Source organism: Aliivibrio sp. 1S128 (assembly GCF_001691065.1).
Lineage (GTDB): Bacteria > Pseudomonadota > Gammaproteobacteria > Enterobacterales > Vibrionaceae > Aliivibrio.
On the sequence record NZ_MAJV01000106.1, the window covers coordinates 57,672 to 115,342 of the forward strand.

The following is a 57,671-nucleotide window of genomic DNA, read 5'->3' on the forward strand; positions in this document are numbered from 1 at the left end:
GGTTGTTGAATATTAGTGTGGTTGGTTTTTCTCGTTGCGAAACATTAAGTGATGTGTGTCAAAGTGCGGTTTCTTTTGCTATTAAGCATTTAGGAATAGATCGCCTTGGCATTTTATTGACTAACGAAGATTGTACGAGTTTGCAAGGAACATGGGGAACCGATCAGCAAGGTAATACCGTTGATGAATCTTATTTCTATAGTGAAAATTTAGATGTAGTCCAAGAAGCGATAGATAAACCAGAAACATTAATATATACAGAATCAGCCCCCATTTTCCATGATATGAAAGTAATCGGTTTTGGTTGTAAAGGCATTGCGTTAATACAAACGACAGATAAGAAACCATTTGCTTTTGTAATTGTAGATAATTTTTTAACGAAAAAGATATTGAGCACCGAAAAAAGGGAGATAATTAACCTATTCATTTCTACGTTAAGTGAAGTATTACAACGAACTCAAGCCACTGAAAGGTTAGAAAAACTAAATAAAGAATTAGAATTGAAAATTAAAGCAAGAACAAAGCAACTTGAAGTAATGAATAAACAATTGGAAGTATTGTCTTTGAAAGACCCTTTAACAGGGCTTGGTAATCGTCGGCAGTTTGAAAAAAAATTTAATCAGATATTAAACACCCCAAGAGTATCTCATATAGCAGTGATTCTACTTGATATCGATTTTTTTGGACTCTATAACACCCGCTATGGGCATTTACAGGGGGATAAAGCATTGTTGAGCTTTGCGGGTATTTTGAATGAAGCAGTTGAAAATATCTCGGGGATATCTTTTTGCCGTGTTGGGGGAGAAGAGTTTGCCGTTTGTTTGCCTGATTGTTCAATGAATAGCCTTGAACAAATGGCTAATCATATTCAAGAATTACTCGAGGCAAAAAAAATCGAACATGATTTAAGTTCAATATCTAAATTTTTAACCGTTTCAATTGGTTGTATTGTTGCTGATAAAAACATTAAAAATATTGATCAGCTCTACCATGAAGCCGATATTCAATTGTATAAAGCGAAAGAAAAACGAAATAGGATTTGCTGTAACACGGTTAGTTAAAGCTACTTATTGTAGAATAAGTAGCTTTAAAGAAATGGCCTATAGCCTATCGTAAGCCTTTATATAGAACACACCGAGCATGAAGGTTGTTTCATTAATTTCATTTCGCGCCAATTCATTGAAAGCGCATCTAAAATTAATAATTTTCCAATTAATGGTTGACCATAATTAGCTAATACTTTAATTGCTTCCAAAGCTTGAGTTGCGCCAATAATCCCAACAACAGGTGACATGACACCGGCTTCCACACAAGTTAGAGCCTGTTGGCCAAATAAGCTACTTAGGCATTGATAGCAGGGCTCGTTATCTTGATAAGTATAAACACTGACTTGACCTTCCATGCGAATCGCAGCACCAGATACTAATGGTGTTTTTGATTCAAAACATAAACGATTTAGCTGATTGCGAGTATCAACGTTATCAGTACCATCTAAGACTAAATCATGATCGTTAATCAGTGTGCGTAACTCATCATCAGACAATCGGTTACCTATTGTTTTAATCGTGCAATAAGGATTAATTCGATTCAAGGCCTTCTGGGCAGAAACTACTTTCTTATCGCCAATAGTGTCATCGCAGTGTAATACTTGTCGCTGCAAGTTAGAGAGTTCAACCACATCATCATCGACAAGGGTGATCTTTCCTATGCCAGCCGCAACCAAATACTGACTTGAGGCACAACCTAAACCCCCTGCGCCGATAATCAGAATCGCGCTTTCTTTTAAGCGTTCTTGTCCATCAAAATCAAAATTTCGTAGAATAATTTGACGGTTGTAGCGCAGCATTTCTTGATCAGTTAATTCAGACATTACAAACGCTCTTAATATAAAGAAGAGTTAAATAATTCAATATTTACCATTTCACCGGATTCAACACGGCCACGTTCACGCTCTAATACGACAAAACAATTCGCAATACTCATTGAGCTAAATGCCCCTGAACCTTGGTTTCCTGTCGTAGCTACCTCAAATTGTCCTTGGGCATTAATTGAATATATACCACGTTGATAATCTGTGCGTCCAGGGCGTTTTTTAAATAGCGTTGTAGCGACGGCTGGAATGGATTTTGGTGCTTCCCATGACGAATGACCTGCTAATTTTGCTAACATTGGCTGAACCAAAACATACATGGTTAGCATGGCAGAGACAGGGTTACCTGGCAGTCCACAGAAATAAGAATTTGGTAAATTACCAAAGGCGAACGGTTTACCAGGTTTAATCGCGAGCTTCCAAAAGCCAATTTGACCAAGTTCATCTAAAATGTCTTTTGTATAATCAGCTTCACCAACGCTTACGCCACCAGAAGTAACCACTACATCTGCTTCTTTATCTGCTTTTAAGAATACTTTTCTTAGTGTTTCTGGGCAGTCAGGGATAATGCCTAAGTCGATCGCCTCACAGCCAAAACGTTCAATTAATACCTTAATACCATAGCGGTTACTGTCGTAGATCTGACCATCTTCTAATGGTTGACCTAACGGTTTTAGCTCGTCACCCGTAGAGAAGAAGGCAACTTTTGGTTTTGCTACGACAGGGATATCATTAATACCTAAAGAAGCAATTAGAGGAATGTCTCGTGGTGTTAATCTGTGGCCTTTTTCTAAAACGGTTTGACCCTGAGCAACGTCATCCCCAATTGGGCGAATATTTGTTTGTGGTTTAACATCAGTTAAAGAAAGATCAAACGTAATGTTACCATCTGAATCTGACGTTAGTTCTTGCATAATAACGGCGTCACAACCTGTAGGGATTTTTGCACCCGTCATGATTCTGATAGTGGTTTGTGTTGCCCATTCGCCGTCAAAGGGGATACCAGCAAAAGATTTACCGGCAAGAGGCAGCGTTAATGATTGCTCTAAATCAGAGATACGAACGGCATAACCATCCATCGCGGAATTAGCAAATGGAGGTACATTAATTGGAGAGCAAATATCGTCAGCTAAAACAAAACCAATCGCATCAGAAAGCGGTAATACCACTGTATTTGAGATAGGGGAAACTTGAGATAAAAGGGTGTCTAAAGCTGTTTCTACGGGGATCAAACCTTGAGTTGCGCAACAATCCATTATGATACTCTCTAAATTAATAGTAATAATGACTGCACATTATCATATTTTACCGCTGAACATCTAATAGACCCAGTAAAATCAGGGTGTATTTATCTGACAGAGCAGGTATCCTTAGCAAAGTTCAATTGATTAGGTTATTTGGAGTATACGATGTCATCATTCAGTGAATCAGCCATTTTAGTGCGTGATGCCCTTATCGCGCGTGGTCTTGAGACGCCAATGAAGGAAAATGGAATTAGTCGTGAAGAGAAAAAAGAGCGTATAGAAGAACACATGCGTGAAATTTTAACGCTGTTAAGTCTTGATCTTAGTGATGATAGTTTAGAGGAAACGCCTCACCGAATTGCGAAAATGTACGTTGATGAGATTTTCTCTGGTTTAGATTACGCCAATTTCCCTAAAATTACTGTTATTGAAAACAAAATGAATTGTGATGAGATGGTAAGAGTTAACGATATTACTCTGACTAGTACTTGCGAGCATCATTTAGTTACGATTGATGGTAAAGCAACGGTTGCTTATATTCCTCGTCAGAAAATTATTGGCTTATCAAAGATTAACCGCATTGTTCGTTTCTTTGCGCAGCGCCCTCAAGTCCAAGAACGTATGACTCAGCAAATTTTAGTTGCGCTGCAAACCTTACTTGGTAGTGATGATGTGGCTATAACGATGGAAGCGACGCATTATTGTGTTAAATCTCGTGGTGTTATGGATGCAACTAGCAGCACAACAACGACAGCTCTTGGTGGGATATTTAAAAGTATTCCAGCGACAAGACATGAGTTTTTAAGCGGTATTCGTTAATAAAAATATGATAGAAAAAAGCCCGTCACTTTGTGATGGGCTTTTTTCTATGAGTAATTAACTATTTATGCGTAATTAACGATTAAAGTAGTGGGCTAAACATTGAAAAGAAACGTTCAGTAAAACGATGAGGTAAATTACGCTGTTGCCATTCGTTTAATTCTATAGGGGTAGATTGATCTAAGTAACTGTTTAAAACCCACGATAACTGTTTAGTAAACTCTGGGTCATCGACAATTAAACTGACTTCAAAGTTTAACCAAAAACTGCGCATGTCTAAATTCACTGTACCAATAATACAATAGCTATGGTCAATCACGACAGATTTAGTATGCAGTAAACCACCGTTAAATTCGTAAATTTGAACGCCTGCCTTTAATAGCGTTTCAAAGAAGGATTTTGATGCCCAACTAACCATTAATGAATCGTTCTTTTTAGGTAAAATTAATTTCACTTCAACACCACGATGAGCCGTTGTTCGTAAAGTGTGCAGTAGTATTTCACTTGGGACAAAATAAGGTGTAGTGATAGTAAGGGATGTTCTTGCTTGATTAATCGCGGTAATTAAGACTTGTTGAATTATATCATCAGGCATACCTGGTCCTGATGGAACTACTTGAGTTGTATGGTTGAATGGGTCAATTGATATTTGACATTCAGGAGGGGCAGGCAATTCACGGATACCAGTTTCTACTTCCCAATCCCATGCGTGAATTGTATTTAAAACCGCGACGTTAGGACCCGTAATTCGGACCATAACATCAACCCATTGGCCCACTCCCGATTGTTGTTTGAAGTATTGTGGGTCGACTAAATTCATTGAACCGGTGTAAGCTATTTTATTATCGATAACAACAATTTTACGATGTAGTCGCAGGTCTAATCGGCGAAAAAACATACGGAACGGACTTACACTTAACGCTTCTACAATATTAACACCTGAGTTTCTAAGTAGTTTTGGCCAATGGCTTTTGAAAAAGTCGATACTTCCCGCTGAATCTAAAAGAACATTAACGGTAACCCCTCGTTTGGCTGCTTTAATTAATGCACTTGCAACACTGTCCGCTAGGCCTCCATGGTGCCAAATATAAAATTCCATATTGACTTCATATTCAGATTTTTCAATATCTTGAATAATAGCGGTTAAAATTTCTGATGGAGTATTAAGTAAGGAAAGAGTGTCCCCACTGAGAGCGGGAATACCTACTCTATTAGAACACAGGTTGTGTATTGATGAAATTCGATGGGAGATAGAGTTAGGTTGATGATGTTGGCAATGGTGAACTTGTGCAAACCATTCTTCATAAGGAGTAAACATCGCTTTTGCTCGCTCTCCACGAGTTCGTCCTAAATTGAGTTCGCCAATTAAGAAATACGCCAATACTCCTAGCACAGGAATAATATAAATAATCATTAACCAAGCTAAGGAAACACCAACGGACCTTGGTTTAAAAACAACACGAATGGTTACACCGGCAACGAGAAGCCAGTATAAGATAAAACCAATAAGAGTAAGTGCTTGATAAAATTTATCCATTAGCCTTTGTCGTTGAAATAGTAAATGAATCTCTATTAAATCAGGAGTTACAGGAAAAGAGTAGGTGAGGAAGGGAAAAATTACAAAATAAAGCAAATGGGAACAAAGTAAATTGATTGCTTTATGTACATTTAAGTTAAAAAAAGGAGGTATACGTTAAAAAATGTAACCTAAGGGGTTTCAATTTTATTCTCAAACTGTTTTACTTGCAACATTGAGCGTTAACCAACTTTTTATAAGTGTATACTTTTTTGTACACCATTTTGATGCTCATATACAAACACAGTGCATATACAACGATATAGAATAATTGGAGAATTGTGGCTATGAGTAATACCACTAACCCCCGTGATACTTGGGGATCAAAATTAGGATTTGTAATGGCGGCAGCAGGTTCTGCTGTTGGTCTTGGTAATATATGGAAATTCCCTTATACAGCGGGAGAAAATGGTGGTGGTGCGTTTGTTGCTATCTATCTTTTCTTTGTGATTTTCATTGGTTTTAGTGTGATGTTGACTGAGTTTGCTATCGGTCGTCGTACTCAAAAATCAGCAGTAGGCGCGTTTAAATCGACAGATCGTCGCTGGACTTTTGCTGGTGTTATTGGTGTCGTTAGTGGCTTATTGATTATGGGTTTCTATCCTGTAGTCGGTGGTTGGGCCGTTGCTTATATTGCTAAAGTGGGTACGGGTCTGTTAGACACTCCGGCCGCTATTGGTGATAGCTTTGGTGCTTTTATCTCTAATCCGGTAGAGCCACTTATGTGGATGGGCTTATACCTACTTCTAAATATTATTATTGTAATGAAAGGTATTTCTGGCGGTATAGAGAAAGCCGGCAAAATATTAATGCCTTTATTATTTATTATTTTAATAATTGTTTCTGTAAAAGGTCTAATGCTTCCTGGTGCGATGGCAGGTCTTGATTTTCTGTTTAGCCCTGATTTTTCTAAAATTGACAGTAATGTAATTCTTGCGGCATTAGGTCAAGCGTTCTTCTCATTATCACTTGGTATGGGTTGTATGATGACTTATGGCTCTTACTTGAAGAAGAAAGAGAACCTAGTTCAGACAACCGCGATGGTTACGGCAATGGATACGGGGGTTGCTGTTCTTGCTGGTGTCGCTATGTTCCCAGCAATGTTTGCATTTGGAATGGCACCAACTGCGGGTCCTGGTTTAGTGTTTGTTGTTGTACCGCAAATATTCGCAGAAATGGGCGGTTTGATTGGTCTTCTACTCGCGCTGTTGTTCTTTGTTGGTTTAAGTGTAGCTGCATTGACATCTTCAGTATCTCTATTAGAAGTAGTCGTTTCTTACTTAATTGATGAGAAGAAATTTACTCGAATTAAAGCGGTAATTGCTGCAAGTTCAGTAATGGCTATTTTATGTATATTTGCTTCATTATCTTTAGGTGGCCTCGGTCCAACACTGTTTGAGACTGGTGCGTTTGATATCTTTGACTTATTAACCGATAAGATATTCCTAGCCGTTGGCGGTATGTTGGTATGTATCTTCGCTGGTTGGAGATTGAAGCGTGAAGATCTTGAAGATGAAGTAACCAATGGCGGCGAAATTAAATTTCCACTATTTGGCCTATGGTATGTATTAGTTAAGTACATAATCCCTGTTGCAATCGCAATCGTTGCATTTATGGGTATCTCATCTGGTTTTGACGGTGGTAAAGGCCCAATCATGCTGTTAGGTGTTGCGATTATTGCAGGTTCAGCACTTATCTCTAAGAAGTTCTGATCTAAGATAAACCATAGTAAAGATATAGAATTATAAAAATACAAACGAGAGTCTTATGACTCTCGTTTTTTTGATTTAATCGAAATAAAAAAGCCTGATACGAATATTAGGCTTTGATGTATTTAAATGTGAGGGTATGGCTTATTCAATCTCACCATCAACGTAGTACCACTTTCCGTTTTCTTTTAGAAAGCGAGAGTGTTCTTTTAATTGATGTAATTGCCCATTTTCAGAATAGGTTGCTTTAAAGGAAACAAATCCTTCACCATCGCTAGTCTCTGATAAGTATGAAGAGACTACCTTCAGTTTTCGCCAATCAAGCTCTATAGATTCTTCTATACCTTCTCTAAATTCTTCTGCGTGACAAGAAGGATGGTAGGTATCGATAATATATTGAGTTAATTGTTTTACGTGAGCACTGTAACGAGAACGCATTAGTAATTCTGGTGTTTTTGCTAATTCATGGTTGTTATGAATTGGCTCACAACAAATAGAATAGTTTTTTTTGCTGCCACACGGACAATGATTCGTTTTAGACATTATAAAATTCGTTCTCTATTTTGCTATGTCATCTACCCATTCGGCAGACTCTTTATAACAGGCTGTAAATTCTTGTTCAGTAATTTTCAAAGCAATACAACATTGAGATACCGTAGTCCAATTTGCTTTTTCATAGCTCTCGATGGCTAAAATTAACTTACCCAAAGAGCCTTGACGTTCTGTTAGCGCTAGCTTTATTTCAGTCGAGATAGGCAGATGCTGAATCAGGCTGTTCAAAGGTTGATCTAACAAAGGTTCGAGTAGTGAGAATAAACCCACCAAGAATGCTTGGCTTGGTTCGAGATCTATATTGGTTTTATTTACAATCAACTCACATAATTTTGCACGGTGTATTGAAAGCGTATAGAGAGATTGTGGTTTATGTTGTGTTGCATGAGCGACGGCAACAAGAGATACAAATTGACGTAATTTCGTCTCACCCAAATAAACAAGAGCCTGCTTAAAAGAGGTAATTGGCTTGTCAATAATCGAAGATGCATTAACAAAACGCAGTAATTTATAAGACAATGATACATCTTGAACTAAGTGTTTTTCTACGGCGTTAAAATCAACAATTGGCGCTGAAATTTCTTTATACAACTGCATTATCGATAATTGATTTGGCTGAATTGCTCGTTGTTGTAACATTTCTGGCTTACTAAAAAAGTAGCCTTGAAAGTAGATAAATCCAGCGGCTTTCGCTTGTTCAAATTCTTCATAAGTCTCTACTTTCTCAGCTAAGAAAGAAATATTATATTTTGTACAATGACGAATGAATAATTTAGCTTTTAAAATAGGCGTAGTGCGAATATCAAACTTAATAATATCGATATAAGGCAAAAACGGAGTCCATTGAGGATTTGGTTCAAAATCATCAAGTGCTAATTTATAGCCACGCTCTGAAAGGGTTTTTACTGCATTAAGTAAGTCTTGATTTGGGATGCAATCTTCAAGGATTTCAACCACTAAATTATGAGCGTTAAATAGCATTGGAACTAAATTAATGAGACTTTGTTGAGGGAAATTTACAAAGCCTAATTTGTCATTGGTTGCATTACACTGCGAGCTAAGAAAGTGGTCTGATAGTAATCGACTTGTCGCTTCTTCTGCTTCTACTGCTGGAAACGTATTTTTGGGACCATCTCGGAATAATAATTCGTAACCAATCGTATTTTTTTTGATGTCTAAGATAGGTTGACGAGCAACATATGAATACATAAACGTTATTCTCTACAGCGTGTTGAATCGAATCTGGCTTAATCATAATCTCTTTATTAAGAAAAGACCATGATTCTCCTTATGTTGAATAAGAGTGAGTAATTAATATTATTTATTTAAAATTCTTATTGTGAAGCGTGTATATACTGTTTTTATACTCGAGTATAGATCCTTGGGTGTACCAATCACCGAGAACAATACGAATCATTTCTTGATTATTACAACTAAAAAAATGAGTGTCAGGACGGTGAGTATGACCATGAATTAGTCTTTTTACACCTTCCTCAAGCATTACTTTTTGAACTTCACTTTGTGTCACATCCATAATGGACAGCGTTTTAATTTGTTTTTTCTCTTTGATTTTATCTTGTACGTTTTTAACGATGCGTTGGCGAATGAATAGTGGGATGCGATTAAATACCCATTGTAACCATGGTTGGTGAACTTTAGCGCGAAACTCTTGATATTTGATGTCATCAATACAGAGTGTATCGCCGTGCATGATCAGTACTTTTTCACCATCGATGTCAATAACAGTATGGTCATCTAAAAGTTGTACTCCCGTTTCTTTACAAAAACGCTTATTCAATAAGAAATCTCTATTTCCTTGAATGAAGTAGCACTCTACTCCTTGTTGAGTTAACACTTTAAATGCATCTTTAATTACAACATTAAATGGTGAATTATCATCATCGCCAATCCAGAATTCAAATAAATCACCTAATACGTAAAGCTTTTCTGCATGAATAGCTTCATTGCTCATAAAGTCTAGGAAGCAATCGGTGATTTCAGGTCTAATAGGGGAGAGGTGGAGATCAGAGATAAATAATATAGTCATAAAATGCTTTTTCTATAAGGAAGATGCCAGTTCTAGATATTAGAACCGGCATAAAAACAGAATTATTCTGTAATTGTAGTACCAGTAATGAAGACTTCTTCAACTGGAACATCTTGGTGTACGTAACCGTAGTTACCTGTAGCAACACCTTTAATTTTGTTTACTATGTCCATGCCTTCAACAACTTCAGCAAACACACAGTAACCCCAACCATCTAAAGACTCTGATTTAAAGTCTAAAAATTTGTTGTCATTTACGTTGATGAAGAACTGAGAGCTAGCAGAATGCGGCTCCATAGTACGAGCCATTGCTAATGTGCCTACTTTGTTGCTTAGGCCATTGTTTGCTTCGTTTTTGATTGTTGCACGGCTAGTTTTTTCTTCAAGACCAGCTGTCATGCCGCCGCCTTGAACCATAAAGCCATCAATTACACGGTGGAAAAGAGTGTTGTCGTAGAAACCTTCTTGACAGTATTGTAAGAAGTTAGCACAAGTTGCTGGTGCTTTATCTTCGTGAAGTTTAACTGTGATGTCACCAAAAGATGTGTGAAGGATGATCATGAAATTACCTTTGTAATTGTATTTAAATAGAATTTGATTTTACCTAAGATTAAGGAGGATCTACAGGGAATTTTCTTGCTATCATTACTTAATATAGGTTTAATAGCCTTTATATATCCTTTAAACAAATAATGAGTAAAAAAAGAGCATGTTGAAAATATATAACTCACTTACACGTCAAAAAGAAGAATTTAAACCAATTACCGAAGGGAAAATCGGTATGTATGTGTGTGGGGTTACGATTTACGACTTGTGTCATATTGGTCATGGTCGTACGTTTGTCTCTTTTGATGTGATTTCTCGTTATTTACGTTTTTTAGGTTACGATCTTACTTTCGTTCGTAACATTACCGATATTGACGATAAAATTATTAAACGAGCTGCTGAGAATGGCGAAACATGTGATGTGTTAACTGAGCGTTTGATTGCAGATATGCATGCTGATTTTGATGCACTCAATATGAAACGTCCAGATGTTGAACCAAGAGCAACAGAATACATCACTGAAATTGTAGAATTAGTTGAACGTTTGATTGAACGTGGCTTTGCTTATGTTGCATCAAATGGTGATGTAATGTTTGAAGTGAAAAAATACGACGAATACGGTCGTCTTTCTCGTCAAGATCTTGAGCAACTTCAAGCTGGCTCTCGTATCACTATTGAAGAAGCAAGCGTAAAACGCAGTGGCATGGACTTCGTATTATGGAAAATGTCTAAACCAGGGGAACCTACATGGGAATCACCGTGGGGTCCAGGCCGTCCAGGATGGCATATTGAATGTTCTGCAATGAACTCTTCTATTTTGGGCAACCACTTTGATATTCACGGTGGTGGTTCTGATTTAATGTTCCCTCATCATGAGAATGAAATAGCTCAATCATGTTGTGCACATGATTCTAAGTACGTTAATACTTGGATGCATAGTGGTATGGTGATGATTGATCGTGAAAAGATGTCTAAATCATTAGGCAACTTCTTTACTATCCGTGATGTATTAGCGCATTACGATTCAGAAACAGTACGCTACTTCTTAATGTCTGGTCATTATCGTAGTCAATTAAATTACAGTGAAGACAATTTAAATCAAGCTCGTGCATCGTTAGAGCGTTTATATACCTCTTTACGTGGTCTTGATCTAACTGTTACGCCAGCAGGCGGAGAAGAGTTTGTGACCCGTTTCTCTACGGCGATGAATGACGACTTTAATACACCAGAAGCTTATTCTGTTCTGTTTGAAATGGCTCGTGAAGTAAACCGCCTAAAAACAGAAAATATAGAAGCAGCATCGAAATTAGGCGCATTAATGCGTGAGCTAGCGGATGTATTAGGTTTGTTATCCCAAGATCCAGAGGCCTTCTTACAAGGTGATAATGGCAGTGACGATGAAGTTGCTGAAATTGAAGCCTTAATTAAAGCACGTAATGATGCTCGTGCAGCAAAAGATTGGGCAGCAGCTGATGCGGCTCGTGATGCGATTGCAGCATTAAACATTGTTTTAGAAGATGGCCCAGAAGGGACGACATGGCGTCGTAAGTAATCTCGGCATATTTTTTATGAAGAGGCTGGTTTTTCCAGCCTTTTTTATTACAAAACTTTTAAGTATTAAACTTTAATAGAGGACACATTTGTGGCTCAAATGTACTTTTATTACTCAGCAATGAATGCGGGTAAATCAACAACACTTCTTCAATCGTCTTTTAATTACCAAGAACGCGGAATGAACCCTGTGATTTTCACTGCCGCTATTGATGATCGCTATGGCGTGGGGAAAGTGAGCTCTCGTATTGGCTTAGATGCCGATGCGCATTTATTTAATACAGACATGAATATGTTTGAAAGTATTAAAACACTCCATGAAGAAAAAAAGATTCACTGTGTATTAATCGATGAGTGCCAATTTTTAACGAAAGAACAAGTTTACCAATTAACAGAAGTCGTTGATAAATTGCATATCCCAGCGTTATGTTATGGCTTACGTACTGACTTTTTAGGTGAGCTATTTGAAGGCAGTAAGTATTTATTATCATGGGCAGATAAATTAGTTGAATTAAAAACGATTTGTCATTGTGGTCGTAAAGCGAACATGGTTATTCGTACTGATGAACATGGTGTAGCGATAGCCGATGGTGATCAAGTCGCGATTGGTGGTAATGAGTTATATGTATCTGTTTGCCGAACTCACTACAAAGAAGCATTAGGTAAGTAATTACGCTTAGTTTTAATGGATAAAGAAAGTAAGGCCAAATTCAGTGTCATGAATTTGGCCTTTTTTATTTGTTATATAGGTTGGTGTTAGTTACAAGTAGATGTACCTACTTCTTTCCACACGCCCCATTCACCAGAAGTTGACGGGCTATCACCTTTTGTCCACCATTTGGCTTCCCATACTTTACTGCCTTGTGATACTTGATCGCCACCTGTGTATATTACAGAAGAATCCCAAGCATTTTCACAAGTTACAGGTGGTTCAGCTGCATCTTTAAGCACAGTAATAATAGTGCTTGTGGTATTTGATGCTTGGCCATCATTAGCAATTACAGAGAATGATAGCGGGGTATCGATAGTATAAGATCCTGCTGTAAAGGTTACTTGAGAACCAACAACCGTTGCATTAATTCCAGATGGAATAGTCCAAGTAAATGTTAATGGGTCATTATCAGCATCTGTAGAAGACGATGCATCTAATGTGACTGTGTCCCCTTTATTTACTGAGCTAGGAGCAATAATGACAGCAACAGGTGCCGAATTTACTGGTTCTGTCCCTTCAACAATTACAGATATAGATATAGAGTCAGAAGCCGTCGCACCTTTATCGTCCGTTACTGTTAGTGTAAATTGAAGAGTTTCAGATTGAGCAAAATTATCAGTTAAAAAGCTAGCACTCGCCGTGTTTTGGTTAGTTAACGCTACTGCAGGTCCTGATATTTGAGTCCAAGCATAAGAGGCAATGCTACCATCACTGTCTGATGATAAAGAGCCATCAAGTTGAACTGTTGCAGGAGCTGTGACTGTAATATCGATTCCAGCATTAGCAATCGGTTTTTTATTTGCAGGAGGAGTTACTGTACCGTCACCAGCAAGACCTTCTTGCATTGCATTTAGAATATCACCATTATCAGCGTCAATTTCCCATGCAAACAAACCACCTAAACCGAGTGAACGAACGTATTCACCTTTAGCAAGTACAGATTGTTTATTATCATAAGTGATTAGATCACCATTGCTTGGGTCATAAGCATATGCCGCTTGAGCAATATCATCATAACCAACTTCAACGCCTGCTTTATTTACGTAATTAGATACAACATCTTTGTAATCTATTACACCGGCTTCCCAAGATCCTGCTACTTTACCATTACCAACACCAGTCATTGGATTTGTTGGATCTGTCATGCTTTCACGTGTAACACCAGTCCAGCCACGCGCATACATAGCAGCACCAACGACTAATTTTTTAGCGTCAACACCTTGAGCAAGTAATAAGTCAATCGCATTAGTGATTGTATAAGCAGGGCCTTTACGAGGTTCGCCTTTATCATCTAGTCCAGTGCCATCACATTCACCTTGTGACATATGAGAACCACAGTTTAGTGCAGTTTGATGGCCAGCCACATTATTCCAACCGCCGAAGAAGTCATAAGTCATTGCAAAGATATAATCCATGTATTGAGAGGCTGCAGCATAATCTACATCTTCAATTTTATCGTAACCAGCACCTATTGCAGACGTTAATTCATAGGTTTTTCCTGTTTCAGCACTTAACTCATCAAGCATCGCTCTTAGTTCTTGCATTAGAGCAACATAAGCTGGGCCATCATTAACGGGATCACCACCGGTTGCACTTGCGCCATCACCACCAGGGAATTCCCAATCGATATCTACGCCATCATAGAATTTCCATGTTTTAAGGAATTTTTTAACTGAAGCGACGAAGATGTCACGTTTGGGCTTATCAACAAAGTCATAGAAAGGGTCTGATAATGTCCAACCGCCTATTGATGGAACAATTTTAAGATCTGGGTAGCGTTGTTTTAACGCCATCATTTGACCATAAGTCCCTTTATAAGGAGTACTGTGAACATGACCAGATTGAGGTTGTGGCATTTGTACCGCAGCCCATGGGTCATGAATGACGACTTCATAGTCAGGAGTGCCAGCACAAGCTCGATTTAATGCAGCTAAACTGTTTCCATTTTCTATTTCACCTAAAGAGGGGTTAGGGCCACAAATAGGAATGAAGCCATAAATAATATGAGTTAGATTTTGTGCTGGAATTTGGTCTACGGCAAATTTACGACCGTAAACGCCCCATTCCACAAAATAAGCACCAGAAACCATACCTGTAGGAGTGGTGTAATTTCCATTGGCAGGGTCAACATTCATTGGTAATGGTTCTAAATGACTGCCATCGGTATCTGCAACTACAATATCTTTAGGTGCACTTGTACTACATTCTTCTGCTGCCCCAGTGCCATTACATAACTGAACTGTCATTGCATACTGGCCGCCTTGTCTCACTTGCAAAACTGTTGAGGCTTTTTGTGATGCTGTTGCTGCAATCGCTTCTTCATGAACGATTTGACCATTTAATAAAACTTTCCATGTTTCAGCCGATTCACCAGACCAACGATCCCAAGTGACGGGGATTTCAGCAAACTCCTTTATTGTAACTAGTGCTTTATAAGAGGTAGCAGCTTGATCTACTTCGATAATTGAAAAATCACTTTCCATCCAAGAAATAATGGCTTGGCCAGGAATTGCAGCATAACTTGGAGCGGATAGGGCAAGGGTTATTGCTGCAGAGCAAAACCCAAGTTTCTTTTTAAACATAAATAACATCCTTGATAAATTAATCCTAAATGGATTGCTGCTGAAAAATTCAGCATTACTAGTATCTTTATCTATATTTTATAAATTGCCAATTAGGATGCAGAGTTTGGCAGCAAGCTAGACTATTCAACATGTTAGTTTTGTAATTTTATCTAAATAATGAAGAGTCGATCTAAAACGTAAACTTTAAATCTTGCGTTAATTAAGGTGCTTAATTGTTATTGGTAATTAACATTTAGATCTTGTTTGGCGGCTATTATTTGGAGTTTTTATCTGTTTATTTACGGATTTATTGACTTTATCTTCTTGTTATTGACGTTTAATTAGTCAAGTGAGTATGAAATTTCAATTTTTTAGGTCTTTATCCATACTCTAGGTTGTTGTTGTGTTTCAACGTGGTCATTTATACTGCCAATTGTGCTTTTTTAAAAAATTATTAGGTGTTTTGTAACAAAAATGTGGCAAATTACTTCAATGATTGATAATGTTTCCCACAATTCTTCGAAGGTTTTTATATTTTTTGATCGTATTTCACGTTTTTAAGATGATAAATGATTGGCAAGTCGTTTTGCCCGAAGAGTGTCATGGATGCTAAATAAAATGTATTGGAGTTAATGCATGTATAAGAATAAAATTACACAAGCGATCTTGCTTGGTGGCCTGTCACTAACACTTGTTGGCTGTGGAGAAAAAACCGCAGAGCAACCAGTAAAAGAAACGAAACCTGCTGAAAAAGCAGTATCAACTGATTCTGTTTATGCCGACGTTCAAGAACTGACTCGTGGTAATGGAACAGAAGTTGCCACTCTTGATCCTCATAAATCTCAAGGTGTACCTGAGTCTCACGTTATTCGTGATTTACTTGAAGGTCTTGTTAATCAAGATGCGGCAGGTAATACCATTCCTGGCGTTGCTGAGAGTTGGGAAACTACCGATAATAAAAAATTCACTTTTCATTTACGTAAAGACGCTAAATGGTCAAACGGTGATCCTGTCACTGCCGATGATTTCGTTTACAGCTTCCAACGCGCCGTTGATCCAGCAACCGCTTCTCCATACTCTTGGTATATGGAATATACTAAGATGGCGAATGCAAAAGACATCGTTGCAGGTAAGAAAGACAAAAGTGAGTTAGGTGTTAAAGCGATTGATGCAAATACGCTAGAAGTTCAGCTTGATACTGCCGTTCCTTATTTTGTGATGATGATGGGGCATACAACAATGATGCCTGTTCATAAAGCAACAATCGAAGAATTTGGTGACCAGTGGACTAAACCTGGTAATTTCGTAGGTAACGGCGCATTTGTTGTAAATAAATGGGTTGTGAATGAACGTTTAGAATTAATTCGTAACGAGCAATATTGGGATAATGCAGATACAAAACTGACTAAAGTGACGTTCTTGCCTATTGAAAATCAGGTTTCAGAAATGAACCGCTTTCTTTCGGGTGAACTCGACTTTACCAATGAATTACCAGTTGAGCATTTCAAGCGTTTGAAAAAAGCAGAACCAGATTCTGTTTCAGTTGTTGGTAGCCTGTGTACTTATTACTATTCATTCAATACGAAAAAGGCACCATTTGATGATGTTCGTGTTCGTAAGGCAATCTCTTACGCTATTGACCGTCCAATTATTTCTGATGTCATTTTAGGTCAAGGTCAAAAACCAGCGTATTTCTTAACACCAGAAATTACAGCGGGCTTTAACCCTGAGCTTCCAGCTTACGGTAAAATGACTCAAGATGAACGTAATGCTGAAGCAAAACGTTTATTAGCTGAAGCTGGATTTGGTCCAGAAAATCCACTTAAATTTACTCTTCTATACAATACGTCAGAAAACCATAAGAAAATTGCAGTCGCTGCCGGTTCTATGTGGAAGAAGACTCTTGGCTTAGAAGTTGTTTTAGAAAACCAAGAATGGAAAACCTATCTAGATTCAAAAGACCAAGGTCAATTTGAAGTAGCGCGTGCTGGCTGGTGTGGTGATTACAATGAAGCATCTGCCTTCTTAACATTAATGGTTAGTAAGAATACAACTGGCGGTCAACATTACGGAAGTGCTGAGTATGATGCGTTAATTGAAAAAGCATTAGCTTCAACGTCTGAAGAAGAACGTACTGCAATTTATCTAGAAGCTGAAAAATTACTAGCGAAAGATATGCCAATTGCACCTATCTATCAGTACGTAAAATCTCGTCTATTATCTCCACAAGTAGGTGGCTTCCCTGTTGAAAATGCGGAAGAAAAAATCTACTCGAAAGACCTATACATAAAAGCTAAATAAATTTAGCGAATAAAAACTATAAGTATAAGCCACTGCATACAGAAATGTATGTAGCGGCTAGATCCATCTTTTAATTATTTTTTGTCACAGACACTGGAAGTATGAATTATGTTTCAATTCATTATCAAACGGATACTTGAAGCCATTCCAACAATGTTGGTGCTGATCACTATCTCATTCTTTTTGATGAGATTTGCTCCGGGTAATCCATTTTCTACAGAACGCCCGCTTCCTCCAGAAGTAATGGCGAACATCAATGCTAAATATGGTTTAGACAAACCTGTTTTTGAGCAATATACGACTTACCTTGGAAATATTATTCAAGGCGATTTTGGTCCATCATTTAAATATCAAGATTACACCGTAAACGAACTGGTTGAGGCAGCGTTACCTGTATCAGCAAAGATAGGTTTTTTTGCTTTTATTTTTACGGTTGTACTTGGGGTATCTATCGGTACATTAGCCGCATTGAGGCAAAATACCTGGTTAGATTACAGTATTATGTCCACCGCAATGATAGGCGTAGTGATGCCCTCCTTTGTGTTAGCCCCCGCATTAATTTATTTATTCTCTATTGAACTTGGTTGGTTTCCTGCTGGTGGGTGGCATGATGGCTCGTTTAAATACATGCTATTGCCTATTCTCGGTATGTCATTCTTATATATAGCGACGTTTGCCCGTATTACTCGCGGCAGTATGATTGAAACATTGAACAGTAACTTTATCCGCACCGCTCGTGCGAAAGGATTAAGCTACCGTTACATTGTGTTAAAGCACGCACTTAAGCCTGCATTACTTCCGGTTGTTTCTTATATGGGACCTGCATTTGTCGGCATTATTACAGGCTCGGTAGTTATTGAAACCATTTTTGGTTTACCGGGTATTGGTAAATTGTTTGTGAATGCTGCGTTTAACCGTGATTATTCACTAGTAATGGGGATCACCATTTTGATTGGTTTCCTATTCATTCTTTTCAACGCTATCGTTGATGTATTGCTAGCAATAATTGACCCGAAAATTCGTTATTAATAGGGGAACGGACGCATGTTAACGAAAAAAGCAAATTTAGAAGCGATCGAGAGTTTCTCTGAAAATCTAGAAATAGAAGGTCGTAGTTTATGGCAGGATGCCCGTTTACGCTTTATGAGAAATAAAGCCGCGATGATCAGCCTATGTGTATTAATTATTATGACACTTTCTGTTGTCTTTTTACCGATGTTTAGTCAATTCGCTTATGATGATACTGATTGGTATGCATTGCACGAAGCACCAAGCCTTACGCACCTTTTTGGTACTGATAGTTTAGGTCGAGACCTTTTTGTACGAACCTTGGTTGGTGGTCGAATCTCCTTGATGGTGGGTATTTTAGGTGCATTGGTAGCGGTGGTTATCGGTACGCTTTATGGCGCAACCTCTGGTTTTGTCGGTGGTAAAGTCGATCGAGTAATGATGCGTTTTATTGAGATCCTATACGCAGTTCCATTCATGTTCTTAGTTATCGTACTAGTGACGTTTTTTGGTCGAAATATTATCCTGATCTTTGTTGCGATAGGTGCCATTGCTTGGCTTGATATGGCACGTATAGTTCGTGGACAAACATTGAGTTTACGAAGTAAAGAATTCATTGAAGCGGCACATGTTTGTGGTGTGAGTAAGTGGGGTATTATTACTCGTCATATCGTGCCGAATGTATTAGGGATTGTTGCGGTATATTCAACGTTACTTATCCCAAGTATGATCTTAACTGAATCATTCCTATCTTTCCTTGGCTTAGGGGTTCAAGAGCCAATGACGAGCTGGGGAGCGTTGCTCCAAGAAGGCTCTCAAACCATGGAAGTGGCTATTTGGCAGCTTATTTTCCCTGCGTTTTTTATGGTTGTTACCTTGTTCTGTTTTAACTATGTAGGTGATGGTTTACGTGATGCGCTGGATCCAAAAGACAGATAATCCTCTGTATGGACAGCTAATTATTTAACGGATTTAAGCAGGAAAGAATTATGAGTTTATTAGATGTAAAAGATCTGCGTGTCGAGTTTACAACTCAAGATGGCAACGTCACTGCAGTAAATGATTTAAATTTCTCACTCGAGCAAGGTGAGACATTAGGCATTGTTGGCGAATCTGGTTCGGGTAAATCTCAAACTGTTTTCGCATTAATGGGCCTATTAGCAAAAAACGGCATTATTACCGGCAGTGCTAAATTTGAAGGTAAAGAAGTTTTAAATTTACCAGAACACGAATTGAATAAAATTCGTGCAGAACAAATGGCAATGATTTTCCAAGACCCGATGACATCATTAAATCCTTACATGAAAGTCAGTGCTCAGCTAATGGAAGTATTAATGCTTCATAAAGGCATGGGTAAAGCTGAGGCATTTGAAGAATCTGTTCGAATGTTAGAAGCGGTTAAAATTCCTGAAGCTCGTAAGCGTATTACCATGTACCCACATGAGTTCTCTGGAGGAATGCGTCAACGAGTAATGATTGCAATGGCATTATTATGCCGACCAAAATTATTGATTGCAGATGAGCCAACAACGGCATTGGATGTAACGATTCAAGCGCAAATCATGCAGTTGTTGAATGAGCTGAAAAGTGAATTTAATACGGCAATTATCATGATTACTCATGACTTAGGTGTTGTTGCTGGTTCTTGTGACAAAGTATTAGTGATGTATGCTGGGCGTACGATGGAGTACGGTACCGTTAATGAAATATTTTATGAACCAAGTCATCCATATGCCGAAGGTTTACTCAAAGCGATCCCTCGTTTAGATCAAGTTGGCGATATACTACCAACGATTCCTGGTAATCCACCTAACTTACTGCGCTTACCTACTGGCTGCCCTTATCAAGAGCGTTGCCATCGTGTAATGGACCGTTGTAAGCAAGAAGCACCGATACTTCAGCCATTTGGTGATGGTCGTTTACGTGCTTGTTTTTCTGATCAGGGAGCGTGGTAATGTCAGCAGATAAAAAACTTCTTTTGGAAGTAAAAAACTTAAAAGTCCACTTCAGTATCGCGTCTAAATCAGTGTGGCCATGGGCGAAACCAGCTAACTTAAAAGCAGTTGATGGGGTTAATGTTCGTTTATACGAAGGTGAAACTCTAGGTGTTGTTGGTGAGTCTGGTTGCGGTAAATCTACTTTTGCTCGAGCGATTATCGGGTTAGTTGAAGCAACTGAGGGGGAAGTTCTTTGGCTTGGTCAAGATTTGACAAAGTTGGATGATGAGCCTTTACGCCAAAAACGAAAAGAGATTCAAATGATCTTCCAAGATCCACTGGCGTCTTTGAATCCTAGAATGACCGTCGGCGATATCATTGCTGAACCTCTGCAAACGTTTTATCCTAAACTGACAAAAGAGGAAGTGAAGGATCAAGTAAAAGAGATGATGATGAAAGTTGGCTTGCTACCAAATGTCATTAACCGTTATCCACATGAATTTTCAGGTGGTCAGTGTCAACGTATCGGTATCGCACGAGCTTTAATTTTGAAACCTAAAATGATTATTTGTGATGAGCCGGTGTCTGCACTGGATGTATCGATTCAAGCTCAAGTAGTAAACCTTTTAAAAGAATTGCAGAAAGAATTTGGTTTAAGTTTGGTTTTCATTGCACACGATTTATCCGTTGTAAAACATATTTCTGATCGCGTACTTGTTATGTATTTAGGTAACGAAGTTGAGTTAGGTGAATCTGATGCCTTATTTAGCGATCCTAAGCACCCGTATACAAAAGCATTAATGTCAGCGGTACCAATCCCAGATCCAAAGCTTGAGAGAGCAAAAGTGATTGATATGCTTGAAGGAGATCTACCTTCTCCAATCAGTCCTCCTTCTGGCTGTGTATTCCGTACTCGTTGCCCGCAAGCTACGGATATATGTGCACAGAATAAACCAGAACTAAAAGGGACTGATGAACATGCAGTTTCTTGCTTGGCAGTAGCAAACTTTTAAATTTTAATTGCAGTATGGTTGTTTCAACTTATCCATACTGAATGATTAAGATCATATTCAGCCTGTGACAGGCTTAAGCGCGATAGTTTTTTATATCGCGCTTTTTTTGTACCTATTAAATAAAATGTTTAAATTTAGTTAAATGTTTTTTACAAGTTGTCGATACATAACTATAAGATTTTATCTAGTGTTTTACTATCAGCCAACATAAGTGCCTGAGTAACAACTTATCGGGATTAACCTCACTAGAAAATAAATAGGTCATGAAGTCATATTAGAAGGATATTATATGCAGTCACTTTCACTTCAATGGAAGATAACCATAGCCGCAGCTATTGGACTTATCACCCTTGCTACGTCACTTATTGGATTTTCAATTTATTCATCAATTGAAAATCAAAAAATTGTTCAGAAACAAACATCAGATTCTGTGATCTATCAAACTCAAACATTGTTAATGGCAGAAGCAAAAAATCAATCCAAACAAATTCAAACGTATTTAGATGAAGCTATTTATCGAGCTGAGATGCTTGCAGAGAGTGCTCAGTTCTTTCAAAAAAGTGCAGAAGATACTTTTATGGACAGTAGTGATTTACGTGAGTCCTTAAGTGAGATGATGAAACGGCCAGTTGAGCAATATTCAAATATCTATGGTACTTACATTACCTATTTACCTGATATGTTAGATGGAGAAGATTTTAATTATCATGATGCAGGGTATGCGAGTTCAAATAAAGTAGGGCGCTTTGCTCCTTATTGGTTTAAATCGGTCAATGACGTTGCTCAAATGCGTATCTTTACAGAGAAAGAGTTAGGTAATACAACCGTAAAATCTAACGGCGATGCCACTAATTATTGGTTTACCTGTAGTTTAAAAGAAAGCCGATTATGTATTATGGACCCTTATTATTATGAAAGTGATGGAATAACAAGGTTGATTAGCTCTATTACGGCACCATTAATCAAAGGAGATGAAACTATTGGAATGGTCGGTATTGATCTTGATATTGCTCGAATATCGGGATTAATAACTCAAGCGGATAAAGCCATATTCAATGGGAAAGGGGCTATCTATGTTGTTAATAGTAAAGGACAACTGATTTTATCCGACCAGAAAGAGGCCTCTTTTGGGCAGAGTTTAGATACACATGACGGCACACTATCCTCTGTGCCTGCTTGGATATCACAAGGAACCGAACAATTAATATGGTCAGCTAATCAAGAGAAGTTATTTGTCTTTGTACCAATTAATTTAAAATCTCAATATTGGGGAGTCATTATTGAAGTAAATAGAGGTACCGTTTTTTCTGATGCTGAAAAATTAGATCAGCTACTTATAGAGCAAGGGAACGAATTCTTATTTATGCAGGCCGGTGCAGGTCTAGGGTTGACCTTGTTGGTTCTGATTGCTTTATGGTTTGCAACGAAACAGATTGTGAGGCCTATTTCATTAGTTGCGGCACGCTTAAAAGATATTGCTTCTGGTGAAGGGGATTTAACCCAACGTTTGGTTATACAAAGTAATGATGAAGTAGGACAATTGGCACATTGGTTTAATGCTTTCTTAGAAAAACTGCAATTTACAATTAAAGATGTAGCACAAAGTAGCGATGAATTATCTAATGTGGCTGCACGCTCCAGTGCTATAGCAAGTAAGTCTAAAGAAGGGAGTGATGTTCAATTTAAAGAAGTAGATATGGTTGCTACTGCTGTTGAAGAGTTAACTCAAACAGCAAGCTTAGTGGTTGATCACTCTACTTTGGCTGCGGATGCGGCTAAACAAGCGGAATCAGCATCAAAGCAAGGAAAAGAGTTAATACTAACGACTGAATCAGTGATCCAATCTTTAGTCGCTAATATGGAAAAAGCGGTTCCCGTAGCTCAAGAATTAGAAAGTAATAGCATTAATATTACGACGATTTTATCGGTTATCGAAGGTATTTCAGAGCAAACAAATTTATTAGCATTGAATGCAGCCATTGAAGCAGCACGAGCAGGTGAACAAGGACGAGGGTTTGCTGTTGTGGCTGACGAAGTTCGTCAACTAGCGAGTCGTACTGGGGATTCTGTTGATGAGATCCGTACGGTTATTGATCAGTTGCAATCAGGAACTAAATCAGTAGTTTCTGCAATAACCGAAGGAAATACGATAGCTTTAGATGGAGCATCAACCATTAAATTATCAGTAGAAAGTTTGCAGCAAATCAGTGATGCGGTGGTAACGATACAAGATATGAATATGCAGATTGTAAGGGCAGCAGAAGAGCAACAAGCGGTATCTAATGAAGTAAACCAAAGTGTCAGCAATATTAGAGATTCAAGCCAGAAGATGCTAGAGCAAGCTAATTCAGGCGAAGTAGTAGGGTTGGAGCTTTCGTCTTTATCTACTCAGCAAAAAGAGTTGATGTCACAATTTAAAGTTTAAACGATGAAAATAAAACGCCCATGGAGTTAAATTCATGGGCGTTGTTGTTTAATCTGTATAATTAATTACATTAGTATAAAAATCAGATTCGTGAAGTAATTGTTATTCTTCGTCTTCGTCTTCATCTGATTCTACGAACCAGTAACCTGTATTGACAAATTGCAGCAGGTTAGCTACTGAATGCGGATCTTGCAGTAAGTTCTCAATATCAAACAGTGTAAATTCTGATGATTCACATAAGGCAATCACATCCTCTTTTACTGTTAGTGGGAACACATAGCTCTCACCATCAATATAAAGTGTCATGTTATCTTCACATGCTTCTTCTTCGTGATAAAAAGCGCGAACACCTGCCACTTTAATCAGAGCTTGACCGGATTGTAGATAAGCTAATAATTCTTCTGTTGTCCACTTTTCAGTATCCGGCAGAATATTTAAATGGTGACGAGAGTTACTTAAATACTCTCCCATAAATTGCTTAAGGCTTTGTTCATCAGACATTGCATTTAACATCATGGCTTTTAAGTCTTCAAAGCTCTGTGTTGTAATTTCAGTGCCGTGAGTTTGCGCCTGAAGATCTGGATTATGGTAATGCACATCATTTTTTTCATTTTCAATAATGAAATCCGCAAAGTTACTCACTAGCTCTTGTTCTTTTGGAGAGCGAAAGCCTGCTGAATAGCTCATTGATGGTTCTAGTGCGTAACCGTCATGTGGAAAGCCTGGTGGGATATAAAGAATATCACCAGGTTCTAAAATTTGATCAATAATAGGGTCAAATCCTGTGATTTGCTTTAGTGCACCATGACGATGCTCTTCTTCGTACTCCCCAATATCACCAACACGCCAGTGACGCTTACCTTGACCTTGAATGATAAATACATCGTATTGATCAATGTGAGGACCGACACCACCATCCGGTACAGAATAGCTGATCATAATGTCATCAAATAACCAATTTGGCATTTGTTTAAACGGTTTAAACAGTTCTGCCGCCCCTTCATGCCAGTGGTTAGCCGCCTGGACGATAATAGACCAGTTGGTTTCACCAAGCGTATCAAATAATTCTTCGGTTAATGGACCGTGTTCTGCTTTCCATTCGTTATTTAAGTTAGAAACAAAGCGTGAATCAACGTCGCTTTCTAATGTTAAACCAGCTAATTCTTCAGGGGTTACAGGGTCTTGGAAGTTTTCAAAACCACCTTTAATAATGACGGGTTTTTTCTGCCAATATTCAGCAAGGAATTCTTTTAATGAAAAGCTTAATTGATACATGATTATTTCCAATAAAAATGCCCGATACTCGGGCATTTAGAATAAATTTAGGATGAAGTAAAAGATTTAGTATTTAACGTTACTGTTATATTGACTTAAGATTTCTACCATTTTTTCCATTGTTTCTTTAGACGGTGGATTCACGCCTTCGAGAGGGTAATCGTACCCCATCGCTTCCCATTTATGTGCACCTAATTGATGGTATGGAAGCAATTCAATTTTCTCAATGTTATCCATATCTTTAATGAACTCACCAAGTAGGTGTGCAGATTCTTCATCATCAGTATAGCCAGGAACAATAACGTAACGGATCCATGTTTTTTGACCGATTTTGTGTAAATAGCGAGCGAAATCGAGAACGCGAGCATTAGATACACCAATGAATTCTTTATGAACATCATCTTTCATTTGCTTTAGATCAAGCATAACAAGATCTGAAGCTTCTAATACTTCATCGATAACATCAGTATGTTTGCGAATATAGCCATTCGTGTCTAAACAGGTATGCATACCTTCTGCTTGTGCAGCACGGAAAAAATCACGAACAAACTCAGGTTGAAGCATGGCTTCACCACCAGAACACGTGATGCCGCCGCCAGATGCTTTCATAAAATGACGATAGCTTTTGGCTTCTTCAATTAATTCTGTAACAGTAACTTCTTTACCTTCGTGTGTATCCCAAGTATCGCGGTTATGGCAATACATACAACGCATTAAGCAGCCTTGTAAAAAGATGATAAAGCGAATACCAGGACCATCAACGGTACCACAAGATTCAAAAGAGTGAATACGACCTACAGACATGACGACATTTCTCCGAGCTATAATTATGTGGCCATTTTATTACACTTTGAGGTAATTAAGTAGGGTAAACCTTAGAGAAATGAGGGGGAATTAAGAGGAAATTAGAAATAAAAAAAAGCCCCACCAAAATGGCAGGGCTTAATACTACTTAATTAACGCTGAAATTATAGAGTTTCAGTGAAAGTACGTGCGATAACGTCTTTTTGTTGTTCAGTAGTTAGAGAGTTAAAACGCACAGCATAACCAGAAACACGGATAGTTAGTTGTGGGTAGTTCTCTGGGTGCTTAACTGCGTCTTCTAGAGTTTCACGGTTAAGAACGTTTACGTTAAGGTGTTGACCACCCTCTACGTTAGCTTCGTGGTGGAAGTAACCATCCATTAGGCCAGCAAGGTTAGAACGACGGTTGTCATCATCTTTACCTAGTGCGTTAGGAACGATAGAGAATGTGTAAGAGATACCATCTTGTGCATCAGCAAACGGTAGTTTACCTACTGATGTTAGTGATGCTACAGCACCTTTCTCATCACGGCCGTGCATTGGGTTAGCACCAGGAGCAAAAGGAGCACCTGCTTGACGACCATCTGGTGTGTTACCAGTTTTCTTACCGTATACAACGTTAGATGTAATAGTAAGGATAGATTGAGTAGGGATAGCATTACGGTACATAGTAAGCTTACGGATTTTACCCATGAACGTAGAAACTAGTTCACATGCGATATCATCAACGCGAGCGTCGTTGTTACCAAATTTAGGGTAATCACCTTCGATATCGAAATCGATAGCGATGCCGTTTTCGTCACGAATTGGTTTAACTGTCGCGTATTTGATTGCAGATAGTGAATCGGCTGCAACAGAAAGACCAGCAATACCACACGCCATTGTACGACGTACGTCACGGTCATGAAGAGCCATTAGAGACGCTTCGTAGCTGTATTTGTCGTGCATGTAGTGGATAGAGTTCAATGCTGTAACGTATTGAGTTGCTAACCAATCCATGAAGTGATCTAGACGATCCATTACTTTAGCGTAATCAAGAACTTCATCTGTCATTGGTGCTTCTTTAGGACCAATTTGGATTTTCAGTTTCTCATCAACGCCGCCGTTGATAGAGTAAAGCATTGTTTTCGCAAGGTTAGCACGAGCACCGAAGAACTGCATTTGCTTACCAACGATCATTGGAGATACACAACAAGCGATTGCGTAGTCATCTGATGATAAATCAGGACGCATTAGGTCATCATTTTCGTACTGGATAGAAGACGTATCGATAGATACCTTCGCACAGAAACGTTTGAAGCCTACAGGCAGTTGCTCAGACCAAAGAACCGTGATGTTTGGCTCAGGAGAAGGACCCATAGTGTATAGGCTGTTTAGGAAACGGAAGTTAGTACGTGTAACTAGTGTACGACCGTCAAGACCCATACCACCCATAGATTCTGTAGCCCAGATTGGGTCACCAGAGAACAATTCATCGTATTCAGGAGTACGTAGGAAACGAACCATACGTAGCTTCATTACGAAGTGATCGATCATTTCTTGAGCTAGTTCTTCAGTTAGAAGACCTGCGTCGATATCACGTTGGATGTAGATGTCTAGGAAAGTCGAAGTACGACCTAGAGACATTGCTGCACCATTTTGAGATTTAACAGCAGCTAGGTAGCCGAAGTAAGTCCACTGAATTGCTTCTTGAGCTGTTTGAGCTGGCTCAGAGATATCACAGCCGTATTTAGCTGCCATAACTTTGATTTGACCTAGAGCACGGTGTTGCTCAGCAATTTCTTCACGAAGTTGCATTGTTGCTGTTAGATCTTCGCCTTTTTCAAAACGTTCTTGTAAAGAAGCGAATTGAGCTAGTTTGTCTTTGATTAGGAAATCAATACCGTAAAGTGCAACACGACGGTAATCACCAATGATACGACCACGGCCGTATGCATCAGGAAGACCAGTTAGAACACCTGATTTACGACAGTTTAGAATGTCTTTAGTGTAGATATCGAAAACACCAGCATTGTGTGTTTTACGGTATTCAGAGTAGATTTTTGAAACCATAGGATCAAGTTCGCGATCGTATGCTTTACAAGAACCTTCAACCATGCGAACACCACCATTAGGGATGATTGCACGTTTTAGAGGAGCTTCAGTTTGAAGACCAACAATTGTTTCTAGGTCTTTTTCAATGTAGCCAGCATCATGAGAAGTGATAGTAGAGATAACAGAAGTATCAAAATCAACAGGCGCATGAGTTGCGTTTTCCTGCTTAATGCCTACCATTACTTTAGCCCAAAGCTTGTTAGTTGCTTCAGTGCCTTCAGAAACTAGGAATTCTTCATCACCTTCATAAGGTGTATAGTTCTTTTGGATGAAATCGCGAACGTTAACTTCGTTTTGCCACTCACCGTCTGCAAAACCTGTCCAAGCTTTAGCAAATTGCTCTGCCATGATATACCTACCTTTCTTAGTAGAAAAAATACGTACTATTTAAGTGGTTTATGAATAGACCACAACCCGTATGGGCAAATAGTACACTCTATACTTAATTACAATATGGATGGTTATAAATCTAATTTATAAGCATTCATATTGCGACTAATCGTTCTATTTTTCAATCATAGCTTAAACTTTTTTTGTAAACCTTAAACTAAATCAATAAACATTAAACTTTTTTAATAAAACTGGAGTAGCGGTTGACGCTACTCCCGAAGTATTATAGTAACACTGACTTAACGCTGGGATGAAACTCTAAATTTAATAGCATACATTATAGTAAAATAGAGCATTAATGTGACGTATCACCAGCTTCAATCATTCAAAATTAGTGACGAGCATCTGGTTTTAAATAAATATTCCAGTAAGTCATGCCGACTAAAACAGCGCCACCAATAATGTTACCGATAGTCACTGGAATCAAATTATTCGCAACAAAGTTACCAATGGTCAAGTCTGCAAATACAGATGGGTCAACATTGATTGCTGTCCAAAATTCAGGGCTAGCAAAAGCATGAATGGCGATACCTAATGGGACCATAAACATATTTGCAATACTGTGCTCAAAACCAGCAGCGACGAACATCGCAACAGGAAGTAGCATCACTAGAACTTTATCTGAATTGCTACGGCAAGAGAATGTCATCCAAGTAGCTAAACAAACCATTAGATTACATAAAGTGCCCAAAATTACCGCTTGACCAAAAGTGTGGTGCAGCTTGTGTTGCGCTACTTTCATTGCGGTAAGGCCCCACTGGCCATTATCAAGTAAATGCATTTTAGCAAACCAAATCATAGCAACAAAAAACATTGCGCCAATAAAGTTACCAAAATAAACAACGCACCAGTTTTTTAATAATTGGCTAGTCGTAATTTTATTGCTTGCTCTTGCAACGGTAGTTAATACTGATGAAGTAAATAGTTCACCACCACAGATTACAACAAGAATAAGACCTAAGCTAAAAGCCAAGCCCCCAACAAATTTAACCATTCCCCAAGGAGCATCACCAGCACCTGTTGTTACGGTAATGTAAAAAACAAAAGCGATAGAGATAAAAACACCTGCAGTAATAGCAAGGTAGAAAGACTGGAATGGCGCTTTAGTTGCTTTATAAGTACCCACGTCTTCGGCTTTTTTTGCCATGTCCGGTGGAATAATAGCATCGAATTGGTTGTATTCTTTTTTCACGAGCTGATGTCCTTTGTAATGATAGGAAATGTAAAACTGTTTAGTTTTAAGTTCTGTTTATCATTATACGAATATGATTAATTTGTGATATTAATGTCTATAAAAAGTCGTTAATCATCTAACGAAACTGACTTAGCAGTCCTATTTTATATACCGTTACGGATTTTGATATATTTATATCGAAATTGCAAAGTAGGTAATGGTTTACCTTGTTTTTAACTAACACTTTAAGCTTATCAGATATGTTTCAAAGGTGATTGATCTCGATCATTTTATGTTATTTAGTGAAATAAAATGACAGTTTCCTGTGTTTTTTTCTGTGATTAGATAAAAAGCTGTAATTTAATTTCATTAAAATCAAATTATAGTAATGGATTTGAAGATTCTAATTTTTATAATTAAGTGTTTCACATGTCATATTTAGTTGATGATTTGTTGCTACTTTGGTTGCTCGGTGTTATGTTTTGTTTGTATTTAAGTTTTCAATATTATAACAATACTTACTAAATTAGGAGTTATGGCGCATGAAGGATGTAGTCGCGCTAGAGGTGAAAGACTTACATAAAAACTTTGGACAAAATGAAGTATTAAAAGGCATTTCTTTAGAAGCAAATAAAGGTGACGTGATTTCTATTATTGGATCATCTGGTTCGGGTAAAAGTACCTTCCTTCGTTGTATTAATTTACTCGAAACACCAACTAAAGGTGAGATTTGGGTAAATGGCGAACTCATTGATATGAAGAATAGTCGTTCAGGTGAGTCCGTTCCTGCTAATGAAAAACAAGTTCAACGAATCCGCTCTCGTCTTGCGATGGTATTTCAAGGTTTTAATTTATGGTCTCATATGACTGTATTACAAAATGTAATTGAAGCACCAGTGCACGTTTTAGGTGTGCCTAAAGCAGAAGCGATTGAAAAAGCAGAACAAATATTAAAACAAGTCGGGTTATATGAACGCAGAGATTATTACCCTGGGCACCTATCTGGTGGTCAACAGCAACGAGCAGCAATCGCAAGAGCATTAGCGGTTGATCCAGAAGTTATGCTATTTGATGAACCAACCTCGGCACTAGACCCTGAGTTGGTCGGAGAGGTTCTTGGTGTAATGAGAGATCTTGCTGAAGATGGTCGTACCATGTTGGTGGTTACTCATGAAATGGCATTTGCACGTGATGTATCCAATCATGTTATGTTTTTACATCAAGGATTAGTGGAAGAGCAGGGTGATCCAGCAACGTTATTTACCAATCCAGAATCTGAACGGTTACAACAATTTATTTCATCGATTTATTAAATTGGTAAGATGAGTACTATCGCAACATGACACAGTTAAAAATATTAATAAGTATAGATAATAATAATTAAGTTAGTTACAGGAGCAAGGAAATGAAAAAGTGGTTATTAGCAGCAGTTATTGCATCTACAGCCGTCACTGGCGCAGCTCAAGCAAAAGAATGGAAGCAAATTCGATTTGGTATTGAGGGTGCTTACCCTCCTTTTAGTTGGACAGAGCCATCTGGTGAATTAAAAGGCTTTGATGTTGATATCGCTAACGCATTATGTAAAGAAATGGAAGCTCGTTGTAAGATCGTTGCTCAAGATTGGGATGGCATTATTCCATCACTATTAGCGCGTAAATACGATGCTATTATAGCGGCAATGTCTATTACTGAAGAGCGTAAAAAGAAAATTGATTTTACTGAAAAATACGCACTTATCCCAAATAAATTTGTAGCTAAAAAAGGGACAGATTTAGTAATGACAAAAGAGGGCCTTAAGGGAGTAACGGTGGGTGTTCAACGTGCTACAACGCATGATAGATACTTAACAGATAACTTTGGTAAGGGCGTTGATCTTAAACGTTATGGCTCATTTGATGAAGCATACTTAGATCTTAAAGCAGGTCGCATTGATACTGTTCTTGGTGATGCGTCAGCACTTGAAGAAGGCTTATTAAACAAGCCAGGCGGTAAAGAGTATGAGTTTGTTGGTCCTTCATTAACCGATCCAAAATGGTTTGGTGATGGCTTTGGTATCGCAACTCGTAAGCAAGATAAAGACTTAACGAACCAATTAAACGCAGCAATTGATTCATTACGTGAAAAAGGCATTTATCAAGAAATTGCCGCGAAATACTTTAACTACGATGTATATGGTGAATAAATAAACACCGTTAGTTTACGTAAAAGAGGCAATAGAGCTGATATTGTCTCTTTTAATACCGATTTAAACCATGTCATGAATTAGCAATTTATTGCGGGTTGGTATTATTTTCTAATATGAAAGCAAGAGCTTGGAAGCAGTATGTTAGATTTACAAGGATACGAGTCCTCTATTTTAGAGGGCGCATTGGTTACATTACAAGTTGCGTTGTTATCTCTCGTTTTAGCAGTGTGTTTAGGATTGCTAGGTGCATTAGCTAAACTGGCACCTTATCGCTGGGCTCGATCTATTGCGACACTTTATACTACTGTCGTTCGTGGGATCCCAGATCTTGTCTTAATGATGTTGTTATTTTTTGGCGGTCAGATGCTGCTGAATAATGGTTTATATGCCACAAATGAATGGATAAATGAATGGATGACGAATTCAAATCCAGATCATGAGTGGATTTCTTACCTTCCTGATTATGTTGAAATCAGTCCTTTTATTGCTGGCGTGCTTACTATTGGTTTCATTTTTGGTGCCTATATGGCAGAAACATTTCGTGGTGCGATAATGGCAGTAGATCGTGGTGAAATGGAAGCCGCAAAAGCGTATGGAATGAGTGGTCCAATGGCATTTCGTCGTATTTTATTTCCACAGATGATTAGGCATGCGTTACCGGGTTTTGGTAATAACTGGTTAGTGTTATTAAAAACAACCGCATTAGTTTCAATTATTGGGTTAGAAGATATGGTTCGTGTTAGCTCAATGGCAGCAGGTACAACGAAAATGCCGTTTACTTTTTATATGACCGTTGCTTGTATCTTCTTATTATTCACCGCAATATCTACTGGTGCGCTAAAGCTAGTTGAGCGTAAATTTAGTATTCATATGAGGTAAGCATGGATTTTTCAATTATTATTGAGAGCCTACCTGTTTATTTAGAGGGGCTTTGGACTACAGTTTGGTTGGTCGCGCTTTCTTTGGTTATTGGGTTGTGTATTGCAGTACCTTCTGCGATAGCAAGGAACAGCACTAATCCATTAATTTGGGTTCCAGCTTGGGCTTATATTTATTTCTTTCGAGGAACACCTTTACTAATCCAGTTGTACCTTATCTACTACGGGATGGATCAATTTTATCCAGTGAAAGACACGGTATGGGAGCATGCCTCTTTCTGTGCTTTGGTTGCTTTTGCATTAAATACAGGAGCATACACATCTGAAATTGTTCGGGGTTCAATTAATGGGTTACCGCAAGGTGAAATTGAAGCTGCTAAGGCTTATGGTATGAGCCAATTTCAAACTTATAAACGCATTATTTTACCAAGTGCATTGCGACGTTCCTTACCGGCATACAGTAATGAAGTGATTTTTATGCTACATGGTTCTGCAATTGCTGGGATTGTAACCTTGATGGATTTAACCGGTGCCGCTCGATTAGTTAATTCTCGCTATTATGCGCCATTTGAGTCATATATTGCAGCTGGTTTGTTCTATATGTGTCTAACGTTTATCATTATTTTTGTGTTTAAACAGTTGGAGACACGCATGTTACGATTTATGAGACCATTAAGTTAACTGTCTTTGAGTTACACATTAAAAAGAGCACTGAATGTGCTCTTTTTTTGTTAATATCAATCTGAGTAAGTAAATGGTCAGATTATACTCTTGAGGAGATTGTTATGAACGTATCATTTTTATTGGTAAGGCTAGTAAAATTAGTCGTGATTTGTGCATTGTTTTTGAGTGCTTTTGATTTCATTGAGCATGGTGAAATACTTTGGTTCCAACGCTGGTTCTAATTGTAATTAGAAGAAAAAGAGCACTTTTATGTGCTCTTTTTTACTTTCTAACCACGAATTAAATTAGTGCTATACAGCGACATCAAAAAATAAATTAACACCAGTAAGTTTACTGATCTCATCTAAGTAATTCTTTATGTGCGGAGGAAAATCCAACCCTTTCACTACGGTTAGGTTACGCAGGAATGGGAAAAAATTGATGTCATCCCAAGTGATCTTGTTGCCTTTTTCTGACGGTAAAGTAATGAAATTAACATCAACTAATAAAGGCCTTAGTTCAGTAATGTACTCATCGCTTTGAGCAAGCGCCTCTTTAAAACTCATCTCAAGAAATGCTTCTTTTTTCTCTGTAAACCAAGTAACGGCTTCAGGACGTTCAAATTCTGGCAAATATAATTGAGTCCAACGAGGGAAGGTCAATTTATTAAATAAAGGACGAACATTACTTAACCACTCTGAAATATCATCAGCACAAGTACCTTGCTCAATGACTGGATAATGGTCGTTTTCATCTAGATACTTAGCAATATCAAGACTTTCAGCCATGTAGTTGCCATCGTTTTTCTCTAGGATAGGTACCATATTAGCACCTACCATTTCGATACGAGTATCGACATCATCATTTTGTATATAGATAAATTCAACAGAAAGTTTTTTTATTCCTGCGACCATTTTTGCTTTCATACAAAACGGACAGTGATCAAAGATGAATAATTTCATTGTATTTCCTCAATAACACGCGTTTAAATAAGTTTTATTTTATATCCAGATCATTCAGTAGAGTATTTAATGAATATCGTAGTTAACTTATTTTCATTCGCAATAATCATGTAATAAAAAAGCTCTCCCTTACATTAAGGTGAGAGCTTCTTATTATTTAAAGGTAGACCAGATTGGAGCGTGGTCAGAAGGCTTTTCAATGCCGCGTAGTTCGTAATCTATCCCAGCGTCAGTACATTTAGCTGCGAGTGTTGGTGTTGCCATAACAACATCAATACGAAGACCGCGATTATCAACAAAACCTTTTGAGCGGTAATCAAACCAAGAGAATTGGTCGGTTACTTCTGGATGAAGATTACGGAAAGTATCTTCAAACCCCCAATCTTTTACTGTTTGTAGCCATTCACGTTCTTCAGGTTGGAATGAACACTTACCCGTTCTTAACCAACGTTTTGCGTTCGGCTCACCAATACCAATATCCAAATCAATAGGGCTGATATTAATGTCGCCCATTATAATGAGCTCTTCATCGCTATTGTGATGAGTGTTTAGATGAGTCATTAAATCTTTATAGAATTGACGTTTATACGGGAATTTAGTTTCATGCTTGATGCTATCACCCTGTGGGAAATAACCATTCATAACAGTGAACTGTGAGCCATCTTCACGCTGATGTGTTGTCATGATCATGCGTTTTTGATGTTCTTCGGTATCAGTATCAAAGCCGTACTGAACAGAAATAGGCTCTTGTTTACATAGCATAGCAACACCGTAATGCGCTTTTTGTCCATGGAAGTAAACTTTGTAACCCATCGCTTCAACGGCTTCGACAGGAAACATCTCGTTATGTACTTTGATTTCTTGAAGACCAATAACGTCAGGGTTGTGCTTATCAATGATAGCTTGAAGCTGGTGAAGGCGAGCACGAAGGCCATTTATGTTGAAGCTGATTACTTTCATGATGGTTAAAGTCCTTGTTTTTATTTTGAATCCTAATCTAAGAAAGGATCTTTTAATACAATGATATTACCATTAATTTGATAGATAAGTTAATTCATTAACTTAGCAGAAGGCTGACAAGTCTCACATCGCCAAGTGCATTTTTGTTGTCCAAAACCCGCTTTTATCCACGCCATCGTTACGCTAGTTGATGGATTACAAAAAGCCTCTTTATTACATAGGCTGCAGGTTTTCCATTGAGACGGTTCTTGCTGCTTTTGAGTTTGTGCTATGTGCATTTTAATGCCTCTATTTATATTATCGAAAAACAAAGTTACTGTATATTTGAACAGTGGTTTTGGCAAGTAATAAAAAGAGGAAATTCGACGTTTTATTTCTTACAGACACAAAAAAAGCCAACTCATTTCTGAATTGGCTTTTCGATCTCTTACGAGATAAATAATGGTGGGGGGGGACGGATTCGAACCATCGAAGCTTACGCGGCAGATTTACAGTCTGCTCCCTTTGGCCACTCGGGAACCCCTCCAACGGGGATTTTTATACTTAACTAACTCGTTTCCCAACGGAGCAATCAAGTTATCTTAATCGTTAATACAATCAAGAAGAATAATGGTGGGGGGGGACGGATTCGAACCATCGAAGCTTACGCGGCAGATTTACAGTCTGCTCCCTTTGGCCACTCGGGAACCCCCCCAACGAGAGATTTTTATACTTAGCGAGAGTTTTCCCAACGACCTTGCCAAGTTCGGAGCGAATAATAGCAAACTTCGTTTTCCTGTAAAGCACTTTTCTTTGCTTTTTGGTTTAAATGATTGGTTTTTCGTCAAAAAGAAGTAAAAAGCATCAATTTTAAACAAATCAACTAAAAATAGCTCATACAGAAGTAATTGTTTTTACAGTTTATTGCGGCATCTTTACATTCATTGACGAACAAAAGTACTTTCACTTGGTAAACTATAGTCAGTAAGTAATTTCAATTATTCAAATAATAAGTATCAATATGAATCAAACTAAGTCTATTGCTCTTTCGGTTTTACTGGCATGCACTTTATCAACACCTTCTTATGCTAAGAAACCAAGAGGAAATCAAGCGGTTGCTGTTGTGGCTGAAGAAGTTGCAACGCATGAGATCTCTCAGTCTTTATCCCTTATTGGCAAGCTAGAGGCAGCAGAGTCTGTCATTATATCTCCAGAGGTTTCTGGGAAAATTGATCGTATTGCTATAAAAGCGAATCAAGACGTGAAGAAAGGCCAGCTTTTAGTTCAATTAAATGATGATAAGGCCAGTGCCTCAATAAAAGAAGCACGTGCGTATTTAAATGATGAAAAGCGTAAGTTAAAAGAGTTTCAACGTTTAGCAAAAAAGAATGCGATTACACAAACGGAAATTGATGGTCAAAAAGCGAGTGTGGATATTGCTGCAGCTCGTTTAGAGGCAGCAAATGCAAATTTGGCAGATCTTCATATTTCAGCGCCTTTTGCTGGCACGGTTGGCTTCATTGATTTTAGCCGCGGGAAGATGGTGAGTGCAGGGACTGAGCTACTAACACTAGATAATTTATCTATGATGCAGTTAGATTTACAAATTCCTGAACGTTATCTATCTATGTTATCTACGGGAATGAAAGTTGAAGCGATAAGCCAAGCATGGGGCTCTACTGTATTTACTGGAAAAGTAGTTGGTATTGATTCTCGAATTAACGCTGAAACACTTAACTTACGTATTCGAATTGAATTTCCAAATAAAGATTTCAAAATGAAACCAGGGATGTTGATGGCCGCAACGGTTGATTTTCCTTCGATTAATGCGCCAATCATTCCTGTTCAAGCATTAGAATACTCTGGTACTAAACGTTATGTTTATGTCATTGGTGAAGATAATAAAGTAACGAGAACAGAAGTAACTCTAGGTGCTCGTGTTGAAAACCGTGTTGTTATTAGTACGGGCTTATCTATTGGTCAAGATATCGTTGTTCAAGGATTAGTGAATATGCGTGATGGCGTGGTTGTAAAGCAGCTTGAGAAAGAACCTGCTCAATCTGCTTCAGAAGGACAATAATCATGTGGTTGTCTGATGTATCAGTAAAAAGGCCGGTCGTTGCCATTGTTTTAAGTTTATTGTTGTGTGTATTTGGTGCGGTTTCATTTAGTAAACTTGCTGTACGTGAAATGCCAGATATTGAAAGCCCAGTAGTATCAATTAGTACTCGTTATGAAGGTGCATCGGCGACGATCATTGAAAGCCAGATAACGACAGTATTAGAAGATCAACTTTCAGGTATTAGTGGTATTGATGAAATCGAATCAACTACTCGTAATAGTATGTCACGCATTACGATTACCTTTGATTTGGGTTACGACTTAAATACCGGGGTGAGCGATGTGCGTGATGCGGTAGCTCGTGCTCAACGAAGTTTACCGGATGAAGCCGATGACCCGATAGTTTTTAAGAATAATGGCTCTGGTGAAGCGTCGCTATACATTAATTTAAGCTCAAGCGTAATGGACCGCACTGAATTAACCGATTACACCGAACGTGTATTGGTTGATCGATTCAGTTTGATTACCGGTGTAAGCTCGGTTGATATTTCTGGTGGTCTTTACAAAGTAATGTACGTGAAGTTGAAGCCCGCATTAATGGCTGGCCGCGGTGTGACAGCATCAGATATTACGGCAGCATTGCGTTCTGAAAATATAGAAAGCCCAGGGGGGGAAGTTCGCAATGATGCTATCGTTATGTCAGTTCGAACCGAGCGCCTCTACAACCAAGCAGAAGACTTTAATTATCTTGTTGTCAAAACCGCCAGCGATGGAACATCAATTTATCTAAAAGATGTCGCTGATGTGTTCATTGGTGCTGAAAACGAAAATTCGACCTTTAAAAGTGATGGTGTTGTTAATGTAAGTATGGGCATTGTCCCACAATCTGATGCAAACCCATTAGATGTTGCGAATTTAGTTCATGAAGAAGTAGAGAAGATCCAACAGTTTCTACCTGAAGGTACTCGTTTAGCGATTGATTATGATTCTACCGTTTTTATTGATCGTTCAATTTCAGAAGTTTACAGCACACTCTTTATTACCGGTGGTTTGGTTATTTTGGTGCTGTATATCTTTATTGGCCAAGCTCGTGCAACATTAATTCCTGCCGTTACGGTTCCTGTCTCTTTGATTTCGTCGTTTATGGCGGCGTACTACTTTGGATTCTCGATAAACCTTATTACTTTGATGGCATTGATCTTGTCGATTGGTTTAGTAGTTGATGATGCCATTGTGGTAGTTGAAAATATTTTCCATCATTTAGAAAAAGGAGAGTCACCACTTTTAGCTGCCTATAAGGGCACTAGAGAAGTGGGCTTTGCGGTTATTGCTACGACACTTGTGCTTGTAATGGTGTTCTTACCTATTTCCTTTATGGATGGCATGGTTGGTCTCTTATTTACTGAGTTTTCAGTGTTATTAGCAATGTCGGTCTTATTCTCATCATTGATCGCTTTGACGCTCACACCAGTGCTCGGCAGTAAGATTTTAAAAGCCAATGTAAAACCAAATCGATTTAATATATTTGTGGATAAATTATTCGCAGGTCTAGAGCGAGGTTACCGTAAATCGGTGAGTAAAGCGGTAGCATGGCGTTTATTAGCTCCAGTTATCATTTTGGCTTGTATTGGTGGCAGTTACGGATTAATGCAACAAGTTCCATCGCAATTAACACCACAAGAAGACCGTGGCGTATTATTCGCGTTTGTTCGTGGTGCTGATGCAACCAGTTATAACCGAATGAGCTCAAACATGGATATTGTTGAAGAGCGTTTAATGCCATTACTTGGTCAAGGTTTCCTAAAATCATTCAGTATTCAATCTCCAGCTTTTGGCGGTAATGCTGGAGACCAAACAGGTTTCGTTATTATGATCTTGGAAGATTGGGCTGATAGAGAATTAACCGCTCAAGAGGGCTTAGGCTTAATTAGGAAGACCTTAGCTGATATTCCTGATGCTCGTGTATTTCCAATGATGCCAGGTTTCCGCGGTGGCTCAAGTGAACCAGTTCAATTTGTACTTGGCGGTTCTGATTATAAAGAGCTTCAAAAATGGGGTGAACTATTAAAAGCAGATGCCAATAACAGCCCATTAATGGAAGGTGCGGATATTAATTATTCAGAGAAAACACCAGAATTAGTGGTGTCTGTTGATCGTAATCGTGCCGCAGAACTGGGCATTAAGATCTCTGATATTTCTGATACGCTTGAAATTATGCTTGGTGGTAAAAGCGAGACAACTTATGTCGACCGTGGTGAAGAGTATGACGTGTACTTGCGTGGTGACGAAAATAACTTTAATAATGCAGCTGATTTAAGTCAGATTTACATGAGAACGACGACAGGTGATCTCGTTACTTTAGATACGGTAACTAAAATCAATGAAGTGGCCTCTGCTATTCGTTTATCACACACCAATAAGCAAAAATCGATAACGTTAACTGCAAATTTAAAAGATGGTGCGACGTTAGGTGATGCTCTGGATTATCTAGATGCAAAAGCGATTGAAATGTTACCAAGTGACATTTCAGTGGCTTACACAGGAGAATCAAAAGACTTTAAAGAAAACCAATCAAGTATTTTAGTGGTATTTGGTTTAGCTTTACTGGTTGCCTATCTTGTATTAGCGGCCCAATTTGAAAGCTTTATCAACCCTATGGTTGTGATGTTTACTGTACCAATGGGTGTATTCGGTGGATTCCTTGGTTTAGTTATTATGGGGCAGGGGCTAAATATTTACAGCCAGATTGGTATGATCATGTTGATCGGAATGGTAACTAAAAATGGGATCTTGATTGTTGAGTTTGCTAACCAACTGCGTGATAAAGGCGTGGAGTTAGAGCAAGCGATTATTGATGCTTCTGCTCGTCGTTTACGTCCGATCTTAATGACGGCATTTACGACATTAGCGGGTGCTATTCCATTAATTATGTCGACAGGTGCTGGTTATGAAAGCCGAGTGGCAGTAGGTACGGTTATTTTCTTTGGTATGGCATTTGCGACGTTAGTAACGTTGTTTGTTATTCCTGCAATGTATCGATTGATTTCTGGCAGCACACACTCACCTGGTTATGTTGAAGAGCAACTTAATAAAGAAATAGATCATGATATTAAAGGTCGAATTTCGCATTAATTTTGTATCTTAACTAAAAGAAAAACGCCCATCTTTCTTATTAAAGATGGGCGTTTTTTAATTCTAAATTAAACGAAATTAGCTTAAAAGTAAGGCCAATTCGTTTTAGATCTTAGAGTTTAAATCAGCCATTACTGCGTCTTTATTTTCTAAGTAGTCGTCTAAACCATTCTTACGTAAGTCACACGATGGGCAGTCACCACAGCCATCGCCAATCACACCGTTATAACAGGTTAATGTTTGATTGCGTACATAGTCTAATTTTCCATACTTGTCAGCTAGCGCCCATGTTTCTGCTTTATTTAGCCACATTAATGGCGTATCAATTCTAAGCTTACGATCCATGCCTAATACAAGAGATTGGTTGATCGATTTTACGAATTCATCACGACAATCTGGGTAACCAGAAAAATCAGTTTCACATACTCCTGTAATGACTGATTCCGCACCTAATTGATAGGCGTAGATACCCGCCAAGGTTAAGAAAAGAATATTACGGCCCGGAACAAAAGAGTTTGGTAAGCCGTTTTCTTGCAGTTCGTGAGACACAGGGATGTTATCGCGAGTTAATGAGCTGGCAGCAAGTTCATTTAATAAGCCGACATCCATTACTTTATGGGAGGCCGCACCCAACTCAAGAGCGACTTTTTTTGCTACTTCAATTTCTTGATTATGACGTTGGCCATAATCAAAAGTAATACAATGAACGTGTTCATACTGTGTAAGAGCTTGAATTAAACAGGTGGTGGAGTCTTGACCGCCACTAAATACAACGATAGCTGTAGACATAATATAAGAAATCTCAATAGGATTGTTTGTTCGCTATTGTAGTAAAAAAGCCACCGATGATCGATGGCTTTAATTAGGAAATAGTTTTCAAATTACTAAGGTTTATAATAGACCTGTTTTTCCAAATTCCTCTAACTGAGAAAGCACAGGAGTAAGATCGCCTATATTTTCAGTTACCCATTCCTCATTATAATAAGTATCAAGGTATCGTTCACCGCTGTCACACAGTAGAGTTACGATTGAGCCTTTCTCTCCTTGTTGTTGCATTTCACAAGCAAGTTGCAGCGCACCAAATAAATTTGTTCCGGTTGAGGCTCCCGCTTTTCTGCCAAGGATGTTTTCTAACCAGCGGACTGTTGCAACACTTTCAACGTCTGAGATAGTACGCATCTCATCGATAACCCCAGGAATGAAGCTTGGTTCAACGCGAGGTCGTCCAATCCCTTCGATTCTGCTGCCACATTGTAAAGTCAGATCTTTATTTCCTGTTTTAAAAAACTCGTGAAAAACTGAATTTTCAGGGTCAACAACACATAATTTGGTGTCGTATTTTTGGTAGCGAATAAAGCGGCCAATTGTTGCTGATGTCCCACCAGTTCCCGGACTCATTACTATCCATGTTGGTTTAGGGTGATCTTCTAACGTCATTTGGTTAAAGATGCTATCAGCGATGTTATTGTTTCCACGCCAATCAGTTGCTCTCTCTGCATAAGTAAACTGATCCATATAATGACCGTTTAATTCTTCTGCAAGGCGGTGAGATTCTGCATAAATTTCATCTGAACGTTCTACAAAGTGTGGTTTTCCACCGTAAAATTTGATCATCTCAATTTTTTTACTTGCTGTTTTACGAGGTACAACAGCAATAAATGGCAGTCCAAGTAAACGAGCAAAATAAGCCTCAGATACAGCGGTACTGCCCGAAGAGGATTCTATTATTGGCGTATTTGGACCAATCCAACCATTTGAAATAGCATAAAGAAAAAGCGAACGAGCTAAACGATGTTTAAGGGAGCCTGTAGGATGAGTACTTTCATCTTTTAAATATACATCGATACCCTCAAGCATTGGCAAGTCAAGCTTAATAAGGTGCGTGTCCGCAGATCGTTGGTAATCAGCTTCAATTTTACGAATAGCGTTATTGATCCAGTTATGATCTGTACACATAATGATTTTCCTTAAATATGGTCAATGTCAATAATAGTAGCGATGTGAATAATTTACCGTTATCTAATGAGAAAAACTTTGCTATATTTACTTCATACTGTCATTTAAAAAGAAAATTTTTCTATTTTGAGGTTTCTATGGGAAAGCATGAGCTAGATAAGGTGGATAAGACTTTACTTTTGTTATTACAAAAAGATTGTACGATTTCACTTCAAGAATTGTCAGAAGCGGTTAACTTAACGACGACACCATGTTGGAAGCGCCTAAAACGTTTAGAAGAAGCGGGTGTGATTCAAAAGAAAGTAGCTTTACTGAACCCGGAAAAATTAGGATTAAGTTTTAACGCTTTTGTATTGATTAAAACCTCCAATCATTCTCAAGAATGGTATAACCACTTTGTAGATACCGTCTCTGATTTCCCTGAGGTTATGGAGTTTTATCGAATGGCGGGGGAGTATGACTACATGATCAAGGTGTTATCTGAAGACATGAAGGCCTTCGATGGTTTCTATAAAAAGCTCGTTAATAGTGTGGATGATATATCAAACGTGACCAGTACTTTTGCAATGGAACCATTAAAATACACAACAGAATTGCCTTTATGACGGTTTAGATTACTAGCAGGTCACATAAATAACTGACCTGCATTATGTCGGTTTAGGCTTATTTCTTTTTCATTCTCATTACGCCTTCTTGTATTGCAGAAGCAACGAGTTCACCCTTTTGATTAAATACTTCACCACGCACCAAACCACGTGAGCCACTCGCATTGGTACTTTCAATAGAGTAAAGCAGCCACTCATCCATTTTGAATGGGCGGTGGAACCACATTGAGTGATCAATTGTCGCTACTTGGAAATTAGGCGTTAATAAGCTGACTTCGTGTGGGTGAAGTGCTGTTGGTAAAAAACCCCAATCAGAAGCGTATGCTAATAGATATTGGTGAATTAGCTGATCATCAGGTAAATCCCCATTTGCTCTTATCCATAAATGTTGTGTTGGTGCCGCTTTTTTAGGAGCAAGTGGGTTAACTATATTTACAGGACGAACTTCAATTGGTTTCTCACCACAGAAAATCTTTTGAACCGCTGGTGGTAAAACATGTTTAATCGCTTCTGCAAGTTGTGTTTCTGAAGCAAAGTTTTCTGGCCCAGCAATATCTGGCATTGCTGATTGATGTTCAAACCCTGGCTCATCACCATGGTATGAAGCCGTTAAATAGAAAATAGGGCGTCCATTTTGAATCGCTTTTACGCGACGAGTACTAAAACTTCTGCCATCACGGAGATTTTCAACGTCATAAATGATGGCTTTTTCAGGATCGCCTGGATATAAAAAGTAGCTATGAAAAGAGTGTACTGTTCTTGCGTTATCAACGGTATAACGAGCCGCTGAGAGTGCTTGTCCAATAACTTGACCGCCATAAACTTGGGGTAATCCTAAATTCTCACTTTGCCCTCTGAATAAGCCTTGCTCTAATTGTTCGAGCTGTAAAAGGGTTAATAATTCGTTTAATGGTTTATTCATTTTTGTGCCTTAAGTACTTATGACGTTATTACTCTATTGTGAGGTAGATTCAGGTTGAGTTCAATAAGTTAAACAGGATGTTAATTGGGGCAAAATAACATCAAGACCGTGTTATTTTACTGTAATTGAGTTAGTTTTCTGTCAAAGATGAAGCTGATAACAAGACAGCTCAATATATTAGGTTTATATTTATGTTGTTTTTATCAGAATATATAAATAAAGAGAGAATAAAATGAAAAAATCATTATTAGTGGCGTTATCTGTGGCTACAGGGATCACAATGGTTGGTTGTAATTCAACGGATCAAACTGAAAAAGAAACAGTGAAACAAGACGTTGCTGTACAAGTTGTACAAGAAGAGACAGCTCAAAGCGACGTATCAAATACAGAAGTTATTGACGTTGCTGAAACGCAAGTAGTGACGGGCAGTGTTGGCTACCGTGAGCGTATTGCTCTACCTGAAAACGCAATTATTACGGTAACGTTATCAGATGTTTCTTTGGCTGATGCACCATCAAAAACCATCACAGAAGAAACATTTGAAGCGGGTGAAAAATCATCTCCATTTGATTACTCTTTAGAATTCAAAACTGCAGATATTCAGCCAAATCATCGTTACTCTGTTCGAGCTACGATTACAATTGATGGTAAATTACGATTTACCACTGATACAAATTATGCCGTGATCACTGATGAAGCAAAAACAATGCAACAAGAGTTATTGCTTAAAGGTGTACGTCAATAATATTGACTAAATCACTCTCGATGGGTAGTTATGCTTAGTGCATGACTACTTGTTTGAAATGTAGAATTTTACCATCGTCACGAATTACAATACCTTCGTTCTCTAGTTTCTTTTTTTGAGTTTCAAATCCTTCCCCTTGTAACGAAATTTTCCCCTGAGAGTTTACGACTCTATGCCAAGGTAGTTTACTGTCTTTAGGTAATTGAGATAAAACTTTTCCAACATGACGTGAATGCTTAGGAAACCCTGCTAGTGCGGCAAGCTGGCCATAAGTGATCAACTTTCCTTTTGGGACATAAAATAAATTTAAATAGATACAATGAATAAACTCATCCATTAGATTAACTACCTTATTTTAGAAATTAGAGAGGTTGGTCAGTGATAAAGCGGGTGATTGCCACTAAACTTAAATTGTAACAAAGTAAACAACTCTATACCAAGGAGGGAAAGTGATGTTATTAGCTGTGTTATCAATTTTATTAAGTTTTATACTTGTTGTCATCGGTGTCTTGGCATTCGGTATCAGTGGCGGGCAGTTACCTTTACTTGCTTTAGCCATTCCGATGCTTTGGTTGATCCCGCAAGGCGGAGTCGCAACGTGGGTATTGCTCGTTGGAATGTCATTATTTGGTTTAACTTTGGACTCTCAACCTTTATCACTTTCAATTGCAGTTTGGACATTGTTCCCTGTATTGATGGTTGTTTTTTCTCGGCGTAAAAGTATTCATCTAGTTGTATTTATAGTTTCAGTTGTTATTGCAATGGAAGCTGGAATTATGGCATTACAGTACGAAGGTAAATTAAATGGTAGTGCGTATTCAACCTTTCTTCAAATTTTAAGTGTTGTGCTGGTGTGGGTTGCAGCAAGAAGTTGGAAGCCAGTAAATAGAAATGCTTGGTGGCCTTTAGTATTAGTGATCCCTTTATGGATAGGAGGGTTACAGCATGCTGCGCTTGTTGCCTTATCAATTACTGGATTGATTGTGTGTTTACAGAGTGTTAGCCGGTCTAAGTATCGTGATTGGCTACCAATGATGTCTTGGCTTTTACCTGTTATTGGCTTTAGTACACTAATAATATCGCCAAAATTTGAAGTGCCTACTTCCATTATGGTTTCGTGGTTAATGATTTTATTAATTGGTTGGGTCACTGATTTTATGATGCAGGTTGATGAGGATGAGCCTGTTGATTAGGCTCATCCGTTCAGTATGTGTTAAGTATTGATTATAAGTGTATCTTCGGTGATTTCAGCAACGTCTGGAGATTGAATAAGTTCGTCGTAATGGCAGGCTTGATCTCGGCCTCGGCCTTTTGCTTCATAAAGAGCAATATCCGCTAACTTAGTTATATCTTCAGATTGGAGCCCATTTTTGGGATAAGTCGCAATACCAATGGAAACGCTTAATTTTCCTAATGATAGGTCTTTAATTGCAAGGTGAAGATCACTAACCGATTTACATAACTCATTAGCGACATGTAATGCACCTTCTGCACCTGTATTGGGTAAGATAATAGCTAATTCTTCTCCTCCTAAGCGACAGACTGTATCTTCACCACGCATGATATTAAGCAGTAATGAGCCGATAGTTTTGAGTACATAATCCCCTGCATCATGACCGTAGTTATCATTGAAACGTTTAAAGTGGTCAAGATCTAGCATTAGGATCGACATTTCTTGTTTGTGTCGCTGAGCACGCATAATTTCTTGATTAATTGTTTCTTCGTAATAGCGACGATTATATAAACCAGTTAAAGGATCACTTATTGCCTGCTCCCTCAATTTTTCTTGTAAGTTTAAATTGGCTAAAGCAAGGCCTAAGTGCTCGGCAACGGTAAAAGCAAGTTTCTTAACATTGTCATCTAAATTATCTGTATTACCTAAATAGATGTGCATCATACCAATGGTGTTGCCATGCGCAGTTAACGGAATGCAGAGGGTTTGATCAATGCCTGTCGCTGACATATGAGAACAAGGTAACGTTGTGTATTTATCATTAGCGAAATGGAATTTACCTTTACGTAATGCCCAGCACTCTTCAGGTGCGTAAGTTTTACTGCCAGGCCACGCGCCACCCCAATCAAGCTTTACTAGTAACTGATTTCTAGAGGAACGCATTAAGGATACAACACCGTTCACATCCCCTAAAATTCTAGGGAGGATATCCTCTACCACCATTTGAGCTTCATTAATTGAATTACAGGCTGCCAGCATAGTTGCAAGGCGATGTAAGAGTTCTATTTCTTGAGTTCGTTGTTCAATACGCTCTTCTTGTAAGTCTTGCTCATTTTGAACTTGTTGTTGAATCAGTTTATTACTTAGTAAGGACGAAGCGATAACAAGTACGATATTAATACTCATTAAAATAATTAAAATATTCATCAACTCTTCCACCATTGCATCAATGCGAGTTAATGGCGTAGCTGCTCTAAGGATGTACGTAGAACCTTGATATTCGAATGATTTTGCTGAATACAGTAAGTTTTTAAAGCGAGATGTACTAAAGCGAGTCGAAGTGCCATACCCAAAGTTTTGAGCGTTGACGATCTCTTGTCTGTTTAGATGATTTTCAAGTTGTAAAACAGAACTTAAAGAAATATCACTATCGGCAATCGGGGTTCCGTCAGATGTAATTAATGTTATATGATCTTCTTTGGCAATCACTAGTTTCGTTTTTATGTAAACATCTAATGATTTTAAATCGGTAAAAGAAATATTATCGTCGTTAATGTCTTTAATAAGACGAGTTATTTCTTCAGATAAGCTGCCTTCTACCTTATGTTCAAGCCAGTTTGACAGTGTTGAATTGAATACAAATAAACCAAGCGTTATCGTTAATATCGTTGATATTATAGGTAAATAAAGCCATTTTTTGCTAATGGTATTTTTTTTCATCCATGCACCTTGTAAAACGTGAACTGTTTAACAGTTTTTTATTCCATATATTGGGGGTGAGATTAACTGATAGTGATATAAACTAACAGCGATTATTGTCGTGAAGATGTAAAACGTGGAGGATTATCGCTTTTTAACTAAATGAATGATAATAACGATTGGATGAGATGTGAAAGGTAGGATATCAAAGAAAATAACGCCTTAATCTATATTTTTTAGATAGCAAATAAGATTAAGGCGTATATATTTATTATAATAGTTTTCTTAATTCACTTCGTGTTTCAGCTGAAACAACAGACCAATGCGTACCTTTAATCGCTCCTTCAAGAGACCAAAGTAATTCATCACTTACACTACTTGAGTGTGTCTGTTGAATCGCTTTATAGGCATTTACAGAGCCGGTGTCACGTAATTCATCCACGGTATTAATTCCTGCTTTTTTAAGCATTCTTTCCGTAGCTAATCTGAGATTTGGTAAATCTTTAATACGTGATGGGCCTGCGGCCTGTTGTTTTTCTTTATCATTTTTAGCGACATCTAAAGCAGTAATCGCTTGAATTAAGATAGAGTCAGGATCTTCCCAACAATGAGTTGAAATTGCAAAATACTTAGTGACAACAGGAAAACCACGTTTTTTATAAACATAAGGTTCAAACCCTTGCTCTTTAAATAAGTTGATAGTTTCACTACTCGCTCTCAAATGCAGCTTGTCTTGAACAACAAGAGCAAACATGGTGCTATCAATAAAAATGCCAAAACCACCAAACATTGAGCGTGAAGTGATAGTGCCTAAAGATGACAGTAATCGAAGTGATTCTTTTAGTACTGGTTTATCCATTGCAATAATTCTCGGTTAGTAAGTCTACGTCACTAAACAACTGAGCCCGAGGAAATAGTAGCAAGTTCAAAATAAGGCATTGTTATTTTAAAGTAAAAATTAACAATACCAGAGAGATTACTTACCATCGGCAACCCCGCTACCTTATATTTTTCAATACGTAGGCCGGAGGCTTTGCGTCCTGCACTTTCGCACAGTTTGCCCTGTTCGTGACTTCGTTGATGATATAGCAATCAATAAAGGTAGTTATTGCGGAATTAAGTATAGTGTGATCTTGCTTCAAAAAATTTATTTTTATTTTTGTTAAGTTGGTTCAAGTTTTAGATATTATTTGAACCAACCCTCATTTATGGCAAAGAAAATAACCGCTATTTAGTACGATCTAAGACACTGCTTCGAGATACCACCTCGGGTTGCATTTCAAAAACACGACGTTCGTGGTGCTTATCTTTAATGCGTTCCAATAAGATTTCGACAGCGGTTTTACCTACTCGGCGTTTAGGCTGATGGATCGTCGTTAGCGGTGGTGAAAAGTAAGCTGAAAGTTCTATATTATCGTAGCCAATAATAGAAATATCTTCAGGAACTCGTAAACCAGATTGCTTAATTCGACTGATTGCAGCCAGAGCCATAATATCGTTAAAACAAAATAAAGCCGTAGGACGTACTTCCATAGCTAATAATTTATCAACGGCTTTTGATGCAGAAGCACATTCAAAATCACCTTCTAAGATCCATTCTGATTTAAATGGTAAGTTAGCTTCTTCATGAGCACGTTGAAAACCATGAACACGTTCTTTACACGTAGTTTTGTCCGCTTGGCCTGTAATACAAGCAATTTGAGTATGACCATTTTCAATCAAATGTTTTGTTGCTAAATAGCCACCTTTTTCAGAGTTATCAATGATCTTATCTGTGCGAGGGCTGTCTGGGCCCCAATCCATAATAACCATTGGTAATTCTGTATTTTTTTCAAGTAACGCTAATAACTGCTCATTAAGGTCTGAACACATAACCAATAAGCCATCTACTCGTTTTTCAGAAAGCATACGAAGGTAATGTTTTTGTTTATCTAAATCGCCTTCAGTGTTACACATAAATAGTGTGTAACCTTGTTTGTAGCAGTAATTTTCAACCCCGTGCATTACTTCAGCAAAAAATGGGTTAAATGATTGAGTTACTAGCATGCCAATAGTACGTGTCGTATTGCACTTTAAACTACGAGCAACCGCACTAGGGGCATAGTTTAACTCTTCAACTGCTTCCCATACGCGCTTTTGAGTTGCTTCTGCAACAAAGCGAGTTTTGTTAATCACATGAGAAACAGTGGTGGTAGAAACCGCAGCAATTCTTGCAACGTCTTTAATAGTAGCCATATAAAAGCCTTAAATAGGTAAATAAGGGGCTATTTATGTTCCAACAAAATAGAGAGTTTTGTCTTGGTATGATGGAAGATAAATAGGCCCTGGTTATAAATGAAAAAAACCGCTAAAAATGCGGTTTTCATTTAATGTTCGATTTTATCGTTTGCGCTCACATTTTATAGATAAAGCATAGTGCAAACAATTATTGATTTAGTAAATTTTGTTAGCGATTTGATTTATATCACATGACTGTAACGATATTGTATCAACATACGAAGTCATTAATTACTCACCTGTAAGAAAAGTAACGTCAAGTTGTAGAAAGGTTACAAGAAACGAGGTTACTGCAGCATAAAAACCGAAGTCATCTCTTTCTTTACAAATATGGTTGAATTTAGGTGTCCAAGACAAAAGTTGAGCATTGATGAATGACAATTGGGCATTCATATATTCTTCAAATTCTTCTTCAGATGTTTTTTGATTTGTCATTAGAATTAAATTTCCAAGAAAATCTAATTCAATAGCGATATGATCTGCAGGTTCGTTGAACTCAGACTTTTGAGCTATATTGTATTTAGCTAATAATTCACGCATATCTTGAGCAGGTTTTGCATTAAGAAGACCTGATTTATCTAAATATATAGAAGCATAAGGAAGGGCACTGTTTTTATCTGAACCTAAAAAAGCGGTACAGAAATCAGCAGATAGCTCTAACTGTGCATCGTCACGAGTTTGAAGTTGATTTAACTTTTCAATTAACGCGTTGATTGTATCTGTTAATTCAGGTGTTTTTCCTAAATCAGATAAAAAGGTACGTACCTCAAAGCTATTGTATTGCTCTAGTTGCTCAGTTGTTAATTCACTTGCTAATAAGCTAGATAGCCACCAGTAAATTTCAGCACGTTGTTTGTTAAATTCAGTTAATTCGTTCATGTATTTTTGCTCCAAGAAATTTATTTAAGAATTGTACTGGATAAGTATGAAAAGGAATAGCACCTATCATTAACAGGCTGTATAAGGATATGTGTAAAAATTAAATAAACCGTTTTTGTTAATAATTGTTTTGAATCAATTAAACAATAGAAATATCAATTGAGAGTTGGCATTATTACAAAATATGAATAGAATAAGATAAGAACTATCTAAATAACCATTAAAGAGAATATTATGAGCTATCACATTTTAGTTGTTGAAGACGAAGTGGTAACTCGCTCTAAACTTGTAGGCTACTTTGAAGCCGAGGGATATCAAGTGAGCGAGGCTGAAACAGGGGCAGAGATGCGAACTGTTTTGGCTGAACAAAAAGTTGATTTAATTATGCTTGATATAAACCTACCAGGAGAGGATGGTTTATTATTGGCTCGCGAACTGCGCAGTCAATCTAACATTGGTATTATTCTCGTTACAGGACGAACAGATAGTATTGACCGAATCGTTGGTCTAGAAATGGGTGCAGATGACTATGTCACTAAGCCTGTAGAATTACGCGAATTATTAGTTCGAGTTAAGAATTTATTTTGGCGTATGTCTTTGGTTCATGAACCAATAGAATTAGATGAATCAAATCTAGTTCGCTTTGGGGAATGGACATTTGATATTCAACGTCGTGCGTTATCAAATAATGGCGAACCCGTTAAGTTAACTAAAGCTGAGTATGAGTTACTAGTTGCCTTATCGTCATACCCTAATACGGTTCTATCACGCGAACGAATTTTGAATATGATAAGCCATCGAGTCGATGCTCCAAATGATCGAACCATTGACGTACTTATTCGAAGAATGCGTGCAAAAATGGAAATGGACCCAAAAAACCCACAAATATTTGTTACCGTTCATGGTGAAGGTTATATGTTTGCTGGTGATTGATATTTATTAGTATCAATATTTAATCTTTAAAAAAGCCACTCATATATTGAGTGGCTTTTTTTATGCCAGTGCAGTTGTCAATTTTAATTGTGATTCATTAGTAAGAAATTCTGCTTTTAATTGATTTTTATAATAAAATATCGATAGGAGCGCACAGCGCTTGTCTATTCAAATAAAATTATTATAGGTTCGGCATGAAACAGTTTTTTAAAATGGCAGTGATTACCTCTGCATTAGTTGGTGTTATCGGTTGTCAAAGTACTGATGAGAGTTCTGCAGTTGTTGCAATTGAAACTAATGCACCAGTAGCATCGGCTACCACGTTCGATGCTCTTCAAAAGCAGTATGCATTAGATAAAGTCACGTTTGATTCTTTAGACAATTTCAAAGTTTATTCTGAATCCACTTACACAGATATGATGGAAGATTGGATTGACGCAAAGGATGTATTTTCAGATATAGAGAAAGAACCGAGTTTAATCAATGAAGAATATTCAATGTTTTCTTCTGGAAGTTATTCAGCTAAATACATGAGTTTAGTCGCGGATGCCGATATGGCGTTAAGTAAACTTAAAAATTATAAAGAAACAGCGGATGTTGTTTTATCAGATGCTATTGCACAAATGGCATATCTTAATTCAATCGATGTAAAAACGTATTATCCGCAAGATTTTTTAAGTTTAAATAAGCAATACAGAGAGTTATTTATTACGGTAATTGAAGAGGGGATTGCTGAGGCTCAGACTAGCCAAGCCTCTTTTTTAACACAAGCAAAAGTGATTGAAATTGAAACAACGTTAAAAATACACGTAGTGCCATTGGAAAAAGAGTTTGTAGGATTAACGAATAAAGGTTTTAGAACGATAGCGCCAATAAGCTATGGTCAAACGAAAGCTGAACTAGATAAAACAAAGAAAGCAGTACAAGCGAATAACCGTGACAAAGCTTTAATTGTTGATGTAGTTGCTAAAACTCGCTTCCAGCTTGATCATCTTAAAAATATGGCAGCAGAAGTTAAATTACTTAAAGCGGTTAAGAACGGTGAGTTTGAACAATCTGTTCTAGAAGTAGAAAATAAGTTGTTATCTATTTCTCAAGCCATTAACGGTGATGATTATCGTGATGAGCCGTTAAGAGCGCAAACATCTTCAATTTTGAATGCAGTACAGCAGATGCATGATATTAACAATACAACCGACTTAGAAGCGAAGATTAAAGGGCTTAATGCTCAAATAAAAACATTAGAAGTCACGGTTGAAAACCAAACAGAAGATCGTGTTAATTCTCAAAAGCAAGTACTTCTATTAACACAGCAACTTGAGAGAAATGATAATTTAATTAATAATTTGAATGGTGTCATTGCTTCTTACAAAGAAAAGGAAGCGGTAGTTGCTGAGGAAGTGAACACTGCAACTCAAGATGCGCCAGTTGCTGAAGCGCTAACGGCTACTGAGGTAGTTCCAGTTGAGGTGGAAGATCCTTCTGTCGAGAAGGCTATTGTTGAAACATCGACAGTGAATGACATTGTAATTCCAGTAGAAGTTAACAAGGCTGTTAACGTTAAATAATAGGTGACCCTATTAATCGTTAAGAACAAAGCACCTTAGACATTGGGTTAAGGTGCTTTTTTATTGGATATTTATCCGTTTCTGATACACTGCGGCTGTTCACTTTTTAGAGGTACATCATGACATCACCAGATCCTAAATTAACCCGCTTAAATAAATTCATTAGTGATACGGGTTATTGCTCACGCAGAGAAGCAGATAAGCTTATTGATCAACAACGTATTACTATTAATGGCAAGTTACCTGAAATGGGAACTAAAGTTGCTGACGGTGATGAAGTTCTGGTTGATGGAAAACCATTAAAAGAGAAGCAAGAACGTATTTACATTGCATTCAATAAGCCAGTTGGTATCACGTGTACAACAGAGCGTCATGTTGAAGGCAATATTGTTGATTATATTAATCATAAACAACGTATTTTCCCAATTGGTCGCTTAGATAAACCGTCGGATGGCTTGATCTTTTTAACCAGCGATGGGGATATCGTTAATAAAATTCTTCGTGCAGGTAATGCGCATGAGAAAGAGTATGTAGTACGAGTAGATAAACCGATCACTGATGAATTTTTAACTCAGATGGCAGCGGGTGTACCTATTTTAGATACCATTACTTTACCATGTAAAATCGAGCAAGAATCTCGCTTTGTTTTTCGGATTACCTTAACTCAAGGGCTTAACCGTCAAATCCGTCGTATGTGTGAATACTTAGATTATGAAGTATTTAAACTAAAACGCGTACGTATCATGAATATTGATTTAGGTGGATTATCCTCTGGTGAATGGCGTTATTTGACTGAACCTGAAATGGAACAGATTAATAATATGATCGGAACGTCAAGTAAGACAGAAGAAGCATCACGTAAAGTTCAAGAAATTGATGGTAAAGTACGTGTGATGAAAAAAGCGAGTTCGGGCCGTAATCATCACTCGAATAATACATTTAATGAAAAGCGTCGTGAAAAAGCGAAAGAAGAACGTTTTGGTAACTCCGCACCTAAAAGAAAAAATGATCGTAAAGAGCAGGGTAAACCCCAATCAGAAATTAAAGTGTGGCGCCCTAAATAGATTGTTTTTTCAACACCTTAACTGATTTAGTCTGGTTTTGGCGATAAAGTCTACAAACGAAGTGTTAAATGCAATTTTTTATTTGACACTTTTTTTAAATCAGTTACATTAAGCCCCGTAAACAGATACGGCGCCTTGGCAGAGTGGCTATGCAGCGGATTGCAAATCCGTGAACCTCGGTTCGATTCCGGGAGGCGCCTCCATTTACTTCTAGTAAGTGGAATTAAAGAATTAAAAATTATGGCTTCGGCGGTAATTACAGATGGTGTCAACCCTCTTTTAAATAGAGAGCATGGTTAGAAGCATCGCGAGAAATTGCGTGCCCTGGTGGTGGAATTGGTAGACACAAGGGATTTAAAATCCCTCGGCGTTCGCGCTGTGCCGGTTCAAGTCCGGCCCGGGGCACCATCTATTTTATACAATTGATATCAGTTGTATAAAAAGTAAGTAAAAATATTGGCGCCTTGGCAGAGTGGTTATGCAGCGGATTGCAAATCCGTGAACCTCGGTTCGATTCCGGGAGGCGCCTCCATTTACTTCTAGTAAGTGGAATGAAGGAATTAAAAATTACGGCTTCGGCGGTAATTACAGATGGTGTCAACCCTCTTTAAATAGAGAGCATGGTTAGAAGCATCGCGAGAAATTGCGTGCCCTGGTGGTGGAATTGGTAGACACAAGGGATTTAAAATCCCTCGGCGTTCGCGCTGTGCCGGTTCAAGTCCGGCCCGGGGCACCATCTTTTTTAAAGGCTCATCAGAAATGATGAGCCTTTTTTTATGTCTATTTAGTTTCTCCTTCTTGCTCGCTAAGGGAGGAGAATGAAGTATCTGCCGAACTAAACTTTGTTGTATTTATAAATATGACCGCTTATTTTGAAGACGTAAAATCATTTGCTTATCTGGTCTTATATTTAGGAATAGTGTCTGGTATATACGTAATTATTGGCTAAATACTCGGTGGGTATTTAACCAGACGTAAGTAATAAGTTAGTAAGAGATAACATATTAAATTTATGGGATTATTTGAGTGTATAAAAACAAATAGCCGTCTAGATGTAAACATTTCCAAACCGCTCGAGTTACTGTATAATACGCGCCTTTCTTCCTATATCACTTTTGCTTCAAGGCGAACGTTATGAACCTTTCTGCTAAAACTGTTGTTGTTATTGCTATTGGTGCTGCTTTATATGGCATCGGTGGCTTACCTATGTTTGGTATTCCTGTGTTTGCGAATACAACACTAAAACCTGCTATGGCTGTTCTTGCTTTATTTTCAGTATTGTACGGCCCAATTGTTGGATTCTTAGTCGGTTTTATTGGTCACTGGGTGACAGATTTATTTGCAGGTTGGGGAGTTTGGCTTACTTGGGTATTAGGTTCTGGTATTGTTGGGATGATCATTGGTTTATTCCCGATCATAACTAAAAACCGTATCGAAGTAGGTTTTTTTGATAAGAAAGATTTTCTAATATTTGTAGTATTGGCTTTTGTGGGTAATGTTATTGGCTATGGCACCTCTGCATTCTTAGATACGGTGTTATACGCTGAACCATTTGCGAAAGTATTTACTCAACTTTGTATTATTGCTGCAGGCAACACGGCCTTGATTGCGATTGTTGGTTATTTAATTTTGACTAACCTAGCAAAACGTAAAAAACAAAGTACAAACCTAACTGAGGCGCCATAATTAATGAGCGTAACCTTTTCAAACTTCTCTTTTCGATATGCGTCACAGGATAAGCCGACGCTTAAAAATATCAATCTAAGGATAGAGCAAGGAGAAAAGATTTTAATTGTCGGCCCTAGCGGCAGCGGAAAGTCAACATTAGGCCAATGCTTAAATGGCCTTATTCCGCATACGATAAAAGGTGAAGTTGAAGGTCAACTTTACCTTAATGGTAACGATGTTTCTGACTGGAAAATAGAACAATACACGGAAAATGTAGGAACCGTACTACAAGACACAGACAGCCAGTTTGTGGGATTAACTGTAGGTGAAGACATTGCTTTTGCTCTTGAAAATCAAATGGTTTCACGAGCAAAAATGTACCCAGTTGTTCGTGATACTGCAAAAATGGTGGATTTAGAATCGTTATTAAATAAATCACCTTATGATCTAAGTGGTGGTCAAAAGCAACGAGTATCATTAGGCGGGATCTTGGTTGATGATGTCGATTTACTTCTATTTGATGAACCTTTAGCAAGTCTTGATCCTAAAACGGGTAAAGCGACGATTGATATCATTGATGAGCTGCATAAAAGCAGAGGAAAAACCGTCATTATCATCGAACACCGTTTAGAAGACGTATTATATCGCTCAGTCGATCGTATTATACTGATGGATCACGGCGAAATCGTTGCAGATATGAGTCCTGATACATTAATTCAATCGACGCTATTAACTAAGCATGGGATCAGAGAGCCATTATACGTATCGTTATTGAAGCAATGTAGATTGGATCTTTCAATGGTACCCAATATTGCGAATTTATCAGAAATTCCTGTTGATGTAATAAAACCAGCGGTATCTGCTTGGTTTAAAAATATGGATACGACACCAATTCAATCTGAAATCGATAATCCGTTGCTGAGTGTTAATGGACTTACGTATTCGTATGACAATGAAGTGAATGCCTTAGAAAATATATCTTTTATAGTAAATAAAGGTGAATTTGTTTCAATCCTTGGTAAAAATGGATCGGGCAAATCAACGATTACTAAACTTGTTATGGGTGTTTTATCTCCAGACCAAGGGGCTATTTTATTAAATGGACAAGATTTAGCTGATCTTTCTATTTATGAGCGCTCTAAGAAGGTAGGTGTTGTTCTTCAAAATCCGAATCATATGATATCTCATCACATGATTTATGATGAAGTTGCTTTTGGTTTAGTGAATTGTGGGTTATCTGAAACTCAAATTGAAGAGAAAGTCCTTAATGCGTTAGAGCTATGTGGATTAAGTCGTTTTCGTCATTGGCCAATTGATGCATTAAGTTATGGGCAGAAAAAACGAGTGACGATTGCTTCTATCTTAGTTTTGGAGCCGGAATTACTGATTCTAGATGAACCAACAGCAGGGCAAGACTACAAGAATTACACTTCGATGCTTGAATTTATTAATCAATTAAACCAAAAACTAGGTTTAACGGTCATTATTATTTCTCATGACATGCATTTAGTTTTAGAACATACAACTCGAGCGATTGTTATTGCTGACAGTCAATGTATCGCCGATCAAGCTGTGATTAACGTTTTCAGTCAACCCGAATTACTTAATAAAGCAAATCTAACAGTGACAAGTTTGTATCAATTAGCTGAAAAGTTAGAGATAGAAAATATTACAGGATTTATACAGCAATTTATTGCAGCAGAGCATGAGAGTAAACAAAATGTCCACTAATAAGCAAAGTTTTGGTATTAAC

At 37.9% G+C, this 57,671-nt stretch carries 49 protein-coding genes, 6 tRNA genes and 1 riboswitch (2 of these 56 cut by a window edge); of the genes, 30 read left to right on the plus strand and 25 right to left on the minus strand.

Annotation, left to right across the window (positions count from 1 at the left end):
• A protein-coding gene (locus A6E03_RS13840) for a GGDEF domain-containing protein (protein ID WP_065592973.1) crosses the window boundary here: on the plus strand, positions 1 to 1,061 show its 3' portion. 1,057 nt of this gene lie to the left of the window's left edge; 1,061 of the gene's 2,118 nt are visible here — the last part of the coding sequence; the start codon falls outside the window, past its left edge; the stop codon is at positions 1,059 to 1,061.
• A 59-nt stretch (positions 1,062 to 1,120) separates the two neighbouring features.
• Here A6E03_RS13840 and moeB read toward each other — a convergent pair whose 3' ends face one another.
• Both moeB and moeA read right to left on the minus strand, forming a co-directional pair.
• Positions 1,121 to 1,870, minus strand: a complete 750-nt coding sequence (gene moeB / locus A6E03_RS13845; protein WP_065592974.1) for a molybdopterin-synthase adenylyltransferase MoeB — start codon at positions 1,868 to 1,870, stop codon at positions 1,121 to 1,123.
• Positions 1,871 to 1,881: 11 nt separating this feature from the next.
• Positions 1,882 to 3,126, minus strand: a complete 1,245-nt coding sequence (gene moeA, locus A6E03_RS13850) for a molybdopterin molybdotransferase MoeA (RefSeq protein WP_065592975.1) — start codon at positions 3,124 to 3,126, stop codon at positions 1,882 to 1,884.
• Positions 3,127 to 3,279: 153 nt separating this feature from the next.
• Here moeA and folE point away from each other — a divergent pair, with 153 nt between their 5' ends.
• A complete protein-coding gene (gene folE / locus A6E03_RS13855; protein ID WP_065592976.1) occupies positions 3,280 to 3,933 on the plus strand; it encodes a GTP cyclohydrolase I FolE in 654 nt (217 codons plus the stop codon).
• A gap of 82 nt (positions 3,934 to 4,015) precedes the next feature.
• On the opposite strand, the gene cls is transcribed toward folE, so the two are convergent.
• Positions 4,016 to 5,470: a cardiolipin synthase gene (gene cls / locus A6E03_RS13860; RefSeq protein WP_065592977.1), complete on the minus strand. Its 1,455-nt coding sequence runs from the start codon at positions 5,468 to 5,470 to the stop codon at positions 4,016 to 4,018.
• A gap of 320 nt (positions 5,471 to 5,790) precedes the next feature.
• On the opposite strand from cls, the gene A6E03_RS13865 reads away from it, so the two are divergent.
• Positions 5,791 to 7,221, plus strand: coding sequence for a sodium-dependent transporter (locus tag A6E03_RS13865; RefSeq protein ID WP_065592978.1), 1,431 nt, complete (start codon positions 5,791 to 5,793; stop codon positions 7,219 to 7,221).
• A 141-nt stretch (positions 7,222 to 7,362) separates the two neighbouring features.
• Here A6E03_RS13865 and A6E03_RS13870 read toward each other — a convergent pair whose 3' ends face one another.
• The 4 genes from A6E03_RS13870 to A6E03_RS13885 all read right to left on the minus strand — a co-directional run bounded on the left by A6E03_RS13870 (position 7,363) and on the right by A6E03_RS13885 (position 10,377).
• Positions 7,363 to 7,761 (minus strand): YchJ family protein, encoded by a 399-nt coding sequence (locus tag A6E03_RS13870; RefSeq protein ID WP_065592979.1) that lies wholly within the window; start codon positions 7,759 to 7,761, stop codon positions 7,363 to 7,365.
• Positions 7,762 to 7,776: 15 nt separating this feature from the next.
• Positions 7,777 to 8,979 (minus strand): EAL and HDOD domain-containing protein, encoded by a 1,203-nt coding sequence (locus A6E03_RS13875; protein ID WP_065592980.1) that lies wholly within the window; start codon positions 8,977 to 8,979, stop codon positions 7,777 to 7,779.
• Between the two features lie 112 nt (positions 8,980 to 9,091).
• Complete coding sequence (gene lpxH / locus A6E03_RS13880) at positions 9,092 to 9,817, minus strand: UDP-2,3-diacylglucosamine diphosphatase (RefSeq protein ID WP_065601089.1); 726 nt, start codon at positions 9,815 to 9,817, stop codon at positions 9,092 to 9,094.
• Positions 9,818 to 9,879: 62 nt separating this feature from the next.
• Entirely contained in the window at positions 9,880 to 10,377 is a 498-nt protein-coding gene (locus A6E03_RS13885) for a peptidylprolyl isomerase (protein ID WP_065592982.1), read from the minus strand.
• A gap of 148 nt (positions 10,378 to 10,525) precedes the next feature.
• Between A6E03_RS13885 and cysS the strand changes: the two genes are divergently transcribed.
• Together cysS and A6E03_RS13895 are read left to right on the plus strand one after the other, a co-directional pair.
• A complete protein-coding gene (gene cysS / locus A6E03_RS13890; protein ID WP_065601090.1) occupies positions 10,526 to 11,914 on the plus strand; it encodes a cysteine--tRNA ligase in 1,389 nt (462 codons plus the stop codon).
• A 90-nt stretch (positions 11,915 to 12,004) separates the two neighbouring features.
• Positions 12,005 to 12,583 carry a thymidine kinase gene (locus A6E03_RS13895; protein WP_065592984.1) on the plus strand — a complete coding sequence of 193 codons (579 nt, stop codon included), beginning with the start codon at positions 12,005 to 12,007 and terminating at the stop codon, positions 12,581 to 12,583.
• Between the two features lie 86 nt (positions 12,584 to 12,669).
• Here A6E03_RS13895 and A6E03_RS13900 read toward each other — a convergent pair whose 3' ends face one another.
• Positions 12,670 to 15,207 (minus strand): glycosyl hydrolase family 18 protein, encoded by a 2,538-nt coding sequence (locus A6E03_RS13900; protein ID WP_065601091.1) that lies wholly within the window; start codon positions 15,205 to 15,207, stop codon positions 12,670 to 12,672.
• Between the two features lie 618 nt (positions 15,208 to 15,825).
• On the opposite strand from A6E03_RS13900, the gene A6E03_RS13905 reads away from it, so the two are divergent.
• From A6E03_RS13905 to A6E03_RS13930, 6 genes are all read left to right on the plus strand, one after another.
• Positions 15,826 to 17,490, plus strand: a complete 1,665-nt coding sequence (locus A6E03_RS13905; RefSeq protein WP_065601092.1) for an ABC transporter substrate-binding protein — start codon at positions 15,826 to 15,828, stop codon at positions 17,488 to 17,490.
• A gap of 108 nt (positions 17,491 to 17,598) precedes the next feature.
• Positions 17,599 to 18,519, plus strand: coding sequence for an oligopeptide ABC transporter permease OppB (oppB, locus tag A6E03_RS13910; protein ID WP_065592987.1), 921 nt, complete (start codon positions 17,599 to 17,601; stop codon positions 18,517 to 18,519).
• A 15-nt stretch (positions 18,520 to 18,534) separates the two neighbouring features.
• Positions 18,535 to 19,437 carry an oligopeptide ABC transporter permease OppC gene (gene oppC, locus A6E03_RS13915; RefSeq protein ID WP_065592988.1) on the plus strand — a complete coding sequence of 301 codons (903 nt, stop codon included), beginning with the start codon at positions 18,535 to 18,537 and terminating at the stop codon, positions 19,435 to 19,437.
• Positions 19,438 to 19,487: 50 nt separating this feature from the next.
• Positions 19,488 to 20,453 (plus strand): ABC transporter ATP-binding protein, encoded by a 966-nt coding sequence (locus tag A6E03_RS13920; protein ID WP_065592989.1) that lies wholly within the window; start codon positions 19,488 to 19,490, stop codon positions 20,451 to 20,453.
• The gene (gene oppF / locus A6E03_RS13925; RefSeq protein ID WP_065592990.1) at positions 20,453 to 21,448 is read left to right on the plus strand and encodes a murein tripeptide/oligopeptide ABC transporter ATP binding protein OppF; all 996 of its coding nucleotides are present in this window, start codon (positions 20,453 to 20,455) and stop codon (positions 21,446 to 21,448) included. Before A6E03_RS13920 ends, oppF begins: the two co-directional genes overlap by 1 nt.
• 289 nt (positions 21,449 to 21,737) lie before the next feature.
• Positions 21,738 to 23,873, plus strand: a complete 2,136-nt coding sequence (locus A6E03_RS13930) for a methyl-accepting chemotaxis protein (RefSeq protein ID WP_065601093.1) — start codon at positions 21,738 to 21,740, stop codon at positions 23,871 to 23,873.
• Positions 23,874 to 23,975: 102 nt separating this feature from the next.
• Here the strand turns inward: A6E03_RS13930 and A6E03_RS13935 are convergent, their stop codons facing one another.
• The 4 genes from A6E03_RS13935 to focA form a co-directional block, all read right to left on the minus strand.
• A complete protein-coding gene (locus A6E03_RS13935) occupies positions 23,976 to 25,148 on the minus strand; it encodes a cupin domain-containing protein (RefSeq protein WP_065601094.1) in 1,173 nt (390 codons plus the stop codon).
• Between the two features lie 66 nt (positions 25,149 to 25,214).
• On the minus strand, positions 25,215 to 25,952 hold the full coding sequence (gene pflA, locus A6E03_RS13940; protein ID WP_065592993.1) for a pyruvate formate lyase 1-activating protein: 738 nt from the start codon (positions 25,950 to 25,952) through the stop codon (positions 25,215 to 25,217).
• Between the two features lie 164 nt (positions 25,953 to 26,116).
• Positions 26,117 to 28,393, minus strand: coding sequence for a formate C-acetyltransferase (gene pflB, locus A6E03_RS13945; protein WP_065592994.1), 2,277 nt, complete (start codon positions 28,391 to 28,393; stop codon positions 26,117 to 26,119).
• A 373-nt stretch (positions 28,394 to 28,766) separates the two neighbouring features.
• A complete protein-coding gene (focA, locus tag A6E03_RS13950) occupies positions 28,767 to 29,582 on the minus strand; it encodes a formate transporter FocA (protein ID WP_065593004.1) in 816 nt (271 codons plus the stop codon).
• A gap of 569 nt (positions 29,583 to 30,151) precedes the next feature.
• Between focA and A6E03_RS13955 the strand changes: the two genes are divergently transcribed.
• The 4 genes from A6E03_RS13955 (at position 30,152) to A6E03_RS13970 (ending at position 33,353) form a co-directional block, all read left to right on the plus strand.
• The gene (locus tag A6E03_RS13955) at positions 30,152 to 30,922 is read left to right on the plus strand and encodes an ABC transporter ATP-binding protein (protein ID WP_065592995.1); all 771 of its coding nucleotides are present in this window, start codon (positions 30,152 to 30,154) and stop codon (positions 30,920 to 30,922) included.
• Positions 30,923 to 31,014: 92 nt separating this feature from the next.
• Positions 31,015 to 31,791, plus strand: a complete 777-nt coding sequence (locus tag A6E03_RS13960; RefSeq protein WP_065592996.1) for an ABC transporter substrate-binding protein — start codon at positions 31,015 to 31,017, stop codon at positions 31,789 to 31,791.
• Positions 31,792 to 31,932: 141 nt separating this feature from the next.
• Positions 31,933 to 32,673 (plus strand): ABC transporter permease, encoded by a 741-nt coding sequence (locus A6E03_RS13965; protein WP_065592997.1) that lies wholly within the window; start codon positions 31,933 to 31,935, stop codon positions 32,671 to 32,673.
• A 2-nt stretch (positions 32,674 to 32,675) separates the two neighbouring features.
• Positions 32,676 to 33,353, plus strand: a complete 678-nt coding sequence (locus A6E03_RS13970) for an ABC transporter permease (RefSeq protein ID WP_065592998.1) — start codon at positions 32,676 to 32,678, stop codon at positions 33,351 to 33,353.
• Positions 33,354 to 33,646: 293 nt separating this feature from the next.
• Here A6E03_RS13970 and grxB read toward each other — a convergent pair whose 3' ends face one another.
• The 5 genes from grxB to A6E03_RS13995 form a co-directional block, all read right to left on the minus strand.
• Complete coding sequence (gene grxB / locus A6E03_RS13975; RefSeq protein WP_065601095.1) at positions 33,647 to 34,297, minus strand: glutaredoxin 2; 651 nt, start codon at positions 34,295 to 34,297, stop codon at positions 33,647 to 33,649.
• A gap of 153 nt (positions 34,298 to 34,450) precedes the next feature.
• On the minus strand, positions 34,451 to 35,257 hold the full coding sequence (gene xthA, locus A6E03_RS13980; protein WP_065593000.1) for an exodeoxyribonuclease III: 807 nt from the start codon (positions 35,255 to 35,257) through the stop codon (positions 34,451 to 34,453).
• Positions 35,258 to 35,346: 89 nt separating this feature from the next.
• Positions 35,347 to 35,535 carry a hypothetical protein gene (locus A6E03_RS13985; RefSeq protein ID WP_065593001.1) on the minus strand — a complete coding sequence of 63 codons (189 nt, stop codon included), beginning with the start codon at positions 35,533 to 35,535 and terminating at the stop codon, positions 35,347 to 35,349.
• A 164-nt stretch (positions 35,536 to 35,699) separates the two neighbouring features.
• Positions 35,700 to 35,783, minus strand: a tRNA-Tyr gene (locus A6E03_RS13990).
• 84 nt (positions 35,784 to 35,867) lie between these two features.
• A tRNA-Tyr gene (locus A6E03_RS13995) sits at positions 35,868 to 35,951 on the minus strand.
• A 306-nt stretch (positions 35,952 to 36,257) separates the two neighbouring features.
• On the opposite strand from A6E03_RS13995, the gene A6E03_RS14000 reads away from it, so the two are divergent.
• Both A6E03_RS14000 and vexH read left to right on the plus strand, forming a co-directional pair.
• A complete protein-coding gene (locus tag A6E03_RS14000; RefSeq protein ID WP_065601096.1) occupies positions 36,258 to 37,316 on the plus strand; it encodes an efflux RND transporter periplasmic adaptor subunit in 1,059 nt (352 codons plus the stop codon).
• A 2-nt stretch (positions 37,317 to 37,318) separates the two neighbouring features.
• Positions 37,319 to 40,429: a vibriobactin export RND transporter permease subunit VexH gene (vexH, locus tag A6E03_RS14005; RefSeq protein WP_065592452.1), complete on the plus strand. Its 3,111-nt coding sequence runs from the start codon at positions 37,319 to 37,321 to the stop codon at positions 40,427 to 40,429.
• A gap of 105 nt (positions 40,430 to 40,534) precedes the next feature.
• On the opposite strand, the gene queC is transcribed toward vexH, so the two are convergent.
• Both queC and A6E03_RS14015 read right to left on the minus strand, forming a co-directional pair.
• Entirely contained in the window at positions 40,535 to 41,218 is a 684-nt protein-coding gene (queC, locus tag A6E03_RS14010) for a 7-cyano-7-deazaguanine synthase QueC (protein WP_065592453.1), read from the minus strand.
• A gap of 102 nt (positions 41,219 to 41,320) precedes the next feature.
• Positions 41,321 to 42,385 (minus strand): PLP-dependent cysteine synthase family protein, encoded by a 1,065-nt coding sequence (locus A6E03_RS14015; RefSeq protein WP_065592454.1) that lies wholly within the window; start codon positions 42,383 to 42,385, stop codon positions 41,321 to 41,323.
• 137 nt (positions 42,386 to 42,522) lie between these two features.
• Between A6E03_RS14015 and A6E03_RS14020 the strand changes: the two genes are divergently transcribed.
• Positions 42,523 to 42,990 (plus strand): Lrp/AsnC family transcriptional regulator, encoded by a 468-nt coding sequence (locus tag A6E03_RS14020; RefSeq protein ID WP_065601097.1) that lies wholly within the window; start codon positions 42,523 to 42,525, stop codon positions 42,988 to 42,990.
• Between the two features lie 58 nt (positions 42,991 to 43,048).
• Here the strand turns inward: A6E03_RS14020 and tesB are convergent, their stop codons facing one another.
• Positions 43,049 to 43,912 carry an acyl-CoA thioesterase II gene (gene tesB, locus A6E03_RS14025; RefSeq protein WP_065592456.1) on the minus strand — a complete coding sequence of 288 codons (864 nt, stop codon included), beginning with the start codon at positions 43,910 to 43,912 and terminating at the stop codon, positions 43,049 to 43,051.
• Between the two features lie 232 nt (positions 43,913 to 44,144).
• Between tesB and A6E03_RS14030 the strand changes: the two genes are divergently transcribed.
• Complete coding sequence (locus tag A6E03_RS14030) at positions 44,145 to 44,657, plus strand: YbaY family lipoprotein (RefSeq protein ID WP_065592457.1); 513 nt, start codon at positions 44,145 to 44,147, stop codon at positions 44,655 to 44,657.
• Positions 44,658 to 44,691: 34 nt separating this feature from the next.
• Here the strand turns inward: A6E03_RS14030 and A6E03_RS14035 are convergent, their stop codons facing one another.
• Positions 44,692 to 44,994, minus strand: a complete 303-nt coding sequence (locus A6E03_RS14035; RefSeq protein ID WP_065592458.1) for an MGMT family protein — start codon at positions 44,992 to 44,994, stop codon at positions 44,692 to 44,694.
• Between the two features lie 115 nt (positions 44,995 to 45,109).
• On the opposite strand from A6E03_RS14035, the gene A6E03_RS14040 reads away from it, so the two are divergent.
• Positions 45,110 to 45,850, plus strand: a complete 741-nt coding sequence (locus tag A6E03_RS14040; RefSeq protein ID WP_065592459.1) for a hypothetical protein — start codon at positions 45,110 to 45,112, stop codon at positions 45,848 to 45,850.
• Between the two features lie 20 nt (positions 45,851 to 45,870).
• Here the strand turns inward: A6E03_RS14040 and A6E03_RS14045 are convergent, their stop codons facing one another.
• The 4 genes from A6E03_RS14045 to torD form a co-directional block, all read right to left on the minus strand.
• On the minus strand, positions 45,871 to 47,550 hold the full coding sequence (locus tag A6E03_RS14045) for a sensor domain-containing diguanylate cyclase (RefSeq protein ID WP_065592460.1): 1,680 nt from the start codon (positions 47,548 to 47,550) through the stop codon (positions 45,871 to 45,873).
• A gap of 250 nt (positions 47,551 to 47,800) precedes the next feature.
• Positions 47,801 to 48,388, minus strand: a complete 588-nt coding sequence (locus A6E03_RS14050; protein WP_065592461.1) for a TfoX/Sxy family DNA transformation protein — start codon at positions 48,386 to 48,388, stop codon at positions 47,801 to 47,803.
• A 126-nt stretch (positions 48,389 to 48,514) separates the two neighbouring features.
• A riboswitch (cyclic di-GMP riboswitch) is annotated at positions 48,515 to 48,601 on the minus strand.
• Between the two features lie 155 nt (positions 48,602 to 48,756).
• Positions 48,757 to 49,764, minus strand: coding sequence for an HTH-type transcriptional repressor PurR (gene purR, locus A6E03_RS14055; protein ID WP_065592462.1), 1,008 nt, complete (start codon positions 49,762 to 49,764; stop codon positions 48,757 to 48,759).
• A gap of 273 nt (positions 49,765 to 50,037) precedes the next feature.
• Positions 50,038 to 50,685, minus strand: a complete 648-nt coding sequence (torD, locus tag A6E03_RS14060) for a molecular chaperone TorD (protein WP_065592463.1) — start codon at positions 50,683 to 50,685, stop codon at positions 50,038 to 50,040.
• A 234-nt stretch (positions 50,686 to 50,919) separates the two neighbouring features.
• Here torD and torR point away from each other — a divergent pair, with 234 nt between their 5' ends.
• From torR to A6E03_RS14110, 10 genes are all read left to right on the plus strand, one after another.
• Positions 50,920 to 51,618, plus strand: coding sequence for a two-component system response regulator TorR (gene torR, locus A6E03_RS14065; RefSeq protein ID WP_065592464.1), 699 nt, complete (start codon positions 50,920 to 50,922; stop codon positions 51,616 to 51,618).
• Between the two features lie 194 nt (positions 51,619 to 51,812).
• Positions 51,813 to 53,186 carry a hypothetical protein gene (locus A6E03_RS14070; RefSeq protein WP_065601098.1) on the plus strand — a complete coding sequence of 458 codons (1,374 nt, stop codon included), beginning with the start codon at positions 51,813 to 51,815 and terminating at the stop codon, positions 53,184 to 53,186.
• A gap of 119 nt (positions 53,187 to 53,305) precedes the next feature.
• Complete coding sequence (gene rluF / locus A6E03_RS14075; protein ID WP_065592466.1) at positions 53,306 to 54,250, plus strand: 23S rRNA pseudouridine(2604) synthase RluF; 945 nt, start codon at positions 53,306 to 53,308, stop codon at positions 54,248 to 54,250.
• Positions 54,251 to 54,379: 129 nt separating this feature from the next.
• Positions 54,380 to 54,453, plus strand: a tRNA-Cys gene (locus A6E03_RS14080).
• A gap of 118 nt (positions 54,454 to 54,571) precedes the next feature.
• A tRNA-Leu gene (locus tag A6E03_RS14085) sits at positions 54,572 to 54,658 on the plus strand.
• Between the two features lie 50 nt (positions 54,659 to 54,708).
• Positions 54,709 to 54,782: transfer RNA gene (locus tag A6E03_RS14090), tRNA-Cys, on the plus strand.
• A 117-nt stretch (positions 54,783 to 54,899) separates the two neighbouring features.
• A tRNA-Leu gene (locus tag A6E03_RS14095) sits at positions 54,900 to 54,986 on the plus strand.
• A gap of 398 nt (positions 54,987 to 55,384) precedes the next feature.
• Positions 55,385 to 55,936 carry an ECF-type riboflavin transporter substrate-binding protein gene (locus A6E03_RS14100; RefSeq protein ID WP_065592467.1) on the plus strand — a complete coding sequence of 184 codons (552 nt, stop codon included), beginning with the start codon at positions 55,385 to 55,387 and terminating at the stop codon, positions 55,934 to 55,936.
• Between the two features lie 3 nt (positions 55,937 to 55,939).
• Positions 55,940 to 57,649 carry an ABC transporter ATP-binding protein gene (locus tag A6E03_RS14105; protein ID WP_065592468.1) on the plus strand — a complete coding sequence of 570 codons (1,710 nt, stop codon included), beginning with the start codon at positions 55,940 to 55,942 and terminating at the stop codon, positions 57,647 to 57,649.
• Positions 57,639 to 57,671, plus strand: partial view of an energy-coupling factor transporter transmembrane protein EcfT gene (locus A6E03_RS14110; protein ID WP_065592469.1) — the 5' portion only. 810 nt of this gene lie beyond the right edge of the window; the window shows 33 of its 843 coding nt (coding positions 1-33); its start codon is at positions 57,639 to 57,641; the stop codon falls past the right edge of the window. The genes A6E03_RS14105 and A6E03_RS14110 overlap by 11 nt, the downstream gene beginning before the upstream one ends.

Excerpts from the sequence above, each read along its gene's own strand:
- moeB (WP_065592974.1), bottom strand. The coding sequence starts at position 1,870 with ATGTCTGAATTAACTGATCAAGAAATGCTGCGCTACAACCGTCAAATT.
- moeA (WP_065592975.1), bottom strand. The coding sequence starts at position 3,126 with ATGGATTGTTGCGCAACTCAAGGTTTGATCCCCGTAGAAACAGCTTTA.
- folE (WP_065592976.1), top strand. The coding sequence starts at position 3,280 with ATGTCATCATTCAGTGAATCAGCCATTTTAGTGCGTGATGCCCTTATC.
- cls (WP_065592977.1), bottom strand. The coding sequence starts at position 5,470 with ATGGATAAATTTTATCAAGCACTTACTCTTATTGGTTTTATCTTATAC.
- A6E03_RS13870 (WP_065592979.1), bottom strand. The coding sequence starts at position 7,761 with ATGTCTAAAACGAATCATTGTCCGTGTGGCAGCAAAAAAAACTATTCT.
- A6E03_RS13875 (WP_065592980.1), bottom strand. The coding sequence starts at position 8,979 with ATGTATTCATATGTTGCTCGTCAACCTATCTTAGACATCAAAAAAAAT.
- lpxH (WP_065601089.1), bottom strand. The coding sequence starts at position 9,817 with ATGACTATATTATTTATCTCTGATCTCCACCTCTCCCCTATTAGACCT.
- A6E03_RS13885 (WP_065592982.1), bottom strand. The coding sequence starts at position 10,377 with ATGATCATCCTTCACACATCTTTTGGTGACATCACAGTTAAACTTCAC.
- cysS (WP_065601090.1), top strand. The coding sequence starts at position 10,526 with ATGTTGAAAATATATAACTCACTTACACGTCAAAAAGAAGAATTTAAA.
- A6E03_RS13900 (WP_065601091.1), bottom strand. The coding sequence starts at position 15,207 with ATGTTTAAAAAGAAACTTGGGTTTTGCTCTGCAGCAATAACCCTTGCC.
- A6E03_RS13905 (WP_065601092.1), top strand. The coding sequence starts at position 15,826 with ATGTATAAGAATAAAATTACACAAGCGATCTTGCTTGGTGGCCTGTCA.
- oppB (WP_065592987.1), top strand. The coding sequence starts at position 17,599 with ATGTTTCAATTCATTATCAAACGGATACTTGAAGCCATTCCAACAATG.
- oppC (WP_065592988.1), top strand. The coding sequence starts at position 18,535 with ATGTTAACGAAAAAAGCAAATTTAGAAGCGATCGAGAGTTTCTCTGAA.
- A6E03_RS13920 (WP_065592989.1), top strand. The coding sequence starts at position 19,488 with ATGAGTTTATTAGATGTAAAAGATCTGCGTGTCGAGTTTACAACTCAA.
- oppF (WP_065592990.1), top strand. The coding sequence starts at position 20,453 with ATGTCAGCAGATAAAAAACTTCTTTTGGAAGTAAAAAACTTAAAAGTC.
- A6E03_RS13930 (WP_065601093.1), top strand. The coding sequence starts at position 21,738 with ATGCAGTCACTTTCACTTCAATGGAAGATAACCATAGCCGCAGCTATT.
- A6E03_RS13935 (WP_065601094.1), bottom strand. The coding sequence starts at position 25,148 with ATGTATCAATTAAGCTTTTCATTAAAAGAATTCCTTGCTGAATATTGG.
- pflA (WP_065592993.1), bottom strand. The coding sequence starts at position 25,952 with ATGTCTGTAGGTCGTATTCACTCTTTTGAATCTTGTGGTACCGTTGAT.
- pflB (WP_065592994.1), bottom strand. The coding sequence starts at position 28,393 with ATGGCAGAGCAATTTGCTAAAGCTTGGACAGGTTTTGCAGACGGTGAG.
- focA (WP_065593004.1), bottom strand. The coding sequence starts at position 29,582 with ATGGCAAAAAAAGCCGAAGACGTGGGTACTTATAAAGCAACTAAAGCG.
- A6E03_RS13955 (WP_065592995.1), top strand. The coding sequence starts at position 30,152 with ATGAAGGATGTAGTCGCGCTAGAGGTGAAAGACTTACATAAAAACTTT.
- A6E03_RS13960 (WP_065592996.1), top strand. The coding sequence starts at position 31,015 with ATGAAAAAGTGGTTATTAGCAGCAGTTATTGCATCTACAGCCGTCACT.
- A6E03_RS13965 (WP_065592997.1), top strand. The coding sequence starts at position 31,933 with ATGTTAGATTTACAAGGATACGAGTCCTCTATTTTAGAGGGCGCATTG.
- A6E03_RS13970 (WP_065592998.1), top strand. The coding sequence starts at position 32,676 with ATGGATTTTTCAATTATTATTGAGAGCCTACCTGTTTATTTAGAGGGG.
- grxB (WP_065601095.1), bottom strand. The coding sequence starts at position 34,297 with ATGAAATTATTCATCTTTGATCACTGTCCGTTTTGTATGAAAGCAAAA.
- xthA (WP_065593000.1), bottom strand. The coding sequence starts at position 35,257 with ATGAAAGTAATCAGCTTCAACATAAATGGCCTTCGTGCTCGCCTTCAC.
- A6E03_RS13985 (WP_065593001.1), bottom strand. The coding sequence starts at position 35,535 with ATGCACATAGCACAAACTCAAAAGCAGCAAGAACCGTCTCAATGGAAA.
- A6E03_RS14000 (WP_065601096.1), top strand. The coding sequence starts at position 36,258 with ATGAATCAAACTAAGTCTATTGCTCTTTCGGTTTTACTGGCATGCACT.
- vexH (WP_065592452.1), top strand. The coding sequence starts at position 37,319 with ATGTGGTTGTCTGATGTATCAGTAAAAAGGCCGGTCGTTGCCATTGTT.
- queC (WP_065592453.1), bottom strand. The coding sequence starts at position 41,218 with ATGTCTACAGCTATCGTTGTATTTAGTGGCGGTCAAGACTCCACCACC.
- A6E03_RS14015 (WP_065592454.1), bottom strand. The coding sequence starts at position 42,385 with ATGTGTACAGATCATAACTGGATCAATAACGCTATTCGTAAAATTGAA.
- A6E03_RS14020 (WP_065601097.1), top strand. The coding sequence starts at position 42,523 with ATGGGAAAGCATGAGCTAGATAAGGTGGATAAGACTTTACTTTTGTTA.
- tesB (WP_065592456.1), bottom strand. The coding sequence starts at position 43,912 with ATGAATAAACCATTAAACGAATTATTAACCCTTTTACAGCTCGAACAA.
- A6E03_RS14030 (WP_065592457.1), top strand. The coding sequence starts at position 44,145 with ATGAAAAAATCATTATTAGTGGCGTTATCTGTGGCTACAGGGATCACA.
- A6E03_RS14035 (WP_065592458.1), bottom strand. The coding sequence starts at position 44,994 with ATGGATGAGTTTATTCATTGTATCTATTTAAATTTATTTTATGTCCCA.
- A6E03_RS14040 (WP_065592459.1), top strand. The coding sequence starts at position 45,110 with ATGTTATTAGCTGTGTTATCAATTTTATTAAGTTTTATACTTGTTGTC.
- A6E03_RS14045 (WP_065592460.1), bottom strand. The coding sequence starts at position 47,550 with ATGAAAAAAAATACCATTAGCAAAAAATGGCTTTATTTACCTATAATA.
- A6E03_RS14050 (WP_065592461.1), bottom strand. The coding sequence starts at position 48,388 with ATGGATAAACCAGTACTAAAAGAATCACTTCGATTACTGTCATCTTTA.
- purR (WP_065592462.1), bottom strand. The coding sequence starts at position 49,764 with ATGGCTACTATTAAAGACGTTGCAAGAATTGCTGCGGTTTCTACCACC.
- torD (WP_065592463.1), bottom strand. The coding sequence starts at position 50,685 with ATGAACGAATTAACTGAATTTAACAAACAACGTGCTGAAATTTACTGG.
- torR (WP_065592464.1), top strand. The coding sequence starts at position 50,920 with ATGAGCTATCACATTTTAGTTGTTGAAGACGAAGTGGTAACTCGCTCT.
- A6E03_RS14070 (WP_065601098.1), top strand. The coding sequence starts at position 51,813 with ATGAAACAGTTTTTTAAAATGGCAGTGATTACCTCTGCATTAGTTGGT.
- rluF (WP_065592466.1), top strand. The coding sequence starts at position 53,306 with ATGACATCACCAGATCCTAAATTAACCCGCTTAAATAAATTCATTAGT.
- A6E03_RS14100 (WP_065592467.1), top strand. The coding sequence starts at position 55,385 with ATGAACCTTTCTGCTAAAACTGTTGTTGTTATTGCTATTGGTGCTGCT.
- A6E03_RS14105 (WP_065592468.1), top strand. The coding sequence starts at position 55,940 with ATGAGCGTAACCTTTTCAAACTTCTCTTTTCGATATGCGTCACAGGAT.